Origin of the sequence: Bacillus sp. AFS018417, from assembly GCF_002560985.1 — a bacterium.
GTDB classification, from domain to species: Bacteria; Bacillota; Bacilli; order Bacillales; family Bacillaceae_G; genus Bacillus_A; species Bacillus_A rhizoplanae.
Genome location: NZ_NTTM01000016.1, coordinates 57,672 through 110,712 on the forward strand (window position 1 = coordinate 57,672; position 53,041 = coordinate 110,712).

Below are 53,041 nucleotides of genomic sequence, written 5' to 3' on the forward strand. Positions count from 1 at the left end.
ATTTGTTGCTGTGACGGGTGTATCAGGTTCAGGGAAAAGTACATTAATTAATGAAGTGCTATATAAAGCAGTTGCTCAAAAATTATATAAATCGAAAAGTAAGCCTGGTGTGCATAAAGAAATTAAGGGTCTTGAGCATTTAGATAAAGTGATTGATATTGATCAATCACCAATTGGGCGTACACCGCGTTCAAACCCAGCGACATATACAGGTGTGTTTGATGATATCCGTGATGTGTTTGCACGAACGAATGAAGCGAAAGTGCGCGGTTATCAAAAAGGGCGCTTCAGCTTTAATGTGAAAGGTGGCCGCTGTGAAGCGTGCCGCGGCGATGGAATAATTAAAATTGAAATGCACTTCTTACCAGATGTATATGTTCCATGTGAAGTTTGTCACGGAAAACGTTATAATCGTGAAACATTAGAAGTAAAATATAAAGATAAAAATATTTCTGAAGTATTAGAGATGACAATTGAAGATGGAGTAGAGTTCTTTGCGAATATCCCGAAAATTAAACGTAAGCTCCAAACGCTTGTGGATGTAGGACTCGATTACATGAAGCTCGGTCAACCAGCGACGACGTTATCGGGCGGAGAAGCGCAGCGCGTGAAGCTAGCATCTGAGCTGCATCGCCGTTCAACAGGACGAACGTTATACATTTTAGATGAACCGACAACTGGTCTTCATGCACATGACATTGCTCGTCTATTAAAGGTGCTTCAGCGTCTTGTTGATAATGGTGAAACAGTGCTTGTGATTGAACATAATTTAGATGTTATTAAAACGGCAGACTACCTTATTGATCTTGGACCTGAAGGCGGCGATAAAGGCGGACAAATCGTTGCAACAGGTACGCCGGAGCAGGTTGTGAAAGAAGAGCGTTCTTACACAGGCAAGTATTTAAAAAGTGTTTTAGATCGTGATAAAGCACGCATGAAAGAAAAAGTAGAAGAAGTAGAATTAACACAGTAAAACAAACATCTAATAAGGAAGTATTACTTCTTTATTAGATGTTTTCTGCTATATCCATGAAAAAGGGAGTGGATTTTGTGGATTCTACGCAAAAAATTTTAGCTTCATGCTGCTATTTCAGTATTTTTTTTGCCCCGTTATTGTTTCCAATTATCGTGTATTTTGTTGTTCCTCATGAAGATGTGAAATCTCATGCAAAGAAAGCTTTCATTTCACATTTACTACCATTTTTTTGTTTATTTCTCGTGTTTTTATTTGTATTTGTTATGAACACACCAGAACAAATTGGTGTACTCGTACTTGTAGCTATGTTGTTATTTGGTCTTGTGAATCTTGTTATTTTTATATGGAATATTGTGAAAGGTGTACAGGTGCTTGCGAATGAGTAAATGATCCCGCTACTTTTGGGCAACTCAAGATTCGGAAAAAAAGCATCTGCGAAAGGAAGTTTCACTGTACCCCGCTCAAACAAGCAGTAAGCAAAGATGAAAATTCGAGAAGGAGGAACTGCTTGTAAGAGCCCGATTGGTTCAACTAACCCTTCGGAGGAAAAGGCATCTCCGAAAGGAAGTTTCACTGTAATTGTACTTGGTTTTTTTTTCTGATTTGGAGTATTATTGTTGATATATGTAGTTTGGGTTGTAATTGTCCCTAATGAAAAGGAAGTGTAAGGAATATGAGATGGATTCTATCACTTATTGTGAATAGTATTGTGCTAATTGCTGTATCGGGTCTTCTTAAAATTTTTGCACCAGGTGCGTTTGAAATAGCAAATATAAAAACAGCAATTATTGCAAGCTTAATTTTAGCAGTTTTAAATGTAGTTGTGAAACCATTCTTAATTTTAATTACGCTGCCAATTACGATATTAACATTTGGTTTCTTCTTAATTGTTATTAATGCGATTACGTTGGAAATTACAGATTCGTTACTTGGCGATGCGTTTAATTTATCTGGATTTGGCGTAGCGATTGTTGCAGCAATCTTTATTTCGATTTTAAACATGTTAATTGATAAAGTGATTATTGAACCATTGTCTGAGAAAAAATAAGTGGAGAGTATAAGTATCCGACAAAACGTAAAACATTTTGCGCAAAGCGTGGAATGTTTTTTTCTTTTTGAAAAGAAACCGTGTTTCTTGTTTTAAGAAAAAAATGGTACAATAGCGGGGAGAGTGGTAGTACGCTGCTTAGATACATTCCGCAACGTGGAGGTTTACATATGCCAAAAGTTCGAACGAAAGATTTAATTGAACATTTTCATTTAGAACTAGTAAGCGGTGAAGAAGGAATTCATCGTCCGATTGATACAAGTGATTTATCACGACCTGGAATTGAAATGGCGGGATTTTTCACATATTATCCAGCGGATCGTGTTCAGCTTCTTGGGAAAACAGAGCTTACTTTTTTTGATACGTTAACAGAAGGACAAAAGCAAGCGCGTATGCAAGCACTTTGTACAGAAGAAACACCGTGTATTATCGTAACGCGCGGTCAAGATGTACCTGAGGAATTAATGCAAGCATCTCGCCAGACAGATGTGCCCCTGCTGCGTTCACCGTTAAAAACAACACGCTTATCAAGCCGCTTGACGAATTACTTAGAAAGTAAATTAGCACCAACAACAGCAATTCATGGTGTATTAGTTGATATTTATGGTGTTGGTGTAATGATTACAGGACAAAGTGGTGTCGGAAAAAGTGAAACAGCACTTGAGCTTGTGAAACGCGGACATCGACTTGTGGCTGATGATAGTGTAGAAATTCGTCAAGAAGATGACGATACACTAGTCGGAAGTTCACCGGAGCTAATTGAACATTTACTTGAAATTCGTGGCCTTGGCATCATTAACGTTATGACGTTATTTGGTGCAGGTGCAGTGCGTAATCATAAACGTATTTCACTTGTAATTAATCTTGAGATTTGGGATCAAAAGAAAAACTACGATCGCCTTGGTTTAGATGAAGAAAAAATGAAGATCATTGATACAGATATTACAAAGATTACACTTCCAGTACGACCTGGTCGAAACTTAGCTGTTATTATTGAGGTGGCAGCGATGAATTTCCGTTTAAAACGTATGGGTGTCAATGCAGCGCAGCAATTTTCAGAGCGTCTTATGAGTGCGATTGAACTAGGAGATCAAAATTAATATAAGTGAAACTTTCATCAGTAGAGGGGTTCTTTCTCCTCCACTGATAGAAAGAGAAAGGGAGTAGAGAATATGCTGTTAGGGTCTGTACCACAGCTTGATCGTGTGGCGATTCAGCTCGGACCGTTTCCGATTTATTGGTATGGTGTAATTATTGGCACTGGTGTCTTACTTGGCTTATGGCTCGCAACTCGGGAAAGTGAACGGCTTGGTCTGCCGAAAGATACAATTATTGATTTAGTATTGATTGCGGTGCCGATTGCAATCCTTTGTGCACGTGCATACTATGTTATTTTCGAATGGGGCTATTATTCGCAAAATCCAAGCGAAATTCTTAGAATTCGTCACGGCGGCTTAGCCATTCATGGCGGATTAATCGGAGCAGTTATTACAGGATGGGTATTTGCGAAAAAACGCGGTCTTTCTTTTTGGAAGCTAGCAGATATTGTTGCACCAAGTATTTTACTTGGACAAGCGATTGGACGCTGGGGAAACTTTATGAACCAAGAAGCACATGGCGGTGAAGTGACGCGTCAATTTCTCGAAAGTTTACATTTGCCACAGTTTATTATAAATCAAATGTATATTGATGGTGTATATTACCAGCCGACATTCTTATATGAATCATTATGGGACTTTGCTGGGGTTATTTTGCTTTTACTTCTTCGTAAAGCGAATTTACGCCGCGGTGAACTATTCTTTACATATTTAATTTGGTATTCTACTGGGCGCTTCTTTATAGAAGGATTACGTACAGATAGCTTAATGCTCGGCCCGCTTCGTGTTGCACAAGTTATATCAATTGCCATAATTATCGTCTCCATCATTTTCATTGTTGTGAGACGCAAAATGGGGTATGCAGATAAACGATATTTAGAACAATAATGATATAACTTTGTGATTCAGTGAATGAGTCGGGGTTGAATGAAAAAAGTAGCGTCACATATGCGGCGCTGCTTCTTTTCTTATCATACAACAACAAAGGATGGCGAAAAGATGAAAATTAATACAGTGTTATTTGATTTGGATGGAACGTTGATTAATACAAACGAACTTATTATCTCTTCATTTTTGCATACATTAGAAAAATACTATCCAAATCAATATAAACGTGAAGATGTACTGCCATTTATTGGTCCGTCATTACACGATACATTTAGTAAAATCGACGAGAACCGAGTGGAAGAACTTATTCAATGTTATCGTGATTTTAACCATGAACATCATGATGAATTAGTAGAAGAGTATGAAACAGTGTATGAAACTGTACAGGTGCTTCGGGAAAAAGGTTATAAAGTCGGGATTGTAACAACAAAGGCGCGCAAAACTGTTGAAATGGGATTACAGCTAACGAAATTAAAGCAGTTTTTTGATGTTGTGGTAACAATTGATGATGTAGAACATGTGAAACCACATCCAGAGCCAATTCAAAGGGCACTTCAGTTATTAGAGGCAAAGCCGGAAGAATCTTTGATGGTAGGCGATAACCATCACGATATTGTTGGTGGACAAAATGCTGGTGTGAAGACAGCTGCTGTTGCATGGACAATTAAAGGACGCGAATATTTAGAGTCTTACAAACCTGATTATGTGTTAGAAAAAATGAGTGACTTATTAACAATCTTACCTCACTAATCGTTTTTCTTACGAGCGGCTGGGCTCAGCGAGTACAAAAAGGGAGAGAGCAAAGTGCGACGGACAACGCGCTATCCAGTATCGGGAGCAAATTCATTATGGAATGTATATAAAACGGTTTCATTTTGGAAAGTGATGAAAAACTTCATTGTAATCCAAATCGCGCGATATACCCCTTTTTTACGTATGAAAAATTGGTTATATCGCACATTTTTGCGGATGCAAATCGGAGAGAAAACTTCTTTTGCACTTATGGTTATGCCAGATACTATGTTCCCAGAGAAAATTACAGTTGGACGTAATTCAGTGATTGGCTATAATACAACGTTATTAGCTCATGAATATTTAATTACAGAATATCGTCTTGGTGAAATTATTATTGGAGACGAAGTAATGATTGGTGCAAATTCGACTGTTTTACCTGGCGTTGTCATTGGAGATGGGGCAATTGTTTCAGCTGGGACACTTGTTCATCGCGATGTACCGGATGGTGCTTTCGTCGGTGGGAATCCTATGCGAATTATTTATACGAAAGAGGAAATGGCAGCGAGAGAAGGGAAATGTTAGAAATGTAACATTTTCCTTTTCTTTTCGGTAATGAAAAGGAAATATTTGTGTGTAATATATTGTTTTGTTTTTGGAGGAATCGTTTATACTTAGAGATAGAAGAATGAAATAATGGAGGAGTTATGGGGAAAAATCAAGAAATTCATAAAGATAACGGACAAGTTATTTCTTTTAATCAATTAGCTAACTTCTTTTATGATAAAGGCATGAAGGCTTATCGCAATCATCATTTAGAAGATGCAATTAAATATTTTAAGAGAGCGGCACAAGATCAGAAAGAGCCGTTTATTTTATGTCAATTAGCAACGGCATTATCGGAAGCGGGAGAGTATCACGAATCGAATCAAATCTTATTACAAATTGTTCGTACGGGTGAACAAATAGAAGAATGCTATTATTTTATGGCAAATAATTATGCGTATCTTGGGTTATTCCAACAAGCGAAAAAGTATGCAGAACGGTATTTAGAAATTGCGACGGATAAAGAATTTATTGCTGAAACAATAGAACTTTTAGAGATTATTGAAGAAGAAGAAATGGATACGCCGGAATTCGAAGATGAAGATGGATTAATTGTGATGCAAGAGCAAGCAAATCATTATATTCGTAACGGTCAATTAGAAGAGGCGATTGCGACGCTTGAAGGAGTCATAACGGAATATCCGGAATTTTGGTCAGCGCATAATAATTTAGCAATTGCTCATTTTCAGCTTGGGAATGTTGATCAAGCGTTGAAAATGACAGAGCTGATTTTAGAGAAGAATCCAGGAAATATTCATGCGTTATGTAATACGCTTATTTTTCTATATTCCATTGGGGAATATAAGCAAGTAGAAAAGTTAGCAGAGCAATTGGAAACAGTGTATCCGATGTCGTTTGAACATCGGGTGAAACTAGGGACAACATTTGCGACAATTGGTCGTTTTGAAAGTGCATATAAATGGTTAAAAGTGTTAAAACGTCAAGGTTACGAAGGTGATGTTAGCTTTTATTATTGGTTTGCATATTCTGCCTATATGGTAAAGGATGAGCAAACAGCCGAGAAAATGTGGGCGCATGTAGTGGAATTACATCCTGATAAAAAGGGAAAAGAACCTTGGAATGCTATTAATTTAGTAGATGAAGGCCAAAATATTTTATTCCGAGAGCTTCAGCAATCGTTTCAAAAAAGTGAAACATTGGAAGAACAAATGCTCGCTTTATATTTAATGAATGAACTGACAACACCAGAAAAGCTTGGCTTTTTCTTTGATGTTATGCAATCTCCTAATCGTGTTCCAATTGTATCGCAATTAGCGAACTATTTCTTTTTAATTAACAGTCATAAAAGTATTCCAGGAGAACTGCAGCAGTTTGAACAATGTATTCGCATTGCAGATGCTTTATACAATTATACGAAAAAAAATGATGAGCTTATTGAAGAATGTTTACATCTTTGGTTTTGTACATTTATACGTTTATACACGAGCGGAACGTCCTTTACAAATGTATATGGCTGGTCAGCGGCAGTTGAATATATTGTAAGAGGCGAGTGCCAAAATAAGCTAACGCAGGCAGAGCTTGGTAATATATATAATGTATCGGTAGCAACTGTACGAAAATATGTGCAAGCAGTGAGACGTTTGCATGCATAAAGTGAGACTTTCATCAGTGGAGGTCTTACTGCCCGCGAATAGCGGGATAAATGCAAGCAAATCGCTGGGAAAAACCAGTTGCCAGCAGTATAATGAGGGTATCAAAAGAGCGATAAGAACAGGAGATGAGCAATATGGCAGAAGAAAAAATTTATGATGTAATTATTATCGGAGCTGGTCCAGCAGGGATGACAGCAGCTGTGTATACATCTCGTGCGAATTTAAGCACACTGATGCTTGAACGCGGTATCCCAGGCGGACAAATGGCAAATACAGAAGAAGTAGAAAACTACCCAGGATATGACCATATTTTAGGGCCAGACTTATCAAACAAAATGTTTGAACATGCGAAGAAATTCGGTGCAGAATACGCATATGGTGATGTGAAACAAGTTATTGATGGGAAAGAATATAAAACAATTGTAGCTGGAAAAAAAGAATATAAAGCACGTGCAATTATTGTAGCGAGCGGTGCGGAATATAAGAAAATTGGCGTGCCAGGAGAGAAAGAACTTGGCGGCCGCGGCGTATCATACTGTGCGGTATGTGACGGTGCATTCTTTAAAGGTAAAGAGCTTGTTGTTATTGGCGGCGGCGACTCAGCTGTTGAAGAAGGTGTGTATTTAACACGCTTTGCAACGAAGGTAACGATTGTTCACCGTCGTGACCAATTACGTGCACAAAAGATTTTACAGGACCGTGCTTTCCAAAATGAAAAAATTAATTTCATTTGGAATCATACTGTAAAAGAAATTAACGAAGCAAATGGAAAAGTAGGCAGCGTAACACTTGTGGATGTAAATAGCGGTGAAGAGCAAGAGTTTAAAACAGATGGCGCATTTATCTATATCGGTATGCTACCACTTTCTAAACCATTTGCAGAGCTAGGTATTACAAATGAAAATGGTTATATTGAAACAAATGAACGTATGGAAACAAAGGTTCCTGGTATTTTCGCAGCTGGTGATGTTCGCGAAAAGATGCTTCGTCAGATTGTAACAGCAACTGGTGATGGAAGTATTGCAGCACAAAGTGCACAGCATTATGTGGAAGAACTAGTAGAAGAATTAAAAGTAGGAAAATAATCAACAAAGAAGAGAAGCTATCTTTATTGAGATGGCTTCTTTTTTGTGATATAGGATTTCAGCACTTTAATTGTCATCAGGATGTCATATATGCTTTTGGGTTTTGTTAGTCCTCTGTTTCTTTTGTTGTTATACTATAAATTGGGAAAAATATGCAAAGAAATGAGGAATGTACACAAGATGGAATGGCGTAATGTATATCGTGGTTTTTGTATGGGAGTTAGTGATTTAATTCCTGGTGTGAGCGGTGGCACAATTGCTGTTGTACTGGGGATTTATGAGCAACTACTTGCAGCGATTAGCGGATTCTTTAGTCGTGAGTGGAAAAAACATTTAGGATTTTTGATTCCGCTTGGTGCTGGTGTAGCGGCAGCATTTTTGACGTTAAGTCATGTAATTAAGTATTTACTGGAAAATCATTATGAGCCAACGCAATTTTTCTTCCTTGGCTTAATCTTGAGCATTTTACCAATGTTAATGAGGGAAGCAAATGCGAAGGAAACATTTAAAGCAGGACATATTATTATATTGTTTGTTGCTGCAGCTCTTGTAGCCGTAACAGCATTTTTTAAGCCAGATAAAGCGGCAGACCCAATTATGACGTTAACAATTTCAAATACGATTGGGCTGTTCCTTGCGGGTTGGATGGCTAGTATGGCTATGCTGCTTCCAGGGATTAGTGGATCATTTATTTTATTAATCATTGGTGTGTATCCAACGGCGATTCAAGCTTTAACAACATTGAATCTACCACTAATTGCAGTAATTGGTGCAGGTGTTATGGTAGGATTTGTTGTGAGTAGTAAAGGGATTAGCTATTTATTAACGCATTATAAAAGTGCAACATTTGCGGCAATTATCGGACTTGTTATTGGGTCAATTGCAGTGGTGTTTCCTGGTATTCCAACAGGCGGTATATCGATTGTAAGCTCTATTATTATGTTTATTTTAGGATTTGCGATTGTATCCTATTTTAGTAAGAAATAAGTGATTGAGGGACAGCCCTCAATCACTTATTTTTTTGTTTATACAGTAAGACCCCATAGTTAAGTGGATTTGTTAGCCTGCGAGCAGTACTAGTACAATAAAGGTGACTTGTATACTAGTTCGTAGCCATAGTGAGGGAGGATGTTTTCCAGCGATAGTTAACCTCTCTTTTGATGCCTTGATATTTGCTGGAAACATAGCGATGAGTAAGATCGCTAAGCAAATGGAAGTCAATCTAGACATAGATGGAATTAATATACCTATCGCTGCAGCAATTTCTAACAAACCAGTAATCAAGACGATTAAATCAGGTCTGGGGAAAATCGATGGTACCATGCGGATTAAGTCAGTTTTTCTCTTTCCCCACCTGGCGGAAGCAGCAATAAGTAACATAGCAGCAATAGCTGCTTGAAGTGATGTGTGCCAACTATCAAAATAAGACAAACCCATTTGCCCCATACCTAGAAATAAAAAGAATGAAATAATGAGCACGTAAAATGCTACCATAACTATTCTCCTCCTCCTGATTAAGCTTTTAATAAATTACTCATGAGTAATTTTAGTTCTTCAGTTTGAAAAGAAGGTTTTTTTCCAGGAATAGCATGATGTACTTGGTAACCAAGCATCAGTAAAATCCACAGTTCTGCTGTTCTACTACTATCGATGGAGCTTTTAATCACAGCATGTTGTTGGCCACTTTCAATCCATTGTTTTGAAAAATGTAATGCATGTTCATAGTATTGCTTTAGTACCTTCATGACAGAAGGTTCATTTTCTCTTCCTAATAAATATAACAGTACTCGATTTGTCACTAGATGATCCTCAGAAGTCGACAAGTTCTGTATAACTTTCTCTAAGGATGCCTCAAAAGTTTTTCTCCTTTACTTACCATTTTTATTCATATTTTTTACGTTTTTTACTAAAAATACAAAAAGGTAGATTGGTTGACAAAGTTACTTGAACATACAGTGATTATCTTTGCTTTTCTACTGTATCCCGCTCTAACAAGCAGTAAGCGAAGGTGGAAATTCAAGGAGGAGAACTGCTTGTAAGAACCCGATTGGTTCAACTAACCATTTGAAGGAAAAGCACCTTCGAATGGAAGTTTCACTTTATCCCGCTACTTTACCTTATTTGGAGGTGTCAATATGAAAGTATCCGTATTTATTACTTGTCTTGGAGATGTTTTTTATCCAGAGGTAGGAAAAGATGTTGTTGAAATTCTTGAAGATTTAGGTTGTGAAGTCGACTTTCCAAAAGATCAAACCTGCTGTGGTCAACCTGCTTATAATAGCGGTTATCAAAAAGAAACGAAAACGGCTGCAAAACATATGATTGAAGCATTTGCTGGTTCAGAATATGTTGTGGCACCATCCGGGTCTTGTGTCATGATGGTTCACGAGTTTTCAAGCTTATTTTCTGAAAGTGAAACAGAATGGCGGCAAAAAGCTACTGAACTGGCCAATAAAACATATGAATTTACACAATTTCTTGTAGAAGTGTTAGGTAAAGAAGATTTAGGTGCGGAACTTCATAAAAAAGCAACCGTTCATACATCTTGTCATATGAGCCGGTTGATGGGTATTAAGGAGCCTCCTCAAAAGTTATTAAAACATGTAAAAGGGTTAGAAGTCGTTCCGTTATCACACAATTATGATTGCTGTGGATTCGGCGGTACATTCTCAGTGAAGATGGCAGAAATCTCAGAGCAAATGGTTGATGAAAAAGTGAAACATATTATGGAAACAGGTGCGGAAGTGTTAATCGGGATGGATTGCAGCTGTTTAATGAATATAAAAGGCCGATTAACACGTAATGGTTATCCAATTGAGGTAAAGCATATTGCGCAAGTATTAAATGAAGATAGAAAGGGGATATAAAAATGGGGATGAAAATTGGAAATGATCCCTTTCATAAACGTACTGAAAAGGCCGTTGGTGATCAATTCATGAGAAGGGCTGTTGCGAAAGCGCAAGATGGCCTTAGAGGTAAGAAACTAAAAGCAACTGAGAGTCTTGGGAATTGGGAAGAATGGCGCTCTTTAGGAGAAGAGATTCGAAAGCATACATTAGAAAACCTTGATTATTATTTATATCAACTCAGTGAAAATGTTGAGAAAAACGGGGGCTTTGTTTATTTCGCAGAGACTGCTGAAGAGGCAAGGGAATATGTAAAAGGGATTATAAAAAAGAAAAATGCGAAAAAAATTGTGAAATCAAAATCTATGGTAACGGAAGAAATCAGTCTAAATGAAGCAATTGAAGAAGTGGGCGGGGAAGTACTAGAAACGGACCTTGCAGAATTTATTTTACAAATTAATGACCATGATCCGCCATCACATATTGTTGTTCCTTGTCTTCATAAAGATAAAGAAAGTATTTGCGAGTTGTTTAAAGAAAAAATAGGGTATACCGGAACAGCTGATCCTGAAAAAATGGCGAGGTTTGTACGGAACTATTTGCGCAATGACTTTTTAACAGCGGATGTAGGTGTTACTGGTTGTAATTTTGCTGTTGCTGAGTCCGGGTCGGTTTCTATTGTAGCAAATGAAGGGAATGCGAGGTTAGTTACGACCATTCCGAAAACGTTAATTACCGTTATGGGGATGGAACGGATTGTCCCAACATGGGAGGAGATGGATGTGTTAGTAACACTCCTGTGCCGAAGTTCTGTAGGGCAAAAATTAACAAGTTATATTACAGGCCTAACGGAACCTGGGGGGACGGATGGACCTGAGGAATTTCATTTAGTGATTGTTGATAATGGGCGTTCCAATATTTTAGGAACAGAATTCCAAAGTGTCCTTCAATGTATTCGTTGCGCTGCATGTATTAATGTATGTCCAGTATATCGTCATATCGGAGGTCATGCATACGGCTCAATTTATCCAGGCCCGATTGGTGCTGTATTGACACCGCTTTTAGGAGGGTATGATGAATATAAAGATCTACCTTATGCATCTAGCCTTTGCGGTGCTTGTACGGAAGCATGTCCGGTAAAAATACCTTTACACGAATTGTTAATTCGACATCGCCGACAGATTGTGGAAGAAGCGAAAAAGTCTCCTTTAGCTTGGGATATGGCTATGAAAGGCTTTGAAAAAGTGGCGAATAGCTCGAGGTCGTTCTCTCTTGCAGCGAGGACAGCTCCGTACGCATTAAAGCCTTTTATAAAAGGAGACAAAATTGAACGCGGGGTAGGGCCGTTAAAAGCTTGGACAGAAGCGAGAGATTTTCCGGCTCCGAAAAAACAACCGTTTAGAGATTGGTTCGAAAAACGGTCAAGGGAGGAGAAATAATGGCTATTCAAAATCGCGATACATTTTTATCCCAATTATCAGAGAAACTGGGCAGAAAACGCCCGGAAACAGTAAAAAAACCAAGTTGGTCTGTTTCTCCACAATGGAGCGTTTTTGACGGATTAACACAAGACGAACTTATATCGAAGTTAGTTGAACAATGTGAAACCATTCATACAGAGGTGCAGCGAACAACAAAGGCTCATCTTGTTGAAACGTTACAAACTTTTATGAAAGAATGGAATATCGGATCTGTTATTTATTCTTATGATGAACGATTTGATGAATATGATCTGAGTGGATTTTTTACAAATGAAGGGGAAATACATTTCCATAAATGGGACTTAGATCATAAAGAAGAGAGTATTGAATTTGCAAAAACAGCTGATGTTGGAATTACGTTTAGTGATATCACTCTTGCTGAATCAGGAACTGTCGTTTTATTTAATGAGGGTATAAAAGGGAGGCCCGTTAGTCTTCTTCCTGAATCATATATCGCAATTGTCCCGAAAAGTACGATTGTGCCAAGATTAACACAAGCTACAAAGATGATTCATAATCAAAATATGAAGGGTGAAAAAATCCCATCCTGTTTGAACTTCATCTCTGGCCCATCAAACAGTGCTGATATTGAAATGAATCTTGTCGTAGGTGTACATGGACCAATAAGAACAGCATATATTATTGTGGATGATCAATAATTGTACAAGGCCTCTCCCTGGGGCCTGCCACCTGCCGATCAAATTAATATGCTGAAGTATTCCAATAAGAAAATTTTTTTCGCTACTTTGGAGCAGTAAGATTCCCGCCTCAAGATTCAGAGAAAAACAAGAAATATAGGTGGGGGATGAAAAAAATCCCTGATGGAAGTTTCACTTTATTTTTTTCACTGAATGGTGATGGGAATAGTCTCCCATCATCTTTTTTATTTGTTGGAGACCGGAAGTTCCTTCATTGTGACAAACTGTATTTGATAGTATAATGAAGTGAGTATATAATGGGAATTTCCCTGTTATAAGTAGCTGAGGTGAGAAGCTTGCAAAGAGTGACAAACTGTGTGTTAATCAAGGATAATGAAGTTCTCCTATTACAAAAGCCTCGTCGAAATTGGTGGGTTGCTCCAGGTGGAAAGATGGAGCGCGGCGAAACAGTAAGAGAGTCGGTTGTTCGTGAATATCGCGAAGAAACGGGTATTTATTTGAAAAATCCAACATTAAAAGGTGTCTTTACTTTTGTGATCCAAGAAGGAGATAAGGTTGTTTCTGAATGGATGATGTTTTCCTTCTTAGCTACAGATTTTGCAGGAGAAAATAAATTGCAAAGCGAAGAAGGGATAATAGGCTGGCATACAGTTGATAAGATTGATGAGCTGCCAATGGCGCCAGGAGATTATCATATTATTGATTATTTAATTAAAGGAAATGGTATTATTTACGGTACATTTGTATATACACCAAATTTTGAATTACTTTCGTATCGATTGGATCCGAGTTAAACCATAAGGGGGGGATAATGATGGACGCACATAATGATATTAAAATGGTCATTATTACAGGAATGTCCGGAGCAGGAAAAACGGTTGCTCTGCAAAGCTTTGAGGATTTAGGATATTTTTGTGTGGATAATTTACCGCCCATGTTGTTGCCGAAGTTTGTTGAATTAATGGCAGATTCGAAAGGGAAAATGAATAAAGTAGCGCTCGGTATCGATTTGCGTGGCCGAGAGTTCTTTGATCACCTATGGGGAGCGCTTGATGATTTAACAGAGCGTACATGGATTATTCCTCATATTTTATTTTTAGATGCAAAAGATAGTACACTTGTAACTCGATATAAGGAAACAAGGCGTTCACATCCACTTGCTCTAACAGGTCTTCCGTTAAAAGGAATAGAAGCAGAGCGTACGCTGTTAACAGATATGAAGGCGCGCGCGAATATTGTCCTTGATACGTCAGACTTAAAACCGAAAGAGTTAAGAGAAAAGATTATTCAATTATTCTCAACTGAGAGTGAGCAAGCATTTCGTGTGAACGTGATGTCATTTGGATTTAAATATGGTATTCCAATTGATGCTGATTTAGTATTTGATGTTCGTTTTTTACCGAATCCATATTATATTCCACACATGAAGCCGTTAACAGGTCTTGATGAGGAAGTATCATCCTATGTACTGAAATTTAATGAAACGCATAAATTTCTAGAGAAGTTAACAGACCTTATTTCCTTTATGCTTCCACATTATAAGCGAGAAGGAAAAAGTCAACTTGTTATTGCAATTGGATGTACAGGGGGACAACATCGATCCGTTACGCTTGCAGAATATTTGACGAAACATTTGAAGCAAGAGTGTCCAACTCATGTGTCTCATCGTGATGTGGAGAAGAGAAAGGGACATTAAGCGATGGAAAAAGAGAGAAAACCGAAAATCGTTATTATGGGAGGCGGAACTGGTTTATCCGTTTTATTGCGCGGGTTAAAAAAGTATCCTGTCGATATTACAGCGATTGTAACGGTTGCTGATGATGGGGGAAGTTCTGGGAGACTTCGTGATGAGTTAGAAATCCCGCCTCCTGGAGACATTCGCAACGTGCTTGTTGCGTTGTCTGATGTGGAGCCTCTTGTGGAGGCGTTATTCCAACATCGTTTTACATCAGGAGAAGGATTAACAGGACATGCGCTTGGTAATTTATTGTTAGCTGGAATGACAGCTATTACGGGCGATTTCTTTCATGCCATTACGGAAACAAGTAAAGTGTTAAATGTAAGAGGGCGTGTACTTCCAGCTGCGAATCAAAGTGTTGTTTTGCATGCGGAATTGGAAGACGGGCAAATTGTAAGCGGGGAATCTAAAATTCCGTATTACGGCAAAAAGATTAACCGTGTATTTTTAACACCGGGGGAAGTAGAACCGCTTCATGAAACACTAATGGAAATTCGAAAAGCTGATTTACTTGTATTTGGACCAGGTAGTCTGTATACAAGTATTTTGCCGAATTTAATGGTAAAAAAAATCGGCGATGCAGTCCTTCGTGCAAAAGCGAAGAAAGTGTATGTGTGTAATGTAATGACTCAAGTTGGTGAAACAAGGGGATATACAGCGTTTGATCATGTGAAAGCATTGCACGATCATCTTGGAGAAGCGTTTATTGATACAGCAATAGTGAACGATGAACCAATTCCAATTGAATTATTAGGGCGTTATGCAGAAGAAATGTCGAAGCCAGTTACAATTGATGAAGAGCATTTTACATCGCATAATATTAAGTTGATTAAAGATCGTTTAGTAAAATATGATGATCAAGTTGTGCGTCATGACACAGTAAAATTAGCTTCGATTTTACATTCGTTAATATAAATTGTAAGCTTGTAGAAATAATGAATAGGCTTGCATGATAGAAGGCGTTACTTCTTTGAGGTAACGCTACAAATTCATTTAGGGCATGAAAATAATTTTTACATTTTGTCAGGAGGTGAAATGGTTGTCATTTGCATCAGAAACAAAGAAAGAGCTGACAAAGCTTGAAATGAAGGGGTGCTGTGAGAGGGCAGAGCTATCAGCATTACTTCGGATGAACGGTTCACTCTCCTTTTCAAATCGCCGTGTAATCATTGATATTCAAACGGAAAATGCAGCGATTGCTCGAAGGATTTATACATTATTGAAAAAAGGATATAACGTTACAGTTGAGTTGCTTGTGCGTAAGAAAATGCGCTTAAAGAAAAATAATGTGTATATCGTTCGTTTAGTTGAAAAAGCACGTGAAATTTTATCGGATTTGCACATTGTACGAGAGGACTTTTCGTTTATTCGTGATATTTCACAAGAATTAATTGAGAAAAAGTGTTGTAAACGTTCATACTTACGCGGTGCGTTTTTAGCTGGTGGTTCCGTTAATAATCCGGAAACATCATCATATCATCTAGAAATTTTCTCGTTATACAAAGAACATAATGATGCAATATGTGAACTTATGAACGAGTTTGCATTAAATAGTAAAACGTTAGAAAGACGAAAAGGGTATATTACGTATTTAAAGGAAGCGGAAAAGATTACCGAGTTCTTAAATATTATTGGTGCTCATAATGCTCTTTTAAGGTTTGAAGATATTCGCATTGTGCGCGATATGCGTAATTCTGTAAATCGTCTTGTGAACTGTGAAACAGCAAACTTAAATAAGACGATTGGTGCAGCCTTAAGGCAAATCGAAAATATTCGTTATATTGATGAAACAGTTGGTCTGGATTTTTTACCAGATAAATTACGTGAAATCGCAGAACTGCGTATCAATTATCAAGATGTTACATTGAAAGAATTGGGGGAAATGGTATCCGGGGGGAACATCAGTAAATCGGGTATCAACCATCGTTTACGTAAAATCGATGATATTGCTGATAAATTGCGTGCTGGGGAAGCAGTTGTAAAAAAATAAAAGGTAAAGGGGAATGGAGCTGTGGTTCAAAAACAGGTAGAGGTGTTGTTGAAAACTGGATTACAAGCACGTCCGGCAGCGTTGTTTGTACAAGAAGCAAATCGTTTTCAAGCCGATATTTTTATGGAGAAAGACGGAAAAACAGTCAATGCTAAGAGTATTATGGGGATTATGAGCTTAGCAATTGGATCTGGATGTAAAGTTACAATTACTGCAGAAGGATCAGATGAAACAGCAGCATTAGAAGCACTTGTTTCTTATGTGCAAAAAGAACAATAAAGTGAAACCTCCATCAGTGGGGGTCTTACTGCCCGCGAATAGCGGGATAAAAAGAGCTATCGCAAATGTGCGATAGCTTTTTTTGTAGTCCGCTTTTCTTAGCGATTTGTAAAGATTTTATCGATTAAGCCATATTCTAGTGCTTTATCTGCTGTCATGAAGTTGTCGCGCTCTGTGTCGCGCTCGATTACTTCTAAATCTTGACCTGTACGCTCAGAAAGAATTTTGTTTAATTTATCACGTAAGAATAGGATGCGTTTTGCAGCGATTTCGATTTCTGTCGCTTGTCCTTGTGCACCGCCAAGTGGTTGGTGAATCATAACTTCACTGTTTGGAAGAGCGAAACGTTTTCCTTTTTCACCAGCAGCAAGTAGGAAAGCGCCCATAGATGCAGCCATACCGATGCAAATTGTAGATACTTTTGGTTTAATGAATTGCATTGTATCGTAAATTGCCATACCTGCTGTAATAGAGCCGCCAGGACTGTTGATATATATATGAATATCTTTTTCTGGGTCTTGTGATTCTAAGAATAAAAGCTGAGACACGATAGAGTTTGCTACGTTGTCATCAATTGCGCTGCCAAGCATAATGATGCGGTCTTTTAATAAACGAGAGTAAATGTCGTAAGCACGTTCCCCGCGATTTGTTTGTTCGATAACTGTAGGAATTAAATTCATGTGTAACTTCCTCCTTTAACACATTTGTTAGTTTTATAATACAATTATGGTCAATAAAGGTCAAACGAAACCACTTCAGTTTAAAAAATATGTAGGTGTATCATGTTAATTCGCTATAAATAAGGAATTCCCTTCTTCTTTACCTTCCTCATCATAACCGAATTGTATGAATTTAAACATATCAAATATGGAGAAAGGCTGCCATACAAAAAAGAACGCCGTTACATATATAAGCGTTCTTTTCTCTTTTACTCTTTAAGTAGATAAGTCACTTTATTTAAAATTTCCTCTATCTTCTTGGCATTATTTGCATACATGCTGCTAGCAGCATTTGATTTCGTTTCTAAAGAAAATAGTTCGAGATCAGCATGACACTTCTTTAAGGAAGCGAGTAATAATGGCTTGTCTTGAGGAGAAGGCATTTGGATTTTATCGTTGTATATGTCGACAGTTAGTTGTCCGTAAGAATCGACTTGTCCGATAAAAACATTATCTAGTGCAACCCCAATTTTTTCGAGTTCAGCGCGAAGCCAAGCGCGGTTATGGCCGCTAGCTGAAAGAGGTTCATCTATTATGTTTCCATCCATAATGACTGTGTGTGTTTCTTTTTCATTTGGTAATTTTAATCCGATGTCTTTTGCAGTTAGTGGTTGTTTGTCTTTCTTTAATAAAACGTTTAATTCCCCGCTTGGTTCCAGTACAGCAAATTCAACATCGGATATGTTGAATACATCTTTTTTTCGAAGAAGCTCTAGTAGTTCGTCGCTCGTATATTTTTCCTTTTTTAAATTATCTTCGAGTACTTTGCCATCTTTTATAAAAATAGTGGATTTACCTTCAACAAAATCTCGTACTGTCTTATTTTTTAAGGAAATCAGTCCTGCGAAAAAAGGTATGATAGCAAAAACCAGCATACTAGAAATACCGTGGACGAAGTTTTGTTCCAATCCTGTCGATACTTCTGCAGCGATATCACCAATCGTCATACCGGCTATGTATTCAAAAAAGGAAAGTTGAGAGATTTGTCTTTTGCCAAGCCATTTCGTAATGGCGAATAAAACAATTAAGACACATAAAGAACGTATAATGACAAGCGGCCATTCTGGTATGTGAATGTTAGGCATATAAAGTCCCTCCAGTCTTCTTAAAATCCTTTATATTGTGGTTCTTCTCGTTCTAATGCTGAAACTCGCCTTTGTAAATCAGCGATGACACTATCCATTTCTATCATACATTCGTGAAAAACGCGTTTCGCTTCTTCGTCAGCAGCGTTTTGTGAAAGTGTACTTAAACTTGCCTGTGCGCCTTTTAAGCTGGCAAGGCATGTTTTTACACTAGCAACAACGGTCATGAGAACACCTCTTATCCTTTTGGTTTAAATAATAAAGCTCCGATAAAACCGAAGATAATCGCGGCAGATACACCAGCGCTTGTTACTGCAAACATTCCTGTTATAACTCCAATGATGCCATGCTCAGCCGCTTCTGCCATCGCACCGTGAACAAGGGCGTTACCGAAGCTTGTAATAGGAACTGTTGCACCGGCTCCAGCAAAATCAATTAATGGTTCATACAAATTTAATCCATCTAATATGGCACCAATGACAACAAGCGTTGACATTGTATGAGCGGGGGTAAGTTTAAAGACATCAAACATAATTTGACCAATCACACAAATGGCGCCGCCAATTACGAAAGCCCAAAAATAGATCATTTATTGTACACCTCCAACTTCAATGGATACTGCATGGGCGATACAAGGAATTGTTTCTTGCTGCTGGAAAGTTAATGGGGAAAGTAAAGCACCGGTAGCGACTACGAGCATTTTGCTGAATTCCCCTTTTTTCATTCGATTTAATAAATGCCCGTACACGACAGTTGCTGAACAGCCTGGACCGCTTGCTCCTGCTAAAATCGGTTGATCTTCCCTATAAATGAGTAATCCGCAATCTTGAAACTGTTCGCTTGTTATAGATGTTCCTTGCTTACGCAGTAAATCAAAGGCAATTTCGCGTCCTATATGACCGAGATCACCTGTTACAATTAAGTCATAGTAGGATGCATCAATTTGTCGTTCCCTTAAATGTGCTTCTATCGTATCGACAGCAGCGGGCGCCATGGCACCTCCCATATTAAATGGATCTGATAAACCCATATCAATAACTCTTCCAATTGTTGCTGATGTAACGCAAGGTCCGTCTCCTTGATCGCTTAATAAAGCAGCCCCTGCTCCAGTTACTGTCCACTGAGCGGTAGGGGGCTTTTGTCCTCCGTATTCAGTTGGATATCGGAATTGCTTTTCAACAGCGGTATTATGGCTAGAAGCTCCTGTTAATAAGTATTTCGCCCCTTTTCCATTTACAATACTTGCCCCTAAAGCAAGGCCTTCCATTGAAGTAGAACAAGCTCCAAATAATCCAAGATAAGGAGCGCCGAGTGTTCGGGAGGCAAAACTTGAGGGAGTGATTTGATTGATAAGATCTCCTGCTAGAATAAATTGAATATCCTCTTTACGCAGTTTTGCTTTTTCTGTTGCCCTGCTGCAAGCTTCTTCAAATAAAATTCGATGTGCTTTTTCATAGGAGTCTTGTCCTAACCATAAATTATCGTGCAATGTATCGAAATCTTCAGGGATGTTTCCATTTGCCTCAAATGGTCCGCCAATGACACCAGTTGATATAATCACAGGCTTATTTTCAAATACCCATGTTCGGTGACCTTGTAACATTTAAAAACCTCCCCATTGAACGAAAATGGTTTTAATAAGTGCGATGATAAAAGCGGAAAATACACCAAATAAAATAACGGATCCTGCTAGCTTAAACATATTCCCGCCTACTCCAAGAACAAAGCCTTCTGTACGATGTTCAATACAAGCTGCGATGACTGAATTTCCGAAGCCGGTAACAGGAACAGCTGTACCAGCCCCGCCAAACTGAGCTAATCGATCGTACACACCAAAGCCTGTTAGGAGCATGGAGATAAAAATCATTGTAGCTACAGTCGGATTCCCTGCTGACCTTTCAGTGAAATCGAAGTACGTAATATAAAACGTAGAGATAAATTGACCGATTAAGCAAATAAACCCGCCGACAAAAAAAGCTTTTATACAATTTTTTAGAACAGGCCGCTTCGGTTCACGCTGCTTTTCAAATTGTTTATACTCTTGCTGCACTGGTGTTAAATCTTTGTTTCTCTTTGACATATGAATCCTTCCTTTTCTGTTTTGAAAAGTATCATTACGTATCGGAATGCATTTCTTTTTTTACTATTTTTAGTTGTTTTTTTACTTCTTCTTTATCTACTTCTTTATTTTTAATCTTGGTATCTAACTTATCGAGTAACATGAAAATTTTTTTATCCGTACTTACATAAATTTTTGAATTAGGATACATCTTTTTTAATGTTTGTTTTATTTCTTTTCGTAATTTCTTTAGTTGAAAGCGTTCATGGTGCTCTGGTTTAACCGCTACATAAAGTTCGTTATTGAAATTGACAGCTTTTACGTCAAGTATTTCATCCATAGTAAGAATCTTATTTTTCGCTGCATTCGCTGCCGATTGATCAATGGATTCTATGTTTATCTTTGTTAGTTTCGCATCTGTTTTATTTGTTTTTTGTGCTGATTCTTGTTTTTCTTTTTTATCTAATGGACTGTGACATCCGCATAGGAAACTGAATAAGAGAAGGAATAACAAGGAGATTGTTCCGAATTTTCGCATGGTATCATTCCGTTTCTATTGCTTTATGTAATTTGATTTGAAAAAAGGATGATATTGTATCACCCTTTTTTCAACTAATCAGAAAGTATACATATAATAATGAATTAGCCTATGTAGGCGTACATTAATAAGTATCATTCTGTTTTTTGCAGTACGCTGGCTTGTGAATGGCCAGTTTTCCTTATATCGTTATTGCTGTGTATATTGAGGTTCTTCTTGTTCAACTTCTTGAACACGTGGAGATAAAGTCTCAATAATTGATTGCGTTTGCTGAGCTGCACTTTGAAATAATTGCTTCGCTTGTTGGTTATCAGTATCAAGAGCGAATCCTTCTAAGCTTGCTTGTGCACTTTTTAATCCTGAAACAGTTTGTTTAAGTTTTGTAATTACCGTCATAATGTAATTCCTCCTCTGATTGAGTTTGATTTCAATCATTAGAGTTTGTGAATGAGCACTGAAATATAATTACCAATTTTAGGGTTCTTCGAAAGCGTATTATTTTTAATTTTATTTATTAGGTATGTCGTATATTTGATTTTAAAAAATACAAGGAACTTAACATGAATAATGATGGAGTAAATATTACATAATATAGGACATAGAAGAATCTGGTTCTTCTATCCACCAATATGCAGCCCGTTAGCATGAAGCTAGCGGGTTTTTCGTATTATAATAATAAATTTCTAAATGTTGATTGCAGATTTTCTATTGTGAATATTTTAGAAAGCTACATAGTTTAGATTTTGTTGTTCAAAATATTATGTATCAATTAAAATAAGAGAATAAAAAATAGCAATTAAAAGGAGAAAAAGTTATGGATCATCATACTTTAGTTAGATGGTTGGAAGCAGTATTAATCATACTAGCGTTAGTTGCAATTTGGTTTTCTGCAAGCAATTTTAGTAGTGTGAAGCGATTTTTAATTGGTCGTCCTATGCGAACATCAGAGCTTCATGCGCAACATAACAAATTGTTTTGGTTGATTGCACTTCCTATTCTTTCAGCGGATTTGTATTCATCCGTTGCATATGGACCTGAATCAGGAATGACAGAGCTTGCAGGGCTTGGTCCTGATGCGAAGTGGTTAATTTTACCTATTACAATTTCTACTATCGTTCTTTTGGCAATTTTGATTGTATCGTATATTATGGGGATTTTGGCATATCCAAACGGCGGGGGAGCATATGCCATTGCAAAAGATAACTTCAAGCCGCGATGGATTTCTCTTGTTGCTTCTAGTTCGTTGCTCGTTGATTACGTGTTGACCGTGGCTGTATCTGTATCTGCAGCTATAGAAGCTATTTCATCTGCTTATCCTGTAGTTGCTCCTTATGAAACGATTTTGGCCATTTTGTGTGTTATTCTCTTAGTACTTGTGAATTTGCGAGGAGTAGCAGAATCAGCCCGCGTTTTTGCTTGGCCGACATTCGGTTTTATGGTTTGTATGTTAATTTTAATTTTTACCGGCTTTTTTGATGAATTTCGTCACGGCTTTACACAATCAACTACACCATCCTTTGGAACGGTTCCAGAAGGATTAACAACTTTATTGATTTTGAAAGCGTTCAGCTCAGCTTGTTCGGCGCTTACAGGAATTGAGACAATTTCGAATGCAGTTCCTATTTTTAGAGAACCACAGCAAAAAAATGCAATTAGAACTTATATTGCTTTGGGCTCGATCACAGCTGTGACACTGTTAGGATTTTCGTATCATCTGTATGTGAAGGGAATTACGCCAGATCCGCACAACACGATGCTGTCTCAGTTGACTGGCATGTATTTTGGACACGGAATTATATATCAACTCATTATATGGTTTACGTTTATTGTTTTGATTTTAGCGGCAAATTCTACATTTACAGGATTTTCTCAGCTTGCTGCGATTGTAGCCGCAGATGGATTTTTGCCTCGAAGTTTGACAAATCGCGGAGACCGTTTAGGGTATTCAAACGGAATTATTGTGTTAGCATCATTGGCGTGTATTTTGATTATCTCGTTTCACGCGCATACGAATGCTTTAATTCCATTGTATGCGATTGGTGTTTTCCTTTCATTTACAGTAGCGCAAATTGGTTTGATGCGCCGCTGGAAACGAGTTAAAGGACCACATTGGAGAATTAAGCTTACGATTAATACAGTTGGTGCTGTTATCACATCAATAGTTGCTGTTATTTTCGCTGTTACAAAGTTTACAGGCGGCGCTTGGGTTGTATTAGTTGTATTGCCTATTATCATTTTTATTTCAATGGCTATTCACAAACATTATGAAGATATTGCAAAAGAACTGCGCATTGATACGCAAAGCATACGTCCAGAAGCAAGTCAGGTAGTCACCCTTGTTTTAGTGTCGGGCGTTCATCGTGTTGTGAACAATACGATTTCCTTTGCGAAAAGCTTAGATGTTGATCCGGTTGCTGTATACGTTGGTTTCGATGACCAATCTATAGATAAAATGGAGGAGAAGTGGAAAGAGTGGGGAAATCCTTGTAGGCTGGTAGTTCTTCGAAGTAAATATCGCTCTATTCTTGAACCGCTGAATCGTCTTATTAAAACAATAGAGGCGAAACAAGAAAATGGGGGACATATCCATATTATTATCCCTCAGTTTATTCCACACAAATGGTGGCATCATGTATTACATAATCAGAGTGCACTCCTTTTAAGAATGTGGTTTATTCGTCATAAAGATATCGTGATTACAACGGTTCCATATCATTTGCATAAATAATTCATTTTCATTTCGGGTATTTATGAATTTGCTACTGATAATCTGAGTTATATCGCCTGCGTCTTCAATCGACGCGGGCGTTTCTTTATTGCACGAACGGATAAGATTGAAGGAAGAGAGTTGTAGGATGTAAGAGCGGCTTTGTAAACTGCAACGTAAGAAGTAATTGCTTCCAAAACGAAGATATCGTATAATAAACATTACGCGAGGCAGCGGGAAAGTGTCTCTTGCGGTTGTAAGTACATGATACTATTATACATTTCATGCGCCCATAGCTCAGTTGGATAGAGCGGTGGTTTCCGGTACCACGTCTGCCGGGGGTTCGAATCCCTCTGGGCGCGTTCTAGATGATATGACAGCGTTTGTGACGCGATCAACGTTGTCAAGAAAGTGTGAAAGGACGGAAACAATATAAAGCGTGATACGTGGGTTTAATCCCTTTGAACGCTCGTGTATGTACCGTAGTTCACACATCGAAAATCAAATAATATGTAAGCTGAAACTCTCGTCTGAATTATTTTTCAGATCGGGGGTTTTTTTGTTGTCTAGAAAACGAATTGTAAAACGCGCCGTAAAGACAGGAATGATTTTATCCCGCTATTGGTAGTAAGACCCCGCTGATGGAAGTTTCGCTTTATATCTAGCGCGGACATGACGATTCTTCGGGAGAACTGGCGATGCCCTGAATGTTATTGAGTCGCTTATTAGCGAGGCTTGGCGATTCTACAGTTTCTACATGGCATTTGGAATTTAGCTGTTGATCAGTATCAGACGATTAGTGATTCCGCTTATGCCCATCAAGTTAAGAAATGAGACTATCTCCAAAGCGTTAAAATGTACATGGCACCCTAGTTGGAAATAAGAAAATTTGGTAAAATGGATATAGTTTATAAATTTAGGCAATTGTTGCCTATTTAAGGAGTTGACTTCGTATGATAGTACCTCTCATTTTTTTAATTGTTCTTTTAGCCATTGTTACTTTCAGTTCGATTCGAATCGTGCAACAGTATGAACAAGGTGTTGTACTTCGATTGGGGCGTTACTCTCGTTCGATTGAACCTGGCGTTCAGTTTGTTGTACCATTAATCGAAACAGTACAAAAAGTGGATATGCGTATTCGAGTCGAAAATGTTGAGAATCAAGATATAATTACGAAAGACAGTGTTCCGGTTACCATAAATGCTGTTGTGTACTATCAAGTGGTCAATGCTCAAAAGGCACTTCTTGATGTTGAAAATTACCGTAAAGCAACTTCGACGGTAGCTCAAACTATTCTTCGTTCGAACCTCGGTGCTCACACGATGCAGGAAATGCTTACTGAGCAAAAAAAATTGGATGATCTGTTGCGAAAAGAGTTAGATAAAGCTACAGAACCATGGGGAATAAAGGTAACAGGGGTAGAAATACGCTCAATGGACCTTCCAGAAGGGTTACGTCGTGCAATGGCTAAGGAAGCAGAAGCGGAACGTGAGCGGGTAGCAAAGGTAATTGCTGCAAAAGGAGAGTATGAAGCGGCTGAAAAGCTTTCTCAAGCTGCCGAATTAATTAGTAAACAGCCAGCGGCACTACAATTACGTACGCTGCAAACTATGACAGAGATTGCAGCGGAAAAAAATAGTACCATCTTGTTTCCATATGAAATAGCAGGATTAGCAAATCTGTTTGCTAAACAACAGCAGGAAATATCCACTAAACCTCAACCTGCTTCACGCGGAATAGAATAATAAGAACAACAATTTAAACTGTTAAAGCATGTGCTCTATCTAGTGCCATCAAGCTAACAAAATAAAGTGAAACTTTAATCAGTGGGGGGGCTTCATTCCCCACTGATTATTAGTTGAACCAATCGGGCTTTTACAGGCAGTTTATCTCTCGCCTAACTTCTTTGCTTTCACCGAATTTTGAGGTGGGAGTATTATTGCCTGTTAATGCGGGATAAATTTTACCCAAAAGGGATTCGAATCTCTCTGGGCGCGTAAAAAAAACCTAACTTCCATTTTGAAGTTAGGGTTTTTTGTTAGTTTGTTTATAAAGTTCTTAGAATATACAGGAGAAAAAGAGTAGTTTAAGTATAACGAAACTTCATTATACTTAAATTACTCTTTTTAATTGTTATTTCTTGAAATAGGAGTTACTATTAGTATGTGGTATAAAGTTTATGAGTATTTTAAAAATTTCGTCATTTTATTTCGGTATCACCTATTTTTTGGTTGTAATATATAAACTTAATTAATACATATGAAGTAATAATATATGGATGTTGGTGTTTTGTAAGGATTCTCCTTTTGAGAAACTTATTGTACAATAGAAGTGAGGGGGAGATTAGGGTGAAAGCAAGTCTTTTACAAGAACAAAGTTTACGTTTGGCAATGACGCAAGAGTTAAGACAAGCGATTACAATGCTCCAGTACAATGTGCAGGAATTAACGGAGTTTTTGTATGAGCAATCGCTGGAGAATCCCCTTATCGAGTTAGGTGGATTTGACAGGGAGAAGAAAAAGAGTAAAACAACAAGTAAACAAACAGAGAATCAAATGGAGATTTATAGTGTCGATTCAACAACGATTCAACAGCATTTAGTTGATCAATTGCAGTATTATAAAATAGATGAAGAACAAAGAAAAATTGCCTCATTCATTATTTTAAATGTGGATGAGAACGGATATTTACAAGAAACAAATGAGGAATTAGCAGCGTTATTATCGGTATGTGTAGAAGAAGTAAATAGATGTATGGAGCTCGTTCAATCGTTAGAGCCAGCAGGGGTAGCGGCAAGAAATATTCAGGAGTGTTTATCAATTCAATTAAAGCGCTTACAAAAGAAGGACGCATTAGCAGAGCTGATTGTGGATGAACATTTTGCATATTTTATAAAGAAGGATTGGCGCAAATTAGTAAATGTGCTGAAGTGTAGTACAGAAGAATTGCAAGAAGCTGTTCATGTTATTACATCACTGCAGCCGAAACCAGGTTTGGCATTTTCTTCGGAAAAACCGATGTACATCGTTCCTGATATGGCGGTGAAAAAAGAGGATAATCGTTTGGTGCTCCAAATGAATGAACGTAATATGCCGAAGATTGAAATTCATTCAGAATATAGTGAGCTCCTTCATAATAGTGAAAGAGACGTTGCTTCTTATGTGTCTGAAAAATATCAGCATGTACAATGGATTATGCGCAGTTTAAAACAAAGAAAACAAACGCTTCTGAAAGTAATGGAAGTAATTATTGAAAAGCAGCGCGACTTCTTTATGAATGGCCCTCAATATTTAAAACCGCTTGCATTAAAAGAGGTGGCTGAGATATTAAGTGTCCATGAGTCAACAATCAGCCGTGCAACGCGTAATAAATATGTGCAAACACCATATGGTTTATTTGAGATGAAATCATTCTTTAGTAATGCAGTAGCAACAACAGAGGATGAAGCAATTTCAACAAAGAGGGTGAAGCAGCTTATTCAAGAGTTTGTAGGGAAAGAAGATAAGAAAAAACCACTCTCAGATCAAAAGATTTCAAAAATGTTAGAGGAAGAACATGAAATTGTTGTTTCGCGCAGAACGGTAGCGAAATATCGAGAGCAGTTAAACATTCCGGCGTCTTCACTGCGAAAAACGATTGTATAGGTGATGAACATGGAGGTTATTCTATATACAAAGGAAGAATGTGGTCTTTGTCAGAAGGCGAAACAACTTCTGCAAGAGCTGAAAACTGAATATGTATTTGATCTAAAGGAAATAAATATTTATGAGGATGAGCAGCTGTTAGAGAAGTATCATCTTATGATTCCTGTCGTTGAAATTAAGGGGAAAGAGGTAGAATATGGAATCATTCACAAAGATGTCATAATAAACAGCATAATTCGCGCAATAAGAGTTGAATAACTTTGGATCTCCTGTTACAATAATAACCGTAGCAGGGATTATTTTTTTACTCTATGTGGGACACAATTTGTCACTACGGGACATATAATGACCACATAGGGAATGAACCAATGTGGTGAGGAGATAAAATATGATGCGCTCATGGATTCAGTATACGAAAAAATTATTACCTGATCTGCTACCTGTTATGCAAACAAGAATGCAAATTCTTCAGTACATTCGGTTAACACAACCTATTGGCAGAAGAAACTTATCTGCAAGTCTTGGTATGACAGAACGAGTATTACGAAGTGAAGTGCAAGTTTTGAAAGAAGAGAACTTGGTTCACGTCGCCTCTTCTGGAATGACATTAACAGAAGAAGGAACAGCTGTTGTTCTTGCTTTGGAAGACTTTATGAAAGAAATTTCTGGTTTAAAGGTTTTGGAAAAACAGCTTAAGGAAACATTAGACTTGGATGAAGTTTTCGTTGTCCCTGGTGATAGTGATGAATCACCTTGGGTCAAGCTCGAGATGGGCCGCGCTTGTGTTGCTTGTATAAAAGATCGTCTGACAGCGAATAATATCGTTGCTGTGACTGGAGGAACAACAATAGCTGCCGTAGCTGATATGATGCAATTGGATTGCAGGGATCTACATACATTATTTGTCCCAGCACGCGGTGGAATAGGAGAGAGTGTTGAGCTAGAAGCGAACACAATCTGTGCGAAAATGGCACAAAATACGATGAGCAACTATCGCTTATTGTATGTTCCCGATCATGTGAGTAGCGAAGCATATGCGTCCATTGTGACGGAACCTTCTGTGAAAGAAATTCTTGAGTTGATTCGATCTTCCAATATTGTCATTCACGGAATTGGTGATGCCTTAACGATGGCGCGTAGACGAAGTACTTTAGAAGCAGATTGGATGAAAATTAAAGAAATGCAGGCAGTCGGTGAAGCGTTTGGGTATTACTTTAATGAACAAGGTGAAGTTGTCCATAAAGTACAAACGGTAGGCATGCAGCTCGAAGATTTACAACATGTATCTCATGTCGTTGCAGTTGCTGGAGGTTCATCAAAAGCGAAAGCAATTCAAGCAGTAATTAAGCAAGGGCACACTTCATTACTCATCACAGATGAAGGTGCAGCAAAAGAGTTAGTAAAGGGTAAATAACCCTTAATATACATCCCCCAAGGAGGAAATTCAAATGACTAAAATTGGTATTAATGGATTTGGACGTATCGGACGTGTGGTATTCCGCGCAGCTCTTAACAACCCTAACGTGGAAGTAGTAGCAATCAACGACTTAACAGATGCTAAAACATTAGCACATCTTTTAAAATATGATTCTGTTCATGGAGCAGTAAATGCAGAAGTATCTTCTAACGGCGACAGCATCGTTGTTAACGGTAAAGAAATCAAAGTTATCGCTGAGCGTGACCCAGCTCAATTACCATGGAGCGACTACGGCGTAGAAGTAGTAGTAGAATCTACTGGACGTTTCACTAAAAAAGCAGATGCTGAAAAACACTTAGGTGGATCAGTTAAAAAAGTTATCATCTCTGCACCAGCTTCTGACGAAGATATCACAATTGTTATGGGTGTTAACCACGAACAATACGATGCAGCTAATCATAACGTAATCTCTAACGCTTCTTGTACTACAAACTGCTTAGCTCCATTTGCTAAAGTATTAAACGAAAAATTTGGCGTAAAACGCGGTATGATGACAACAATTCACTCTTACACTAACGACCAACAAATCTTAGACTTACCACATAAAGATTTACGTCGTGCACGTGCAGCAGCAATGAGCATGATCCCAACTACAACTGGTGCAGCTAAAGCAGTAGCATTAGTATTACCAGAACTTAAAGGTAAATTAAACGGTGGTGCAGTTCGTGTTCCAACTGCTAACGTATCTCTTGTAGACTTAGTTGTTGAGCTTGAGAAAGAAGTAACAGTTGAAGAAGTAAACGCAGCATTCAAAGCAGCAGCTGAAGGCGAATTAAAAGGTATCCTTGGATACAGCGAAGAGCCATTAGTATCTATCGACTATAACGGATGCACAAACTCTTCTACAATTGATGCATTATCTACAATGACTATGGAAGGCAACATGGTTAAAGTACTTTCTTGGTACGATAACGAAACTGGTTACTCTAACCGTGTAGTTGACTTAGTAGACTATATCGCTTCTAAAGGTCTTTAATTCATAAGTTTATCCGTAATTAATGACAAAACGAGGGAGAGGGTTTGTTCCCTCTCCCTTCTTTCGTTTTCTAAGCAAATGTGATAAGCTTTTGAATGGGTTTTGTCAATCCTAACTAGTCGGAGGGAAATCCAATGAACAAAAAATCAATTCGTGACGTAGATTTAAAGGGGAAACGAGTATTTTGCCGCGTTGACTTCAACGTACCTATGAAAGAAGGCAAAATTACAGACGAGACTCGTATTCGCGCAGCTCTTCCTACAATTCAATATTTAGTAGAGCAAGGTGCGAAAGTGATTTTAGCAAGCCATTTAGGTCGTCCAAAAGGACAAGTAGTAGAAGAAATGCGTCTAACTCCAGTAGCAGCACGTTTAGGTGAACTTCTTGGTAAAGACGTGAAAAAAGCGGACGAAGCATTCGGACCTGCTGTACAAGAAATGGTTGCAGCAATGAACGAAGGCGACGTATTAGTTCTTGAAAACGTGCGTTTCTATGCGGGCGAAGAAAAGAACGATGCAGAACTTGCGAAAGAATTTGCAGCTCTTGCTGATATCTTCGTAAATGATGCATTCGGTGCAGCTCACCGTGCTCACGCTTCTACTGCAGGTATTGCAGATTACTTACCAGCAGTATCAGGTTTCTTAATGGAAAAAGAATTAGAAGTACTAGGGAAAGCACTTTCTAATCCAGAGCGTCCATTTACAGCAATCATCGGTGGTGCGAAAGTAAAAGATAAAATCGGTGTAATTCGTCATCTACTTGATAAAGTTGATAACTTAATCATTGGCGGTGGACTAGCTTATACATTTGTAAAAGCATCAGGTCATGAAATCGGACAGTCTCTATGTGAAGATGACAAAATTGAACTAGCAAAAGAGTTTATGCAGCTTGCAAAAGAAAAAGGCGTAAACTTCTACATGCCAGTTGATTGCGTCATTGCAGATGACTTCTCTGAAACTGCAAACCGACAAGTGGTAGATATCGATTCTATCCCTGCTGATTGGGAAGGATTGGATATTGGACCAAAAACAAGTGCAATTTATGCAGATGTAATTAAAAACTCTAAGCTTGTTGTATGGAACGGGCCAATGGGCGTGTTCGAAATGGCTCCATTTGCAGAAGGTACAAAAGCAGTAGGACAAGCATTAGCAGATGCAGAAGGTACATACTCTGTTATCGGCGGTGGTGACTCTGCAGCAGCTGTTGAAAAATTCGGTATGGCTGATAAAATGAGCCACATTTCTACTGGCGGCGGTGCGTCATTAGAATTTATGGAAGGCAAAGAGCTTCCAGGTGTAGTTTGTCTTAACGACAAATAATCATCAGCCAAGAAAAAGGACGGTGCAAAGCATGCGTAAACCAATTATCGCAGGTAACTGGAAAATGAATAAAACTCTATCTGAAGCAGTTAGCTTCGTAGAGGAAGTAAAAGGTCAAATCCCAGCAGCTACAGCTGTTGATGCGGTTGTTTGCTCGCCAGCTCTTTTCTTAGAGCGTCTTGTAGCAGCTTCAGAAGGAACTGACTTACAAGTAGGTGCACAAAACATGCACTTCGAAAAAAATGGTGCATTCACTGGCGAAATTAGCCCAGTAGCACTTAGCGACTTAAAGGTGAGCTACGTAGTACTTGGCCACTCTGAGCGTCGTGAAATGTTTGCTGAAACAGACGAAACAGTAAACAAAAAGACGTTAGCAGCATTTGAGCACGGTTTAACACCAATCGTTTGCTGTGGTGAAACGTTAGAAGAACGCGAAAGCGGAAAAACATTTGATCTTGTAGCAGGTCAAGTGACTAAGGCACTTGCAGGTTTAACAGAAGAGCAAGTGAAAGCAACTGTTATCGCATATGAGCCAATTTGGGCAATCGGTACAGGTAAATCTTCTTCTGCACAAGATGCAAACGAAGTATGTGCGCACATCCGTAAAGTTGTTGCTGAAGCTGTTTCTCCGGCAGCTGCAGAAGCAGTTCGTATTCAATACGGCGGCAGCGTAAAACCTGAAAACATTAAAGAATATATGGCACAATCTGATATCGATGGTGCTTTAGTTGGCGGTGCAAGCTTAGAGCCTGCGTCCTTCTTAGGTCTTTTGGAGGCGGTAAAATGAGAAAGCCAACAGCTTTAATCATTCTTGATGGTTTTGGACTACGTGAAGAAACTTACGGGAATGCTGTAGCACAAGCTAAGAAACCTAATTTCGACGGCTACTGGAACAAGTTCCCTCACACAACACTAACAGCGTGCGGTGAGGCGGTAGGCCTTCCAGAAGGTCAAATGGGTAACTCTGAGGTAGGACACTTAAATATTGGTGCCGGCCGCGTTGTATACCAAAGCTTAACGCGTGTAAACGTTGCAATTCGTGAAGGTGAGTTCGATCAGAACGAAACGATTCAAAATGCAATGAAACACGTGAAGGAAAAAGGTACAGCCCTTCATTTATTCGGCTTACTTTCTGATGGCGGTGTGCATAGTCACATTGACCATATGTTTGCTCTTCTTCGCTTAGCTGCAAAAGAAGGCGTGGAGAAAGTATATATCCATGCGTTCTTAGATGGCCGCGATGTTGGTCCGCAAACAGCAAAAGGTTATATCGATGCAACAAATGAAGTGATAAAACAAACAGGAGTAGGACAGTTCGCGACAATCTCCGGTCGTTACTACTCCATGGACCGTGACAAGCGTTGGGATCGCGTTGAAAAATGTTACCGTGCCATGGTGAACGGCGAAGGCCCTACTTACAAAACAGCATATGAGTGTGTGGATGACTCATACGCAAATGGTATCTACGATGAATTCGTATTGCCGTCTGTAATGGTAAATGAAGATGAAACGCCAGTTGCAACAATCAATGATGATGATGCAATCATCTTCTACAACTTCCGTCCAGACCGTGCAATTCAAATTGCTCGTGTATTTACAAACGAAGACTTCCGTGAGTTCGATCGTGGTGAAAAAGTACCTCACATTCCAGAATTCGTTTGTATGACACACTTTAGTGAAACGGTAAAAGGTTATGTAGCATTTAAGCCAATGAACTTGGATAATACGTTAGGTGAAGTTGTTTCACAAGCGGGATTAAAACAACTTCGCATTGCGGAAACTGAAAAGTATCCGCACGTTACATTCTTCTTTAGCGGTGGTCGTGAGGCTGAATTCCCAGGAGAAGAGCGTATCTTAATTAACTCACCAAAAGTCGCAACATACGACTTGAAACCAGAAATGAGCATTTATGAAGTAACAGATGCTCTTGTAAATGAAATTGAGAATGACAGACAAGATGTTATCATTCTAAACTTTGCAAACTGTGATATGGTTGGCCATTCTGGGATGATGGAACCAACAATTAAAGCAGTAGAAGCAACTGACGAATGTTTAGGAAAAGTTGTAGAAGCAATTCTTGCAAAAGATGGTGTAGCACTTATTACTGCTGACCATGGTAATGCTGACGAGGAATTAACTCCAGAAGGCACACCGATGACAGCTCATACAACGAACCCGGTTCCTTTCATCGTTACAAAAGAAGATATTGAGCTTCGTGAAGGCGGTATTTTGGGAGATATCGCACCAACAATGCTTACACTTCTTGGTGTTGAACAGCCAAAAGAAATGACAGGTAAAACAATTATTAAATAATTACACATATAAAAGGAGAGAAATAATATGCCAGCAATTTTAGATATTTATGCTCGTGAAGTTTTAGACTCTCGTGGTAACCCAACTGTAGAAGTAGAAGTATACACAGAAAGCGGCGCATTCGGACGCGCATTAGTACCAAGTGGTGCATCTACTGGTGAATACGAAGCAGTAGAATTACGTGACGGTGACAAATCTCGTTACCTTGGTAAAGGTGTTCTTAACGCAGTAAATAACGTAAACGAAGTTATCGCTCCAGAAATCGTTGGTTTCGATGTAACTGACCAAGCTGGAATCGACCGTGCTATGATCGAATTAGACGGCACTCCAAACAAAGGTAAATTAGGCGCTAACGCTATCCTTGGTGTATCTATGGCAGTAGCTCACGCAGCAGCTGACTATGTAGGTCTTCCATTATACCGTTACCTTGGTGGATTCAATGCAAAACAATTACCAACTCCAATGATGAACATCATCAACGGTGGTTCTCACGCTGACAACAACGTAGACTTCCAAGAGTTCATGATCTTACCAGTTGGTGCTCCAACATTCAAAGAAGCAATCCGTATGGGTGCTGAAGTATTCCATGCATTAAAAGCTGTATTACATGACAAAGGTCTTAACACAGCAGTAGGTGACGAAGGTGGATTCGCTCCAAACCTTGGTTCTAACCGTGAAGCATTAGAAGTAATCATCGAAGCAATCGAAAAAGCTGGTTACAAAGCTGGCGAAAACGTATTCTTAGGAATGGACGTTGCTTCTTCTGAGTTCTACAACAAAGAAACTGGTAAATATGATCTTACAGGTGAAGGTCGCAGCATGACTTCTGCAGAAATGGTTGATTTCTACGAAGATCTTTGCAAGAACTTCCCAATCATCTCTATCGAAGATGGTTTAGACGAAAACGACTGGGATGGCCACAAGTTATTAACTGACCGTCTTGGTAAAAAAGTTCAATTAGTTGGTGACGACTTATTCGTAACTAACACTCAAAAACTTGCTGAAGGTATCGAAAAAGGTATCTCTAACTCAATCTTAATTAAAGTTAACCAAATCGGTACTTTAACTGAGACTTTCGAAGCAATCGAAATGGCTAAACGTGCTGGTTACACAGCAGTTGTATCTCACCGTTCTGGTGAAACTGAAGATGCTACAATCGCTGACATCGCAGTTGCAACTAACGCTGGCCAAATCAAAACTGGTTCTATGAGCCGTACTGACCGTATTGCGAAATACAACCAATTATTACGCATCGAAGACGAACTAGGCGAAATCGCTGTTTACGATGGTTTAAAATCTTTCTACAACCTTAAAAAATAATTGTAGAATATAAAGACCGGCCGTGAGAAATCACGGCCGGTTTTATTTTTCCCCCGCATTAACGGGCAGTAAGCCCCCACCTCAAGATTGAGAGAGAAGCAAAGAAGATAGGTGGGGAATAACTGTCCGTAAAAGCCCGATTGGTTCAACTAACCATCAGTGGGGGATGAAGAAAACCCCCACTNNAAGTTTCACTTTATCCTGCTATTTACGGTCAAATTCTCACCTCTAGTATCCTCTCGAAAAGTCTGAAAATATAAACTTTATGCTGCAATAAGTTCATTTCATTCCTAATTACGTTTACAAATACAGTAAAAATGCCATTGTAAGCGCATACCATGGTCGGTTTTGCTTGTCAATTCGGGAAATTGCGGGTTTTTACAATTTATACTATGATAAATATAGAAAGTATAAAGAATCGTATAATGAAGGATGATAGACAGATGAAATTCACAAAAATTATTGTCCAAGTAGCAGCACTTTACGTGTTTAATATGATTGGCACGTGGATCCAAGAAGCGCTGCACATCCCAATTCCAGGGAATTTAATAGGGATGTTCTTGTTGCTCATATTGCTTGGTTTAAAAGTCCTTCCAGTAAAATGGTTTGAATTAGGAGCAGAAACATTGATGGCTCTTATGCCATTTTTATTAATTCCTGCAACCATTGGTTTAATGAATTATGGTTCTTTTTTTATGAATAAAGGTATTTCGCTGTGTATTACTATTATCGCGAGTACGTTTTTAATTATTATTGTAGCAGGACATACAGGACAATATCTTGCGACTAGAAAGGAAAAGGAGACACAATGAGTATAGTAATCGGAATTGGTTGGATTATTGTAACGGCTTTATTGTATCAACTGTCAAAGAAGATTTATCAATGGATTCCAACACCGTTTACAGTTCCAATGCTTGTCGCAACAGCTTTAATGATCTTGTTGTTAGTCGTATTTGATATACCATATCAACAATACATGCAAAGCGGCGGGGGCTGGATTTCGCAATTGCTTGGTCCTGGTGTGGTAGCATTTGCAATCCCTCTATATAAACAACGCGGCGTTTTGAAGAAGTATGTTGTACCAATTGCTGGTGGTGTATTGGTGGGAACGATAGTTGCAATTGCAAGTGATATGATAATTGCCACAATTATGGGAACGGATAAAAGCTTAATTTTATCTTCCTTACCAAAGTCAGTAACAATGCCAGTAGCCATGAGTGTGTCACAAGAAGTTGGTGGTGTACCATCGTTAACTGCAGCTTTCGTAGTAGTTGCAGGAATATCTGGAACCATTTCTGGTCCTATTTTATTAAAATGGAGCAGAGTGACAAATTCTGTTGGAAAAGGAATTGGATTTGGCTGTGCATCTCATATTATGGGCGTTATGCGTGCGATGAAAAATAATGAGCATGAAGGTGTAATTGGATCAGTAACAATGACATTAACAGCAATCTTAACATGTATACTTGGTCCATTGTTTGCGGCGCTTTTTATTTAATGTGGTGAAGTATTCGGTGAGTGAGAGTCCATGAGACGCTCTCGCTTTTCCAATTATTTTATGATACATTTAAAGTAATCGAAACTTTAGGAGGCATGTAAAGTGCATACGTTTTTATCAGTTTTACTTATTATTGTATCACTGTTATTGATTGTACTTGTATTAATGCAATCTAGTAAGAGTGCTGGTTTATCCGGTGCAATTTCCGGCGGAGCAGAGCAATTATTCGGTAAGCAAAAAGCACGCGGAATAGAAGCTATATTAAACCGCATTACAGTTGTTGTTTCTATACTATTTTTTGTATTAACATTTGCTGTTACGTACTTACAAGTATAAAATAAAAAGATTCGCCTTTTTCGGGTTGAATCTTTTTTTTACTTTAAGCAAAAAAGTTTCTAATTAGATTATGGAAAAGAAACTATGATAAACTATAAATAGACCATATATGAAGATTACATTATAGGAAGAGAAGGAGAACGTAAAATGAAGCTAGCATCCCCAAAACCGTTTACATTTGAAGCGGGAGAACGTGCAGTTTTACTATTACATGGATTTACAGGGAACTCTGCAGATGTTCGTATGCTCGGACGTTATTTAGAGACAAAAGGTTATACATGTCATGCACCGATTTATAAAGGTCATGGTGTACCGCCGGAGCAACTTGTACACACAGGTCCAGAAGACTGGTGGAAAGATGTTATGGCAGCGTACCAACATTTAAAAGATAAAGGATATGAAAAGATTGCAGCTGTTGGTTTATCACTGGGCGGCGTTTTTTCGTTAAAACTTGCTTATACAATGCCGATTATTGGAGTTGTACCAATGTGTGCACCGATGTACATTAAGAGTGAAGAAATCATGTATCAAGGTATATTAGCATATGCGCGCGAATATAAAAAACGTGAGCGTAAATCACCAGAGCAAATTGAAGCAGAGATGTTTGAATTCAAACAAACACCGATGAACACATTAAAAGCACTGCAAGGTTTAATTCGTGATGTACGCAATAACATTGATATGATTTATGCACCGACGTTTGTCGTTCAAGCACGTCATGATGAAATGATTAATACAGATAGCGCAAACATTATTTATAACGGTGTAGAGTCAAATTTAAAAGAAATGAAATGGTACGAAGATTCCACGCATGTAATTACGCTGGATAAACAGCGTGATGAGCTGCACGAAGATGTATATAACTTCTTGGAGCAACTAGATTGGTAAGATCTAGTTGCCTCTTTTTTACATAAAAAAACATCATTTATACATGGTTATATTTTCGGATAGACTATAGAATACGAGGATTTAAAAGGAGGTTTTTGTACTTGGAAGAAATCATTCAAGCAAACATCGATAAATTGTTATCGTTTATGAAAGAAGAAGCATATAAGCCGCTTACTGTGCAAGAATTAGAAGAAGCATTTGGCATTGAAGATGCAGCGGATTTTAAAGAGTTTGTGAAAGCACTTGTCATTATGGAGGAAAAAGGGCTTGTTGTTCGAACAAGAAGTAACCGCTATGGTCTTCCAGAAAAGATGAACTTAGTGCGCGGTAAACTAATTGGACATGCCCGTGGATTTGCGTTTGTCGTACCTGAGGAAAAAGGGTTAGATGATATTTTTATTCCGCCAACAGAATTAAAGGGTGCACTGCATGGTGATACAGTATTAGCACGTATTAGTTCGGAATCAAGCGGTTCACGCAAGGAAGGGACAATTGTTCGGATTATAGAACGCGGAACAAAAGAATTAGTTGGTACATATACAGAATCGAAAAATTTTGGATTTGTTCTCCCTGACAATAAGCGATGGGCGAGCGATATTTTCGTTCCAAAAAATGCTTCTATGGGTGCAGTAGAAGGACATAAAGTCGTTGTTAAAATTACGAGCTATCCGCAAGATCGTTTAAGTGCAGAAGGAGAAGTTATTCAAATTCTTGGTCATAAAAACGACCCAGGCGTTGATATTTTATCAGTTATCCATAAGCATAACTTACCGCTTGCGTTTCCGGCAGATGTAATGGAGCATGCGAACAGTGTACCAGAAACAATTGATGAGAACGATTTACAAGGGCGCCGTGATTTACGAGACCAAACAATTGTTACAATTGATGGTGCGGATGCGAAAGACTTAGATGATGCGGTTACAGTAACGAAGCTTGAGAATGGTAACTACAAGCTCGGTGTACACATTGCGGATGTAAGTCATTATGTTACGGAAGGATCTGCAATTGACCGCGAAGCAGCTGAACGAGGAACGAGTATTTATCTTGTAGACCGCGTAATTCCGATGATTCCGCATCGTTTGTCTAACGGAATTTGTTCATTAAATCCAAAAGTAGATCGTTTAACATTATCTTGTGAAATGGAAATTAATGATCAAGGGGAAGTAGTGAGTCATGAAATTTTCCAAAGCGTTATTAAAACGACGGAGCGTATGACATACTCTGATGTGAAGCACATTTTAGATGATGAAGATGAAGAATTAATGGCGCGTTATGAGCCGTTAGTACCAATGTTCCAAGAGATGGGGAAATTGGCTGCCATTTTACGTGAAAAGCGTATGCGTCGCGGGGCAATTGATTTTGACTTCAAAGAAGCAAAAGTGCTAGTGGATGAAGAAGGAAAGCCGACTGATGTGATTTTGCGTGATCGTTCTGTAGCTGAGAAGTTAATCGAGGAATTTATGCTTGTAGCAAACGAAACAGTCGCTGAGCATTTTCACTGGATGAACGTACCGTTTATGTACCGTGTTCACGAAGATCCAAAAGAAGATAAATTAGAGCGTTTCTTTGAGTTTATTACAAACTTCGGTTATGCGGTAAAAGGTCGCGGGAACGAAGTACATCCGCGTGCGCTTCAACAAATTCTTGAAATGGTACAAGGTCAGCCCGAAGAGATTGTCATTTCGACAGTTATGCTTCGTTCCATGAAGCAAGCTCGTTATGATGCAGAGAGTATCGGCCATTTTGGTTTATCTACAGAGTTTTATACACATTTCACATCACCAATTCGCCGTTACCCAGATTTAATTGTGCACCGATTGATTCGCACGTATCTCATTAACGGAAAAATCGATAGTGAAACACAAGCGAATTGGCGCGAAAACTTACCGGATATTGCCGAGCATTCTTCCAACATGGAGCGCCGTGCTGTTGAAGCAGAGCGTGAAACGGATGAACTGAAAAAAGCAGAGTACATGCTTGATAAAATTGGTGAAGAATACGATGGTATGATTAGTTCTGTAACAAACTTCGGTTTATTCGTAGAACTTCCAAACACAATTGAAGGTCTTGTTCATGTCAGCTATTTAACGGATGATTATTATCGTTATGACGAACATCATTTTGCGATGATTGGCGAACGTACAGGAAACGTCTTCCGTATTGGCGATGAAATTACGATTCGCGTTGTGAATGTAAACAAAGATGAGCGTGCGATTGACTTTGAAATTGTCGGTATGAAAGGCAATGTGAAGCGACAACGAAAAGATCGTCCTGTTGTCATTGAGCAGCCAAAAGGAAATAGAAGAAAACGTGGCGGCCGTGAAAATAATCGCGGTGGACAAGACAACGAGTCAAACCGAAATGGAAATGGAAAACGAAATGGTGTTAAAAAGAAAAAGGCATTCTTTGAAAATGCACCGAACTTTAAGAAGAAAAAGAAAAAACGTAAGTAAGAAAGAAGCCATATATGGCTTCTTTCTTCATATTTTGCTACAATGGTAAAAATGAAGGGAGGCGTCAATCGAGATGCCAAAAGGTCAAGGAAAAGTCATCGCACAAAATAAAAAAGCATATCATGATTATTTTATTGAAGAAACATACGAAGCAGGTCTTGTCCTTCAAGGAACGGAAATTAAGGCAATTCGTGCAGGTCGTGTAAACTTGAAAGATGCCTTTGCACGTGTGCAAAATGGTGAAGTATGGGTACATAATATGCATATTAGTCCATATGAACAAGGTAATCGTTTTAACCATGATCCGCTTCGTACAAGAAAGTTACTTCTTCATAAAAGAGAAATTTTAAAGCTTATTGGGTATACAAAAGAAACAGGCTATACGCTTGTGCCGCTTAAAATTTATTTAAAAAATGGATTTGCGAAAATGGAACTTGGTTTAGGTAAAGGTAAAAAGCAATATGATAAGCGCCACGATTTAAAAGAGAAGGAAGCAAAGCGCGAAATTGCACGTGCATTCCGTGATCGTCAAAAAGCATAATACAAAAATTTACAATTGCAAAATAGCGAACGTATGCTATAATAACAAATGTAAGGCCAGTTGAACATTGAAAAACAGCTCAATAGCAGCTATCACGAATATACTTCGTATGCTCCATTTCTTATATGGGGACGTTACGGATTCGACAGGGGTAGTTCGAGCTTAGGTTGCGAGTCGAGGGGATCGGCCTCGTTAAAACGTCAAAGCCTATAACTGGCAAACAACAAAACAACTTCGCTTTAGCTGCTTAATAACAGCTTTTAGCGGTTCGCCCCTCCATCGCCCATGTGGTAGGGTAGCGGACTCACTCTAAGTGGGCTACGCCGGAGTTCACCGTCTGAGGACAAAGGAAGAGAACAACCAGACTAGCAATTCGGAAGCCTGTCGATAGGCCGAAGAATTTGCGAAATGCTAATATATCGACTACACTCGTAGAAGCTTAAGTGCCGATACTTTTGGACGTGGGTTCGACTCCCACCGTCTCCACCAATACATATTTGGTGGTTTTTTTATTTTGTGTGTAACAAGAAGCATAAGATGGCCGTTCTGGCCAACTTATGCTTCTTTTAGTTTACGGCAAAGTGTTATATCTTAAATTTGTAAGGAAGAGTTGTGGGGAGAGAATGTGTATTTGCATCTTTAAAGAAAAGTTTAATCATTTGTAATAAAGTTGCATTGTTTTTCCCTTTAAATATGATTATCCAAATAAATTTTCCTTTCCCTCATGAACCTCATAAAAACTTCAGAATCTTATTAAGTCGTTGTTAATTTAGCATAGATGATAAAGAACAAGGTTAATTCTCCTATTATGACAATGTTCGGAACTACTACTATTAAATTAATAATAAAAAAGATGGCTAAAATCGCTAAAAATAGCCCTAAATGATAATATTTCAAACGATGTTTTTCATATCTGTATTGATGAAAAACAATAGAAGTTGCAATGAAATAGAGTAATACAGAACCGAATACAAAATACATGATAAACAAATAACGAACCTCTTGTAAAAACAGCAGCTTGATAGATGCAGCAATCATGCTTAAAGACATTAAAATAAACAAATGACCGTAAATAATGATTTGGCCGGCTGTTTGGATTGATTTATCTACTTTCTTTTCTACATTATCAAAATACTGCCACCACATAGAAATAATAAGGATAAATGAAATAAACGAAAATGAGATTGAATGCCAATCCCCTTTTTGCGGCTGCAGCACAGAAATGGTACTGACGACCGATTCTCCAAAAAGGATTAATGTCAATAAAGCAAACCGTTCTAATAAATGAGCTGTATTGGGTGGTGCTTTCACCAAATACTTGCGTCCGAAAATAGGTACAATAATATCCACAATAATTCCTGCATATAACAAGGCGTATCGAATCCATGAATCAAAAAAGAGAGAAAAAAATGAGATTATGATTCCAAGCCAAAAACCTCTTCCTAAAAAGCGAGCCACCTTTTTTCGATTACCTTCTTCTATCTTTTGAACAACAAGATATTGGATAGCTGTTAGTGCTCTTAATCCAATATAACCAATAAGAAAGGAGAGGTAGTATTGATCAAAATTTACCGATAAGCTGGATGTCATAATAAGAACAAACAACATTTGAAGAATCATAAATATACGTTGATGTAAAAAATCTTGCCCATACCGATTCGTAAACATTGTTTGTCCAGTCCAAGACCACCATATCGGGATAAACATGAGAGCAAACTTTAATAAATATTCTGGATGAATATACCCTTTTTCAACATGAACTAGAACTTGAGTAGTAGTTGCAACTGCTGCTACAAATAACAGGTCATAAAAAAGTTCTAACCATGTAACCTTTTTTTCTTCCATCTTTAGCACTCCTTCCCATATTTGATAGAGTATAGTATCATGAAAGGTAACTTCGAACAAGGAGGGTAATTTAAATGACTAGAACGATTGGCCTTATTTGCGGCAGTTTAAGAAAAAATTCTTATAATCGAATCATTGCTCAATCATTAACAGATATGAGTGATTCTGTCCAATTTCGTTGGATCGAGATAAAAGAGCTTCCTCTATTTAACGAAGATTTAGAAGTAGGCGGAGATCCAGAAGTAGTAACATCATTTAAGTCATCTATTCAAGAAGTTGACGGTATTATTATCGTTAGTCCAGAGTACAATTCCGGCATTCCAGGTGCGTTAAAAAATGCGTTGGACTGGGCATCAAGACCTTCGAAATCCTCCGTTCTTAGTAGAAAGCCAGTTGGCTTAATTGGAGCAACTCCTGGCGGATTAGGTACCGCCTTTGCTCAAATGCAAATCAGACAAATACTAGAAGCCATGCAAGTTCATGTTCTTCCATTTCAAAAAATGCTGATTTCGCAAGTACATGAAAAAATTGATTCCGATCAAAAAGTGCTTACTGATGAAAAAACAAAACGATATCTTCAGCGTTATTTACAACAATTTATTCAGTGGATTGATCACACTCCTGTTCTAGATTAACAAAAGGGGCAAAATTTTAATGCCCCTTTTCTCCTTCTTCATGGAACGTGAGGAACAGAATACGATTTATCCCGCATTAACGGGCAGTAATATTGGTAGAATGATTTCGAACGATTCTTCGCTGTTAAGAGTATGAGGGAATGTATTAGTGCATGGGATGGAGCGTTTTTTTCGCCGCATTGCTGAAGGTGTCTTTGATGAAGAAAATCTTATTTTTCGCACGAAAGAATTGAATCAATTTTTAATGGAAATGTATCAGGAATCGATGATTTTTGTTATTTTTTTTTTAATATACTTAAATATGCATCCCATGGGCCAACGTCTTCTCTGTACCTTTCAGACATAACACGAACGATTTGAGAAATATGTGTTAAATCATGAACAACCCATGTTGAAATCAATTCTCTTACCTTCACTACACCAAATGCAGGATGGTATCCCGTCAATTCAAGATGTAATTCAGAATCAATAAGTGATGTAAGTTTGGTTATATTATGTTTTCTAATTGCTTTAAACTCAAATAATTTTTCTTCAATAGATCCTTGAGATTTATTGTTTAAGTGGGAAAAACGATCAAAATGAGGGAAAGGTTTACTTTTACCTTCCTGGAGAATAAATTCTAGCCGCGGTATCCAATTGTTTTTCTCCCCCTCAATGAGGTGTTCAATCACTTCAGAGACATTCCATGTTCCTTCCCCCTTCATTGCAGTGCAACCATCCATCAGATAAACCAGACAAAAAATACTCCAACGTTTGTGGTGTACGATTAAGAATCTCAACAGCTTCATTTACATTAAAGTTCACATAATTTCCCCCTCTCGCTAATGATACAAAGGTATATCTCAAAAAATCATCTTCATACAACCCTTTAAAAAGTTGTAAATCATTCACATTATTATACATTAGTTTTTGGTGAACATTTATTACAATAATTACTTTAATTTCTTTTTTGAGATATGGTGATGATTTTTATCCCGCTATTCGTGGGCAGTAATACTCCCACCTCAAAATTCAGTGAAAGCAAAGAAGTTAGGCGGGAGATAAACTGCCCGTAAAAGCCCGATTGGGGAGGGCTGATTAAAGTTTCATTTTATCTTTTCTATCCAAGTCTTGATATAATAGGATGCATTTTTGGCGAGCTTATGATTCTTAAAATTGTAAGGAAGAGTTTTTAGTTAAACAATTGTACAATTCATATTTTATTAATTGTGTATAGTAATTAATAAATTGTCACCTTTTGTATAGTGAAGCAGTTTTGCTATAATGTATTAGCATAATTTACATATAGGGAGGAGTACTAGATGAAATGCAAAGATCTAAAGTCGATTATTACATTGCTAATATTTTACAGTGGATATTAAATATAGCTCTTATTATATTATCCCTTGTTCTATCTATCTTTTTAATCAATGAAACATTCACATTTATACAGTACGTATTTTCATCAAAAAAATACACACCGTATAAACTAGTTGAAAGCATTATTGTTTACTTTTTATATTTTGAGTTTATTGCATTGATTATTAAATATTTCAAATCGAATTATCATTTTCCGTTGCGCTATTTTATTTACATAGGAATTACAGCCTTAATTCGATTAATTATTGTTTCTCATGAAGAACCATTTGAAACATTATTATATGCAGGCTCTATTCTCATTTTAGTTGTTGCTTTATATCTCTCTAATGTAAGGGATTTGAAGAAAGATTGATTTATCCCGCGGGACAGTAAGACCCCTATCTCGAAATTCAAAGAAAATCGAGATAGGGGTCTTACTGTTTGTATATGCCCGATTAGGCGGGCTAACTATCAGTGGGGGCTCTACTAATAGAAACTTCACTTTATTGGAAATAGTTCTATACTCCTTTGAGGATTTATTTTCTTCCATTTCATTTGATGGTTATACATTATAGGATGACTGATTTGGGGGACATTAAAAGTGGATTTCCTTCATTGTTTTTGTAAATTGAAACATGTTGGGAGGTGTTTTTTATGGGAGAAAATTGTACAGCACTACTCATTATTGATGTACAAGAGGGTTCGTTTAAAGAGGAAAAAATATTATATAAAGGAGAAGAGCTATTACAAACAATTCAATCGTTAATTAAGAAGGCGCATTCTTCTCATGTCCCCGTTATTTATATGAAATTTAACGGACCATCCGGGGCACCTCTTGAACGAGGAACATCAGGTTGGGAAATTCATAAATCTATAGCTCCCTCAACACATGACATCATACTTGAAAAAAATCATCCTGATTCATTTCATGAAACAAGTCTTCAACAAGAATTAAAGGCAAGGAATATAAAACGAATTATTCTCACAGGAATTCAATCGGAGATTTGCGTGGATGCAACATGTCGATCAGCCTATGGACGTGGATATGACGTTATACTTGTAAAAGATGGGCATAGTACATACGATTCTCAAGTTTTATCTGCATCGCAAATTATTGATCATCATAATCATGTACTTGGGCAATGGTTTGCTGATGTAAAAAGTGCTCAAACAATTAAACTGTAATTTCTTTTAATTTTCATATTAAACAATACACATAATATAGATGTAATATTTTTCCAAAAAATGAAGTTGTATATCGGGCATACTAAAGCTCTTTTTCGTTCCTATCGGTATATCGTATCCTCAAATTAAACATCACTAAAAAGCATTCTGGATAGGGAATACCCTTTATCCATTCATATAATTTCGGGTTATTCCCATGTCTATGAAGCTAAACTTATCAAAGTGTAATTTTAGGGAGCCCCATACATGCTCATCAACCTAAGAGCTTAGATTTTCCCATTGTCATCAACAATAGATAAAATGCTGAAAGGTTGCAAGAAAATAAAATTGAACAAAATAAAGAGTCCTATTATAAATAGGACTCTTTATTTTAGGTATTGTTGGTTGGTTTTTTCTAGCAGCCGAATCCGCCTCAAAAACAGCTACATCCAATTATAATTAACAGGATGAATAACACAATTAATAAGGCGAATCCGCCTCCAAAACAACCACAACCAGCTCCAAAACCCATATTGACTCCTCCTTTATAAATAAGGAGATAAAACAGTGGGACATATTTGCTTACGGCAGATTCAAATTCAGTATATGTTATAAGCGTATATACAGTGCCAGTCCTTATGTTGAAGTCGGTGTTGCTGAATTTTGTTCGAAGCGAGATGATACCTCTTCCTCCTTTTGTATGGATAATGATAGAATAGGAGAAAAAACTTTCATACATAGGAAAGACATTCGGGGGGAGCAGAGTTTGCAAAAGAAGAAGTTGTATTCCAGATTGTACCGTAATTTTGTGCTGATAGGAGGAGCTTTACTGTTTTTTGCACTTCCAGTTCAAGCGGCGGATAATCCTCCTGCGACTAGCGTACAAGAGAATCAAATCGTGGCATGGACGAAAGGAAATTCCATTTGGACGCTTCCTTATGGATTAACGGGTGCTAGTTATGTAGGGTCTACGAATGATTATTCGGGTAAAGAGATTCAGCTAGTTCAGAAGATGATTGTAAATGATGTGGTATGGTATCAATTTAGTATAAATGGTCAAGTAATCGGATGGCTTGATAGCCGCGCGCTAAGTGATTTGAAAAATATCCAAACGATTAATCAGACTGCTGTGATGGGGGCAACGACAGTCAATGGTGTATGGTCGATGCCATACGGTGTATCGGGTGCGAATTATTTAGGTTCAACGGATCTTTACGCTTACCAAGATATTCAGTTGGTAGAAAGTGCTACATATGGCGGTGTGCAGTGGTATAAATTTAGCGTAGATGGCAAGGTAATCGGCTGGATAGATCAAAAGGCGTTAGATAATGCTGGGGAAGCAAAAGATGCCAATTTTACGGTTACAATCGGAAGTACTTATAACAATGGTGTATGGACAACGCCTTATGGGGTCACAGGTGCTAAGTATATTGGAAGCACCAATGATTATGCCTATCAAACAGTTCAAGTGGTGAAGACTGTAACGCGAGGGAATGTAACATGGTATCATGTGATGAAAGATGGCAAACTGCTAGGTTGGATTGACGGAGAGAAGGCAGTTTCAGATTTACAGAATGTAAAAGATGAAAATTACTCTGCTGTAATGGGTCTTTCTACGAAAGGAGACGGAATATGGAGCGCTCCTTACGGCGAATATGGCGCAAGTTGGGTTGATTCTACCAATAGTTATAGCTATCAAAACGTACAGGTTGTACAAAGTGCCACGAAAGGAACGGTTACGTGGGATAAAATTATGGTAGACAACAAAGTATTGGGTTGGGTAGATGCGAGAGTATTTACGAAAACGATATCGAATATAAAAGATGAAAATCGAATCGCACTTGTTGGAGATACGGATGGTCATGCAGTATGGAGTGCACCTTATGGTGAAAATGGTGCATCCTTTGTTGGTTTTGCAAATAATTATGATAGTCGTCCGATTCAGATTACCCGCAGCTTAGATAAAGATGGGGTGCATTGGTATTATTTTAAAGTAGATGGTCACGAAGAAGGTTGGATTGATGCAAATGCAATTTCTAGTGCAACGAATATTCAACCTTTAAACAAAGTTGGACATGTGAGCAATGTAGCAGGTAATGCGGTCTGGACGAAGCCTTATGGAATGCAGCATGCTAATTATGTTGGTTCTGCAGCGGATTTTGTACATCAAAACTTGAATTTATTACAATCTGCAACCTATAACGAGGTGACGTGGTACCAAATTGAGCAAAACGGCCGCACTGGATGGCTCGATAGCCGAGCGGTTAGCCTAGGTGGAATCACACTTGCAGATAGTTTCCATACAGTTGATGATAATAACCAATTAATTGTAGTTACAACGAATGGTTACGGAACAAACTTAGCACGTATTCGTACGTTTGAACGTGTAAATGGTGCTTGGAAGCAGCTGTTAGATATTAATGGGCATATTGGCCGGGATGGATTTGCATCGAAAATGGGTGAGAATGTTGTGCAGTCGCCGAGGGGAAAATATTCTATTGGTACGGCATTTGGTCGTTATGGCAACCCAGGTACAAAATTACCATTCCGTCAAATTACGTCGGATGACGTTTGGGTTGATGATTCGAACAGTGCTCTCTATAACACATGGCAGTCTCGCAGTGCGACGCAGGGACAATGGAACAGTGCTGAAAAGATGGATATACCTGCTTATAATTATGGATTTGTCATTAACTATAATACAGACAGAATTCCAGGTGCCGGAAGTGCAATCTTCTTCCATGTTTCTGATATGTATACAAATGGTTGTACTGGTACGGATCAGCAAGACGTTATTTCTATATTGAAGTGGCTAGATCCAGCTAAAAATCCGGTGATCATTCAGAGTCCTGAATCTGAGTTAGGAAATTATTGAAGAGGTTTATCCCGTATTAACGGGCAGTAAGATACCCACCTCAAGATGAAGAAAGAAACGAGGAAGATAGGTGGGGGACAACTGCCCGCAAAAGCCCGATTGGTGAGAGCTTTCCATCAGTGGGGGATGAAGAAAACCCCCACTGATGGAAGTTTCACTTTATATAAAGAGAAAGAAAAGGATAGATGCAAGCAGTTACATACTGCCTGTTCTATCCTTTTTTTAATAATAACTCAACACGTATGAAAAATATCCTATTTTAGGGAATGCTAATACAAGCTGTGTTAGCGATTATCTGGGTTCAATATATGATTTATAAATTAGAGAAAAACAGCACATGAAACAAACAGGAGGAAGGTAACATGCATGAAATCATAATGTCAACTTTCGCAGGATTAATCGTAGGAATCATATTTACTCTGTTAAAACTCCCGATTCCTGCACCCCCGGTTTTCTCAGCAATCATGGGAATCATTGGTGTATGGGGTGGAATGAAGTTAGTTCAATTTTTTTTAGGTTAAGTTAGGCGGTAAAATGAACTTTGGCGGGTTCGAGGTTCTTATCGTAAGTGTGAAATACGTAAATACCTTAGTTAATGCTTTAAATAGAAATATCTCCAAATCAACAATGGCCGTCTTGGCTAATATAAATAATTTGCTAATACCTTTGACAAATTACTGTCAGAGGTGTTTTTTCTATGCACAGAGTACGGAAAAATAACAAAAGAGACCTTAAAGAGTCTCTTTTTCTACATAATCACTGATATCGGTAGTGAAATGGATATTTTTTTCGCTTCTATTATATCTCGAAGAATGTTCTTTCGAATGTCCCCGGGATAAATTGCACCCCTGCATCGGGTTCGAAGATCTCAATATTTGTGTAGAGAACTGATACAAGAACCATAATCTGTCCTCCAGGGAATTCTAATGTTGCTGCAGGTGGACTTAGCGTAAGCATTCTAGTAATTTGTCCATTTCCTCCTGAGGTAAATTCTCCTGATGCTTCAAGGGTTCCACTAACTTCAGTTCTCTTCGTATTACTAGGAAAGCTTCCATCTCTGTTCATGCAAGCGTATACTGCCAGTGCATCTGCCATTGCAATAACCGTTGTCGTCACATTATCGTCAAGACCTGCTATTTGAAATGAAACTAACAGGTTCCCGCTTGAAGAAGGTCCAGCGGCACTGGCATTAATAAATTGTGCATTCGTCTTAAAGTGTTGATTCGTCATGAAATCTCATCCCCTTATTCATGATAATTCAATATATGCCTGTACGAGGAAGAACGAAAGAGACAAGAGTGGAAAATTTTAAGTGTATGAGAAAAAATAATGAGTGAAACAGAGATGGATATCGTACTTTCGCAATTATAAAAACCACTGTACATACAGTGGTTTTTATAATTGGATTATCTCCCTTTTTATCCCGCTATTCGTGGGCAGTAAGATCCCCACCGATGGAAGTTTCACTTCATTTCCGTTATATCTCAAAATTTGTTCTTTCGAATATTCCCTCAATAGATACTGTGCCGGTATGGGGTTCTGAAACTTGAACATTCGTGTAGGAAGCCGATACAAGAACCATTTCTTGTCCTAGAGGGCATTCTAATGTTAGTGCAGGTAAATATATTGTAAGGGTTCGAGTAACTTGCTCAATTTTTCCGGAGGTAAATCTCACAGATGCTTTAACGGGTCCGCTTACTACAGCTTTTTTCAGATCGTTAGGGAAGTTTCCGCTCCTGTTTATGCAAGCGTATACTGCAGTTACATCAGCGCTTGCAGTAGCTGTTGTCGTCATATTATCGTCAAGACCTGCTATTTTAAATGAAACTATCAAGTGCGCACTTGGAGAAGGCCCAGCGGCATTTGCACTAATAAGAGGTGCACCACCACTGATTTCAATTTTTTTAGACGGACGAGTGATCGATTTTGACACCACTACTGCATTTTGTAATGTATTAGCTAAAGTGGTCGTATAAATTTTAGCCATGACTGTATTTTGCGAGTCTACAAATTGATTGTTGTTTTGTAGATTAGTACCATTTTGTAATCTTGCATCATTATTTTGATTATCACATAAATTTGGAAAGTGCTCTCTAAAGTATTGACTATTATAATGAATATCATCACTTTGATACGTATAGCCAGATTTGTTAGTAGTGTATAGCTTTTTTTTATTAGAAGTCATTTTTTCACCTCTAAATGAAATGTTTTATAATGTCTGTATACATAATATATATAAGATGCAATGAATTTGTTTGCATATGCATTTAAATGTTTTTATCCTGCTACTTTTGGGCAGTAAGAGTCCGATTGGTTCAACTAATAATCAGTGGGGGATGAAGAAAACCCCCACTGATTAAAGTTTCACTTTATTTTTCGACCCATTTGTGCTGCTGTTTTCCTAGTTCCATATTTCTTACCTCTTGCATACATTATGTTAGGCATTGAGAACTATTTTGAATTGAGGTGTGAATGATGGGAACACAAGAATCAAGTGAGACACAACAGTCAAGTAATATACAACAACCAAATGGTACACAGCATTCAAGTGAGACACAACAGTCAAGTAATACACAACAATTAAGTGGTACACAGCATTCAAGTGTATTCACCTCTAGTACGAATCCGTCATCCGATCCGCGTTCTAAAGAGGCGAAAAAATTAGAAAAGGAGATTTCTACACTTATCAAGGATGTTTTAGGTGATTTGAAAATGAGTTTAAAATTACAAAAATCACAGATGAAAAGGAACATTCGTAACATGGACATTGCAAATAAGCAGGAAATCTTACAACAAACAGAGGAAGGCTTACAAGCTATACTTATGGATATAAAAGATCAAATTCGGATGGACATAGAACAAATGGAGAAAAAAGAGGATGCGATTTCTGTATCAATAGAGGCAGATGCAGAGAAAAAACCTGAAATCAGTAAGAAGAAAATTCGTAATATACTTCCGAAGGAAAAAGAGAGTGATGAATAGGAGATATCCATCACTCTCTTTTTTATCCTAAAGTTTGTGGAGGAACAGTAAAACCAACAATAGAACATATAGAAAATACGTAGATGGTTGTTGGTGTAGTAAGATTATCTACAAAAAACGCAAGACAATCGCATACTTTTAATACAAAGATATTGTCAATGATGGAAGGAAACCCTTCAACGAGCAGGTTTATTTTCAATCCAAAATTTGAAGTTGCTTCTAATTCTGTGCCCACCGTGTGGGAACAACATTTTTTACAATTACGTTTACAATCACAGTGTTCAGTTTCTTTTTTTATGCTGTCGTAATTGTTAGTTGTAGCAAGTAGAAAATCAAAAACTGGATTGTTAACGGCACTAATACCTGTAATTTTATTTATTTGTAAGGTTGTATTTAGAATTGGTGTATTTAGATTTACCTTTTTAAATGTTACAGTTGCACAATCATTTACATTAGTAATGACCTGATTTGGAATCGGGTTTCCTAGCGGAGTCGTTGTATTTACATAGATGTTTATCTGTTTATCTGCGGGGATAGGAATCGTAGTTTGGGCATTTTGTATCATGCGCAATAATGCGGATAAAGATGCAGTACAACAATCACATTCTTTAAACTTACAATCACAGTCTTCAAAGCTGCAACCACATTTTTTTCGATTATGTTTTCGAGTTTTTTTCTTTTCATTGCACTCACATTCTTTAAACTTACAATCACAGTCTTCAAAGCTGCACTCACATTTTTTTCGATCATGTTTTCGATCTTTTTTCTTTTCACTGCAATCGTGTTCTTTAAACTTACAATCACAGTCTTCAAAGCTGCAACCATATTTTTTTCGATTATGTTTTCGATCTTTTTTCTTTTCATTGCACTCGCATTCTAAATTCACATTAACGGTAACACCACCCACATTTGTGGAGATGGTTTGGGTATTGTTTAACGGGGAGTCATTTGTATGCCCCTGAATAGTTTGTTGTCCTTGCGCTTGGAGCTGGTCTCCTAATGTTTGTGTTTGTTGCTCATGTTGCTTTTGTGTTTGCCCTTCTTGTGTTGTCCTTTGTTCTTGGTCAACAATAGGTCCTTCTTGCTCAGCATTTTGTCGATTATTTTGTTTTTGTTCTTGTTCAGGCCCTTCTTGTTTAGCCTTTTGTAGAGTATCCTGTTCTTGTTCGACGTCTTGTTCAGGTCCTTCTTGCTTAGCGTTTTGTAGAGTATCTTGTTCTTGTTCGACGTCTTGTTCAGGTCCTTCTTGTTTAGCGTTTTGTTGAGTATCCTGTTCTTGTTCAGGTCCTTC

The 53,041-nt window shown here is 38.0% G+C and carries 54 protein-coding genes, 1 tRNA gene, 1 other RNA gene and 3 pseudogenes (1 of these 59 running past the window's edge); 43 read left to right on the forward strand and 16 right to left on the reverse strand.

Going from position 1 to position 53,041, the window contains the following annotated elements; all coding sequences use genetic code 11:
* From uvrA to CN326_RS08920, 10 genes are all read left to right on the forward strand, one after another.
* Window positions 1–973, forward strand: partial view of an excinuclease ABC subunit UvrA gene (gene uvrA / locus CN326_RS08875; protein WP_098308395.1) — the 3' portion only. Its footprint begins 1,898 nt before the window's first position; only the last 973 of its 2,871 coding nucleotides appear in the window; its start codon lies beyond the left edge, outside the window; the stop codon is at window positions 971–973.
* A gap of 56 nt (window positions 974–1,029) precedes the next feature.
* Window positions 1,030–1,362, forward strand: a complete 333-nt coding sequence (locus CN326_RS08880) for a magnetosome magnetite crystal formation protein family (RefSeq protein ID WP_098308503.1) — start codon at window positions 1,030–1,032, stop codon at window positions 1,360–1,362.
* 287 nt (window positions 1,363–1,649) lie between these two features.
* The gene (locus CN326_RS08885) at window positions 1,650–2,024 is read left to right on the forward strand and encodes a phage holin family protein (protein ID WP_098308397.1); all 375 of its coding nucleotides are present in this window, start codon (window positions 1,650–1,652) and stop codon (window positions 2,022–2,024) included.
* 170 nt (window positions 2,025–2,194) lie between these two features.
* The gene (gene hprK / locus CN326_RS08890; RefSeq protein ID WP_141525008.1) at window positions 2,195–3,124 is read left to right on the forward strand and encodes an HPr(Ser) kinase/phosphatase; all 930 of its coding nucleotides are present in this window, start codon (window positions 2,195–2,197) and stop codon (window positions 3,122–3,124) included.
* Window positions 3,125–3,196: 72 nt separating this feature from the next.
* A complete protein-coding gene (gene lgt, locus CN326_RS08895) occupies window positions 3,197–4,009 on the forward strand; it encodes a prolipoprotein diacylglyceryl transferase (RefSeq protein WP_098308399.1) in 813 nt (270 codons plus the stop codon).
* Between the two features lie 111 nt (window positions 4,010–4,120).
* Window positions 4,121–4,759, forward strand: a complete 639-nt coding sequence (gene ppaX / locus CN326_RS08900; RefSeq protein ID WP_098308505.1) for a pyrophosphatase PpaX — start codon at window positions 4,121–4,123, stop codon at window positions 4,757–4,759.
* Between the two features lie 54 nt (window positions 4,760–4,813).
* The gene (locus CN326_RS08905; protein ID WP_098308401.1) at window positions 4,814–5,326 is read left to right on the forward strand and encodes an acyltransferase; all 513 of its coding nucleotides are present in this window, start codon (window positions 4,814–4,816) and stop codon (window positions 5,324–5,326) included.
* Window positions 5,327–5,448: 122 nt separating this feature from the next.
* Window positions 5,449–6,960 (forward strand): tetratricopeptide repeat protein, encoded by a 1,512-nt coding sequence (locus CN326_RS08910; protein ID WP_098308403.1) that lies wholly within the window; start codon window positions 5,449–5,451, stop codon window positions 6,958–6,960.
* A 134-nt stretch (window positions 6,961–7,094) separates the two neighbouring features.
* Window positions 7,095–8,045, forward strand: coding sequence for a thioredoxin-disulfide reductase (gene trxB, locus CN326_RS08915; RefSeq protein WP_141525009.1), 951 nt, complete (start codon window positions 7,095–7,097; stop codon window positions 8,043–8,045).
* A 180-nt stretch (window positions 8,046–8,225) separates the two neighbouring features.
* A complete protein-coding gene (locus CN326_RS08920; protein WP_098308407.1) occupies window positions 8,226–9,032 on the forward strand; it encodes a DUF368 domain-containing protein in 807 nt (268 codons plus the stop codon).
* 72 nt (window positions 9,033–9,104) lie between these two features.
* On the opposite strand, the gene CN326_RS08925 is transcribed toward CN326_RS08920, so the two are convergent.
* Window positions 9,105–9,539: a DoxX family protein gene (locus tag CN326_RS08925; protein ID WP_098308409.1), complete on the reverse strand. Its 435-nt coding sequence runs from the start codon at window positions 9,537–9,539 to the stop codon at window positions 9,105–9,107.
* A 20-nt stretch (window positions 9,540–9,559) separates the two neighbouring features.
* Complete coding sequence (locus CN326_RS08930; RefSeq protein WP_098308410.1) at window positions 9,560–9,844, reverse strand: hypothetical protein; 285 nt, start codon at window positions 9,842–9,844, stop codon at window positions 9,560–9,562.
* 336 nt (window positions 9,845–10,180) lie between these two features.
* On the opposite strand from CN326_RS08930, the gene CN326_RS08935 reads away from it, so the two are divergent.
* The 8 genes from CN326_RS08935 to CN326_RS08970 all read left to right on the forward strand — a co-directional run bounded on the left by CN326_RS08935 (window position 10,181) and on the right by CN326_RS08970 (window position 17,038).
* On the forward strand, window positions 10,181–10,912 hold the full coding sequence (locus CN326_RS08935; RefSeq protein ID WP_098308412.1) for a (Fe-S)-binding protein: 732 nt from the start codon (window positions 10,181–10,183) through the stop codon (window positions 10,910–10,912).
* A 2-nt stretch (window positions 10,913–10,914) separates the two neighbouring features.
* A complete protein-coding gene (locus tag CN326_RS08940; protein WP_098308413.1) occupies window positions 10,915–12,330 on the forward strand; it encodes a LutB/LldF family L-lactate oxidation iron-sulfur protein in 1,416 nt (471 codons plus the stop codon).
* Window positions 12,330–13,031 carry a LutC/YkgG family protein gene (locus CN326_RS08945; protein ID WP_098308415.1) on the forward strand — a complete coding sequence of 234 codons (702 nt, stop codon included), beginning with the start codon at window positions 12,330–12,332 and terminating at the stop codon, window positions 13,029–13,031. The genes CN326_RS08940 and CN326_RS08945 overlap by 1 nt, the downstream gene beginning before the upstream one ends.
* Before the next feature lie 335 nt (window positions 13,032–13,366).
* Window positions 13,367–13,825 (forward strand): NUDIX hydrolase, encoded by a 459-nt coding sequence (locus CN326_RS08950; protein ID WP_098308417.1) that lies wholly within the window; start codon window positions 13,367–13,369, stop codon window positions 13,823–13,825.
* 20 nt (window positions 13,826–13,845) lie between these two features.
* Window positions 13,846–14,727 carry an RNase adapter RapZ gene (gene rapZ, locus CN326_RS08955; protein ID WP_098308419.1) on the forward strand — a complete coding sequence of 294 codons (882 nt, stop codon included), beginning with the start codon at window positions 13,846–13,848 and terminating at the stop codon, window positions 14,725–14,727.
* 3 nt (window positions 14,728–14,730) lie between these two features.
* Window positions 14,731–15,684 carry a gluconeogenesis factor YvcK family protein gene (locus CN326_RS08960; protein WP_098308421.1) on the forward strand — a complete coding sequence of 318 codons (954 nt, stop codon included), beginning with the start codon at window positions 14,731–14,733 and terminating at the stop codon, window positions 15,682–15,684.
* 124 nt (window positions 15,685–15,808) lie between these two features.
* Complete coding sequence (gene whiA / locus CN326_RS08965; RefSeq protein ID WP_098308423.1) at window positions 15,809–16,759, forward strand: DNA-binding protein WhiA; 951 nt, start codon at window positions 15,809–15,811, stop codon at window positions 16,757–16,759.
* A gap of 21 nt (window positions 16,760–16,780) precedes the next feature.
* On the forward strand, window positions 16,781–17,038 hold the full coding sequence (locus CN326_RS08970; protein WP_098308424.1) for an HPr family phosphocarrier protein: 258 nt from the start codon (window positions 16,781–16,783) through the stop codon (window positions 17,036–17,038).
* Window positions 17,039–17,136: 98 nt separating this feature from the next.
* Here CN326_RS08970 and clpP read toward each other — a convergent pair whose 3' ends face one another.
* From clpP to CN326_RS09010, 8 genes are all read right to left on the reverse strand, one after another.
* Window positions 17,137–17,718 (reverse strand): ATP-dependent Clp endopeptidase proteolytic subunit ClpP, encoded by a 582-nt coding sequence (clpP, locus tag CN326_RS08975; protein WP_098308426.1) that lies wholly within the window; start codon window positions 17,716–17,718, stop codon window positions 17,137–17,139.
* Window positions 17,719–17,966: 248 nt separating this feature from the next.
* On the reverse strand, window positions 17,967–18,842 hold the full coding sequence (locus CN326_RS08980; protein ID WP_098308428.1) for a DUF421 domain-containing protein: 876 nt from the start codon (window positions 18,840–18,842) through the stop codon (window positions 17,967–17,969).
* Between the two features lie 20 nt (window positions 18,843–18,862).
* Window positions 18,863–19,069, reverse strand: coding sequence for a DUF1657 domain-containing protein (locus tag CN326_RS08985; protein WP_098308430.1), 207 nt, complete (start codon window positions 19,067–19,069; stop codon window positions 18,863–18,865).
* Window positions 19,070–19,080: 11 nt separating this feature from the next.
* Entirely contained in the window at window positions 19,081–19,431 is a 351-nt protein-coding gene (gene spoVAE, locus CN326_RS08990) for a stage V sporulation protein AE (RefSeq protein WP_098308432.1), read from the reverse strand.
* Window positions 19,432–20,445 carry a stage V sporulation protein AD gene (gene spoVAD / locus CN326_RS08995; protein ID WP_098308434.1) on the reverse strand — a complete coding sequence of 338 codons (1,014 nt, stop codon included), beginning with the start codon at window positions 20,443–20,445 and terminating at the stop codon, window positions 19,432–19,434.
* Complete coding sequence (gene spoVAC, locus CN326_RS09000; protein WP_098308436.1) at window positions 20,446–20,922, reverse strand: stage V sporulation protein AC; 477 nt, start codon at window positions 20,920–20,922, stop codon at window positions 20,446–20,448.
* Window positions 20,923–20,956: 34 nt separating this feature from the next.
* On the reverse strand, window positions 20,957–21,439 hold the full coding sequence (locus CN326_RS09005; protein WP_098308438.1) for a YhcN/YlaJ family sporulation lipoprotein: 483 nt from the start codon (window positions 21,437–21,439) through the stop codon (window positions 20,957–20,959).
* 189 nt (window positions 21,440–21,628) lie between these two features.
* Complete coding sequence (locus tag CN326_RS09010; RefSeq protein ID WP_098308440.1) at window positions 21,629–21,835, reverse strand: DUF1657 domain-containing protein; 207 nt, start codon at window positions 21,833–21,835, stop codon at window positions 21,629–21,631.
* A gap of 418 nt (window positions 21,836–22,253) precedes the next feature.
* Between CN326_RS09010 and CN326_RS09015 the strand changes: the two genes are divergently transcribed.
* The 18 genes from CN326_RS09015 to ssrA all read left to right on the forward strand — a co-directional run bounded on the left by CN326_RS09015 (window position 22,254) and on the right by ssrA (window position 41,400).
* Window positions 22,254–24,167, forward strand: a complete 1,914-nt coding sequence (locus CN326_RS09015; RefSeq protein WP_098308442.1) for an APC family permease — start codon at window positions 22,254–22,256, stop codon at window positions 24,165–24,167.
* Window positions 24,168–24,432: 265 nt separating this feature from the next.
* A tRNA-Arg gene (locus CN326_RS09020) sits at window positions 24,433–24,508 on the forward strand.
* Between the two features lie 591 nt (window positions 24,509–25,099).
* Entirely contained in the window at window positions 25,100–25,891 is a 792-nt protein-coding gene (locus CN326_RS09025) for a slipin family protein (protein WP_098308444.1), read from the forward strand.
* A gap of 603 nt (window positions 25,892–26,494) precedes the next feature.
* Window positions 26,495–27,790 carry an RNA polymerase factor sigma-54 gene (gene rpoN, locus CN326_RS09030; RefSeq protein ID WP_098308446.1) on the forward strand — a complete coding sequence of 432 codons (1,296 nt, stop codon included), beginning with the start codon at window positions 26,495–26,497 and terminating at the stop codon, window positions 27,788–27,790.
* A gap of 9 nt (window positions 27,791–27,799) precedes the next feature.
* Window positions 27,800–28,048: a glutaredoxin family protein gene (locus CN326_RS09035; RefSeq protein ID WP_098308448.1), complete on the forward strand. Its 249-nt coding sequence runs from the start codon at window positions 27,800–27,802 to the stop codon at window positions 28,046–28,048.
* Between the two features lie 133 nt (window positions 28,049–28,181).
* The gene (locus CN326_RS09040) at window positions 28,182–29,204 is read left to right on the forward strand and encodes a sugar-binding transcriptional regulator (RefSeq protein WP_098308507.1); all 1,023 of its coding nucleotides are present in this window, start codon (window positions 28,182–28,184) and stop codon (window positions 29,202–29,204) included.
* A 34-nt stretch (window positions 29,205–29,238) separates the two neighbouring features.
* Complete coding sequence (gene gap / locus CN326_RS09045; protein WP_098308450.1) at window positions 29,239–30,243, forward strand: type I glyceraldehyde-3-phosphate dehydrogenase; 1,005 nt, start codon at window positions 29,239–29,241, stop codon at window positions 30,241–30,243.
* Window positions 30,244–30,377: 134 nt separating this feature from the next.
* On the forward strand, window positions 30,378–31,562 hold the full coding sequence (locus CN326_RS09050) for a phosphoglycerate kinase (protein WP_098308452.1): 1,185 nt from the start codon (window positions 30,378–30,380) through the stop codon (window positions 31,560–31,562).
* A 31-nt stretch (window positions 31,563–31,593) separates the two neighbouring features.
* Window positions 31,594–32,349, forward strand: a complete 756-nt coding sequence (gene tpiA, locus CN326_RS09055; RefSeq protein WP_098308454.1) for a triose-phosphate isomerase — start codon at window positions 31,594–31,596, stop codon at window positions 32,347–32,349.
* Window positions 32,346–33,875, forward strand: a complete 1,530-nt coding sequence (gpmI, locus tag CN326_RS09060; protein WP_098308456.1) for a 2,3-bisphosphoglycerate-independent phosphoglycerate mutase — start codon at window positions 32,346–32,348, stop codon at window positions 33,873–33,875. Before tpiA ends, gpmI begins: the two co-directional genes overlap by 4 nt.
* Before the next feature lie 27 nt (window positions 33,876–33,902).
* Window positions 33,903–35,195 carry a phosphopyruvate hydratase gene (eno, locus tag CN326_RS09065; RefSeq protein ID WP_098308458.1) on the forward strand — a complete coding sequence of 431 codons (1,293 nt, stop codon included), beginning with the start codon at window positions 33,903–33,905 and terminating at the stop codon, window positions 35,193–35,195.
* A gap of 443 nt (window positions 35,196–35,638) precedes the next feature.
* On the forward strand, window positions 35,639–36,007 hold the full coding sequence (locus CN326_RS09070) for a CidA/LrgA family holin-like protein (protein WP_098308460.1): 369 nt from the start codon (window positions 35,639–35,641) through the stop codon (window positions 36,005–36,007).
* Window positions 36,004–36,693, forward strand: a complete 690-nt coding sequence (locus CN326_RS09075; RefSeq protein WP_098308462.1) for an LrgB family protein — start codon at window positions 36,004–36,006, stop codon at window positions 36,691–36,693. Before CN326_RS09070 ends, CN326_RS09075 begins: the two co-directional genes overlap by 4 nt.
* Window positions 36,694–36,795: 102 nt before the next feature.
* Window positions 36,796–37,029, forward strand: a complete 234-nt coding sequence (secG, locus tag CN326_RS09080) for a preprotein translocase subunit SecG (RefSeq protein WP_098308464.1) — start codon at window positions 36,796–36,798, stop codon at window positions 37,027–37,029.
* 147 nt (window positions 37,030–37,176) lie between these two features.
* On the forward strand, window positions 37,177–37,917 hold the full coding sequence (locus CN326_RS09085) for an alpha/beta hydrolase (RefSeq protein ID WP_098308466.1): 741 nt from the start codon (window positions 37,177–37,179) through the stop codon (window positions 37,915–37,917).
* Window positions 37,918–38,063: 146 nt separating this feature from the next.
* Window positions 38,064–40,370 carry a ribonuclease R gene (gene rnr / locus CN326_RS09090; protein WP_483295640.1) on the forward strand — a complete coding sequence of 769 codons (2,307 nt, stop codon included), beginning with the start codon at window positions 38,064–38,066 and terminating at the stop codon, window positions 40,368–40,370.
* 73 nt (window positions 40,371–40,443) lie between these two features.
* Complete coding sequence (gene smpB, locus CN326_RS09095; RefSeq protein ID WP_098308470.1) at window positions 40,444–40,911, forward strand: SsrA-binding protein SmpB; 468 nt, start codon at window positions 40,444–40,446, stop codon at window positions 40,909–40,911.
* A gap of 127 nt (window positions 40,912–41,038) precedes the next feature.
* Window positions 41,039–41,400: a transfer-messenger RNA gene (ssrA, locus tag CN326_RS09100) on the forward strand.
* A 264-nt stretch (window positions 41,401–41,664) separates the two neighbouring features.
* Here the strand turns inward: ssrA and CN326_RS09105 are convergent.
* The gene (locus CN326_RS09105) at window positions 41,665–42,756 is read right to left on the reverse strand and encodes a low temperature requirement protein A (RefSeq protein WP_098308472.1); all 1,092 of its coding nucleotides are present in this window, start codon (window positions 42,754–42,756) and stop codon (window positions 41,665–41,667) included.
* 74 nt (window positions 42,757–42,830) lie between these two features.
* On the opposite strand from CN326_RS09105, the gene CN326_RS09110 reads away from it, so the two are divergent.
* Window positions 42,831–43,391 carry an NADPH-dependent FMN reductase gene (locus CN326_RS09110; RefSeq protein WP_098308474.1) on the forward strand — a complete coding sequence of 187 codons (561 nt, stop codon included), beginning with the start codon at window positions 42,831–42,833 and terminating at the stop codon, window positions 43,389–43,391.
* A 118-nt stretch (window positions 43,392–43,509) separates the two neighbouring features.
* Window positions 43,510–43,641 (forward strand): annotated as a pseudogene (locus CN326_RS25555) (carboxylesterase); the annotation flags it as partial.
* A 25-nt stretch (window positions 43,642–43,666) separates the two neighbouring features.
* Here the strand turns inward: CN326_RS25555 and CN326_RS09115 are convergent.
* A pseudogene (locus tag CN326_RS09115) lies at window positions 43,667–44,195 on the reverse strand (DinB family protein).
* 502 nt (window positions 44,196–44,697) lie between these two features.
* On the opposite strand from CN326_RS09115, the gene psiE reads away from it, so the two are divergent.
* Both psiE and CN326_RS09125 read left to right on the forward strand, forming a co-directional pair.
* Window positions 44,698–45,102: a phosphate-starvation-inducible protein PsiE gene (gene psiE, locus CN326_RS09120; RefSeq protein WP_098308476.1), complete on the forward strand. Its 405-nt coding sequence runs from the start codon at window positions 44,698–44,700 to the stop codon at window positions 45,100–45,102.
* 281 nt (window positions 45,103–45,383) lie between these two features.
* Entirely contained in the window at window positions 45,384–45,914 is a 531-nt protein-coding gene (locus CN326_RS09125; protein WP_098308479.1) for a cysteine hydrolase family protein, read from the forward strand.
* A gap of 412 nt (window positions 45,915–46,326) precedes the next feature.
* Here CN326_RS09125 and CN326_RS09130 read toward each other — a convergent pair whose 3' ends face one another.
* Window positions 46,327–46,425 carry a YjcZ family sporulation protein gene (locus tag CN326_RS09130; RefSeq protein ID WP_098308481.1) on the reverse strand — a complete coding sequence of 33 codons (99 nt, stop codon included), beginning with the start codon at window positions 46,423–46,425 and terminating at the stop codon, window positions 46,327–46,329.
* Between the two features lie 234 nt (window positions 46,426–46,659).
* Here CN326_RS09130 and CN326_RS25560 point away from each other — a divergent pair, with 234 nt between their 5' ends.
* Together CN326_RS25560 and CN326_RS09145 are read left to right on the forward strand one after the other, a co-directional pair.
* Complete coding sequence (locus CN326_RS25560) at window positions 46,660–48,768, forward strand: GW domain-containing glycosaminoglycan-binding protein (RefSeq protein WP_176524558.1); 2,109 nt, start codon at window positions 46,660–46,662, stop codon at window positions 48,766–48,768.
* Window positions 48,769–49,130: 362 nt separating this feature from the next.
* The gene (locus CN326_RS09145; RefSeq protein WP_098308487.1) at window positions 49,131–49,289 is read left to right on the forward strand and encodes a XapX domain-containing protein; all 159 of its coding nucleotides are present in this window, start codon (window positions 49,131–49,133) and stop codon (window positions 49,287–49,289) included.
* Between the two features lie 277 nt (window positions 49,290–49,566).
* On the opposite strand, the gene CN326_RS09150 is transcribed toward CN326_RS09145, so the two are convergent.
* The gene (locus CN326_RS09150) at window positions 49,567–49,998 is read right to left on the reverse strand and encodes a hypothetical protein (RefSeq protein WP_098308489.1); all 432 of its coding nucleotides are present in this window, start codon (window positions 49,996–49,998) and stop codon (window positions 49,567–49,569) included.
* A 247-nt stretch (window positions 49,999–50,245) separates the two neighbouring features.
* Window positions 50,246–50,953, reverse strand: a complete 708-nt coding sequence (locus CN326_RS09155; protein ID WP_098308491.1) for a hypothetical protein — start codon at window positions 50,951–50,953, stop codon at window positions 50,246–50,248.
* A 290-nt stretch (window positions 50,954–51,243) separates the two neighbouring features.
* Between CN326_RS09155 and CN326_RS09160 the strand changes: the two genes are divergently transcribed.
* The gene (locus CN326_RS09160; RefSeq protein ID WP_176524560.1) at window positions 51,244–51,750 is read left to right on the forward strand and encodes a hypothetical protein; all 507 of its coding nucleotides are present in this window, start codon (window positions 51,244–51,246) and stop codon (window positions 51,748–51,750) included.
* 22 nt (window positions 51,751–51,772) lie between these two features.
* Here the strand turns inward: CN326_RS09160 and CN326_RS24570 are convergent.
* Window positions 51,773–53,041: pseudogene (locus CN326_RS24570) on the reverse strand (hypothetical protein); the annotation flags it as partial.

Bases quoted from the DNA above. Each gene is read 5' to 3' on its own strand.
- CN326_RS08880 (WP_098308503.1), top strand. From the start codon at position 1,030: ATGAAAAAGGGAGTGGATTTTGTGGATTCTACGCAAAAAATTTTAGCT.
- CN326_RS08885 (WP_098308397.1), top strand. From the start codon at position 1,650: ATGAGATGGATTCTATCACTTATTGTGAATAGTATTGTGCTAATTGCT.
- hprK (WP_141525008.1), top strand. From the start codon at position 2,195: ATGCCAAAAGTTCGAACGAAAGATTTAATTGAACATTTTCATTTAGAA.
- lgt (WP_098308399.1), top strand. From the start codon at position 3,197: ATGCTGTTAGGGTCTGTACCACAGCTTGATCGTGTGGCGATTCAGCTC.
- ppaX (WP_098308505.1), top strand. From the start codon at position 4,121: ATGAAAATTAATACAGTGTTATTTGATTTGGATGGAACGTTGATTAAT.
- CN326_RS08910 (WP_098308403.1), top strand. From the start codon at position 5,449: ATGGGGAAAAATCAAGAAATTCATAAAGATAACGGACAAGTTATTTCT.
- trxB (WP_141525009.1), top strand. From the start codon at position 7,095: ATGGCAGAAGAAAAAATTTATGATGTAATTATTATCGGAGCTGGTCCA.
- CN326_RS08920 (WP_098308407.1), top strand. From the start codon at position 8,226: ATGGAATGGCGTAATGTATATCGTGGTTTTTGTATGGGAGTTAGTGAT.
- CN326_RS08925 (WP_098308409.1), bottom strand. From the start codon at position 9,539: ATGGTAGCATTTTACGTGCTCATTATTTCATTCTTTTTATTTCTAGGT.
- CN326_RS08935 (WP_098308412.1), top strand. From the start codon at position 10,181: ATGAAAGTATCCGTATTTATTACTTGTCTTGGAGATGTTTTTTATCCA.
- CN326_RS08940 (WP_098308413.1), top strand. From the start codon at position 10,915: ATGGGGATGAAAATTGGAAATGATCCCTTTCATAAACGTACTGAAAAG.
- CN326_RS08945 (WP_098308415.1), top strand. From the start codon at position 12,330: ATGGCTATTCAAAATCGCGATACATTTTTATCCCAATTATCAGAGAAA.
- rapZ (WP_098308419.1), top strand. From the start codon at position 13,846: ATGGACGCACATAATGATATTAAAATGGTCATTATTACAGGAATGTCC.
- CN326_RS08960 (WP_098308421.1), top strand. From the start codon at position 14,731: ATGGAAAAAGAGAGAAAACCGAAAATCGTTATTATGGGAGGCGGAACT.
- clpP (WP_098308426.1), bottom strand. From the start codon at position 17,718: ATGAATTTAATTCCTACAGTTATCGAACAAACAAATCGCGGGGAACGT.
- CN326_RS08980 (WP_098308428.1), bottom strand. From the start codon at position 18,842: ATGCCTAACATTCACATACCAGAATGGCCGCTTGTCATTATACGTTCT.
- CN326_RS08985 (WP_098308430.1), bottom strand. From the start codon at position 19,069: ATGACCGTTGTTGCTAGTGTAAAAACATGCCTTGCCAGCTTAAAAGGC.
- spoVAE (WP_098308432.1), bottom strand. From the start codon at position 19,431: ATGATCTATTTTTGGGCTTTCGTAATTGGCGGCGCCATTTGTGTGATT.
- spoVAD (WP_098308434.1), bottom strand. From the start codon at position 20,445: ATGTTACAAGGTCACCGAACATGGGTATTTGAAAATAAGCCTGTGATT.
- spoVAC (WP_098308436.1), bottom strand. From the start codon at position 20,922: ATGTCAAAGAGAAACAAAGATTTAACACCAGTGCAGCAAGAGTATAAA.
- CN326_RS09005 (WP_098308438.1), bottom strand. From the start codon at position 21,439: ATGCGAAAATTCGGAACAATCTCCTTGTTATTCCTTCTCTTATTCAGT.
- CN326_RS09010 (WP_098308440.1), bottom strand. From the start codon at position 21,835: ATGACGGTAATTACAAAACTTAAACAAACTGTTTCAGGATTAAAAAGT.
- CN326_RS09015 (WP_098308442.1), top strand. From the start codon at position 22,254: ATGGATCATCATACTTTAGTTAGATGGTTGGAAGCAGTATTAATCATA.
- CN326_RS09025 (WP_098308444.1), top strand. From the start codon at position 25,100: ATGATAGTACCTCTCATTTTTTTAATTGTTCTTTTAGCCATTGTTACT.
- CN326_RS09035 (WP_098308448.1), top strand. From the start codon at position 27,800: ATGGAGGTTATTCTATATACAAAGGAAGAATGTGGTCTTTGTCAGAAG.
- CN326_RS09040 (WP_098308507.1), top strand. From the start codon at position 28,182: ATGCGCTCATGGATTCAGTATACGAAAAAATTATTACCTGATCTGCTA.
- gap (WP_098308450.1), top strand. From the start codon at position 29,239: ATGACTAAAATTGGTATTAATGGATTTGGACGTATCGGACGTGTGGTA.
- CN326_RS09050 (WP_098308452.1), top strand. From the start codon at position 30,378: ATGAACAAAAAATCAATTCGTGACGTAGATTTAAAGGGGAAACGAGTA.
- tpiA (WP_098308454.1), top strand. From the start codon at position 31,594: ATGCGTAAACCAATTATCGCAGGTAACTGGAAAATGAATAAAACTCTA.
- gpmI (WP_098308456.1), top strand. From the start codon at position 32,346: ATGAGAAAGCCAACAGCTTTAATCATTCTTGATGGTTTTGGACTACGT.
- eno (WP_098308458.1), top strand. From the start codon at position 33,903: ATGCCAGCAATTTTAGATATTTATGCTCGTGAAGTTTTAGACTCTCGT.
- CN326_RS09070 (WP_098308460.1), top strand. From the start codon at position 35,639: ATGAAATTCACAAAAATTATTGTCCAAGTAGCAGCACTTTACGTGTTT.
- CN326_RS09075 (WP_098308462.1), top strand. From the start codon at position 36,004: ATGAGTATAGTAATCGGAATTGGTTGGATTATTGTAACGGCTTTATTG.
- CN326_RS09085 (WP_098308466.1), top strand. From the start codon at position 37,177: ATGAAGCTAGCATCCCCAAAACCGTTTACATTTGAAGCGGGAGAACGT.
- rnr (WP_483295640.1), top strand. From the start codon at position 38,064: ATGAAAGAAGAAGCATATAAGCCGCTTACTGTGCAAGAATTAGAAGAA.
- smpB (WP_098308470.1), top strand. From the start codon at position 40,444: ATGCCAAAAGGTCAAGGAAAAGTCATCGCACAAAATAAAAAAGCATAT.
- CN326_RS09105 (WP_098308472.1), bottom strand. From the start codon at position 42,756: ATGGAAGAAAAAAAGGTTACATGGTTAGAACTTTTTTATGACCTGTTA.
- CN326_RS09110 (WP_098308474.1), top strand. From the start codon at position 42,831: ATGACTAGAACGATTGGCCTTATTTGCGGCAGTTTAAGAAAAAATTCT.
- psiE (WP_098308476.1), top strand. From the start codon at position 44,698: ATGCAAAGATCTAAAGTCGATTATTACATTGCTAATATTTTACAGTGG.
- CN326_RS09125 (WP_098308479.1), top strand. From the start codon at position 45,384: ATGGGAGAAAATTGTACAGCACTACTCATTATTGATGTACAAGAGGGT.
- CN326_RS09130 (WP_098308481.1), bottom strand. From the start codon at position 46,425: ATGGGTTTTGGAGCTGGTTGTGGTTGTTTTGGAGGCGGATTCGCCTTA.
- CN326_RS09145 (WP_098308487.1), top strand. From the start codon at position 49,131: ATGCATGAAATCATAATGTCAACTTTCGCAGGATTAATCGTAGGAATC.
- CN326_RS09150 (WP_098308489.1), bottom strand. From the start codon at position 49,998: ATGACGAATCAACACTTTAAGACGAATGCACAATTTATTAATGCCAGT.
- CN326_RS09155 (WP_098308491.1), bottom strand. From the start codon at position 50,953: ATGACTTCTAATAAAAAAAAGCTATACACTACTAACAAATCTGGCTAT.
- CN326_RS09160 (WP_176524560.1), top strand. From the start codon at position 51,244: ATGGGAACACAAGAATCAAGTGAGACACAACAGTCAAGTAATATACAA.